Below are 51,158 nucleotides of genomic sequence, written 5' to 3'. Positions count from 1 at the left end.
TCAGCGATCGCTCGGCGCCGTGTCCGCTGGACCGGGTCAACCGGCAGTTCCACGCGCCAGCACCCGACATGCTGTGGGTCTCGGACTTCACCTACGTCCCGACGTGGGCCGGGTTCGTCTATGTGGCGTTCATCATCGACACATTCGCCCGTCGCATCGTTGGCTGGCGGGCATCGCGCACAGCGCATGCTGGGTTCGTCCTGGATGCGCTGGAGCAGGCGCTCCATGCACGCCAGCCAGCGCGCAGCGGCGGCCTCGTCCATCACTCCGACCGCGGCAGCCAATATCTCTCGATCCGCTACACCGAACGTCTTGCCGAGGCCGGTATCGAGCCGTCGGTCGGCAGCGTCGGCGACAGCTATGACAACGCTTTGGCCGACACGATCAACGGCCTTTACATGGCCGAGGTCATCCACCGCCGTTGTCCATGGCGATCGTTTGAAGCCGTCGAATATGCGACCCTCGAATGGGTCGACTGGTTCAATCACCGCCGGCTGCTCGAGCCCATCGGCAACATCCCGCCCGCAGAAGCAGAGGTACGCTACTATGCGACGATCAACGGAGCGGCTATCGCCGCGTGACTCAAACCAAACAGCCTCCGGCAAACCCGGCGCGGTTCATACCATCTGCGACAGATGCTTCGCTCCGGCAAATGCCGGAGCGGGGCCTTCGGTCATTTCCCTCAGGCACTGTGTCGCAACAACGGTTTTATCGGTGCACGAATGTCGGAAATTGCGGCGGGCTCTTCCGAACGCGCTTGCACAGCTGACAGCCACGCCGTGCAAGTCAGCCGGCGCACTGGAACTCCTGTTCCAGTTAATCCGGTAACCTTCAGCGGATATATGTTCCACCGTGGGCTGATCGGCCACACCTATGAACCGCAAATATTGATCCCACGGCAGGCCAACGATGTGGAAAGCGTTCAAGCGAGGCTCAACGCGACCGGATACGCGCTTCTTCCAAAACCGCCACTTGCCCGCCCGTATACCCATTTCTTGAACCGGCACCGGTTGTTCTGCTTACAAGGATAACGGAAGAGCCAGCCGATAATGGGGGTATAAAATGGGGTATTGCTCATGGATCAAACAATATTATCTGTCATTATGAGTCTGCTAAGGATTAGGTTCGAAAGACACCCCCTCCCCCACTTGCCCTCGCCACAGATCCGGCCGGGTGCAGCGCGATGCGCCTGTCCCGCATGCAATTCCCGCCCCGCATCGCCGGTCCGATTCTTTTGCGCCGGGAGGAACGCCCCCCAGCCGGATTGGTTGCTCTTTCACATGACGTGCAGCCCGCGCGTCGAAGAGGAATTGATTCATGGCAAGCAAGACCAAAGAGGTTTCCGATCAACAGCAGCCGACCCTTCACACCGGCGAGGGGGGCGAGGTCCATCAGGTGGCTGCGCCGGGCCAGGCCGTGCTCACCACCAACCATGGCATGCCGATTTCCGATGATCACAACAGCCTGCGCGCCGGTCCTCGCGGCGCGGTGCTGCTCGAAGACATGGTGCTTCGCGAGAAGATCTTCCATTTCGATCACGAGCGCATTCCCGAGCGGGTCGTCCACGCGCGTGGCCTCGCCGCCCATGGCTATTTCGAACTTACCGACTCGCTGTCGGATCTCACCACGGCTCTCGTGCTTGGCGAAGTCGGCGAAAAGACGCCGGTGTTCGTGCGTTTTTCCACCGTCGCCGGCAATCGCGGCTCGGCCGATCTGGCGCGCGATGTGCGTGGCTTTGCGGTCAAATTCTACACCAAGCAGGGCAATTGGGATCTGGTCGGCAACAACATCCCGGTGTTCTTCATCCAGGATGCAATGAAGTTTCCCGATCTTGCCCATGCCGTGAAGGAAGAGCCCGATCGCGGCTTCCCGCAGGCGCAATCGGCGCACGACACCTTCTGGGACTGGATCGCCATGACGCCCGAGGCGATGCACATGGTGATGTGGCAGATGTCGGATCGCACCATCCCGCGCTCGATGCGCATGATGCAAGGCTTCGGCGTCCACACCTTCCGGCTCGTCGATGCGGAAGGCAAGTCGACCTTCGTCAAGTTCCACTGGACTCCCAAGCTCGGCTTGCAGTCGGTGATCTGGGACGAGGCCGTGAAGATCAACGGTGCCGACCCCGATTTCCACCGACGCGATCTCTACAACGCCATCGACAACGGTGATTATCCCGAATGGGAGCTCGGCGTGCAGCTGTTCTCGGAAGAAGAGGCAGCAGGCTTCGATTTCGACCATCTCGATTCGACCAAGCTGATCCCCGAAGAGGTTGTGCCGCTCCGCGTCATCGGCCGCCTGGTGCTCGACCGCAATCCGGCCAATGTCCATGCCGAAACCGAGCAGGTGGCGTTCTGCACGCAGAACCTCGTCCCCGGAATCGATTTCTCCGATGATCCGCTGCTGCACGGCCGCAACTTCTCCTATCTGGACACGCAGCTGAGCCGCCTCGGGTCGGTCAACTTCAACCAGATCCCCATCAACGCCCCCAAATGCCCGTTCGCCAACATGCAGCGGGATGGCCATATGCAGACGTTCGTGCAGCCGCAGCGGGTGACCTACACCCCCAGCCTGCTCGATCCGAGCGGCCCACGCGAAAGCCATGACAAGGGTTTTCGGAGCTTCCCCTCGCCGATGTCCGGCGAAAAGCAGCGTGAACGCTCGCCGACCTTTGCCGATCACTACAGCCAGGCGCGGCAGTTCTTCATCAGCCAGACCGTGCCCGAGCAGGACCATATCGTGGCAGCGCTGATCTTCGAACTGTCGAAGGTCGAATCCGATCTGGTGCGCAGCACGATGCTCGGCCATCTGTACACCATCGAAGAGGAGATCGGTGAGCGGGTGGCGGCCGGCCTCGGCCATGATCTCGATATCGTGCCGGCACAGCCCGCGGTGCCCGTACGCGGGGATCTCGAGCCCGCATCCAGCCTGTCGATCCTTGCGCGCGCCCTGCCGCCGCTCAAGGGCCGCATGCTGGCGGCCCTGGTGACCGAAGGCGCCAGTGCAGCACTGGTGGGCTCGTTGTTCGACGCCGTGGCCGGAGTCGATGCCCAGCTCAAGATCGTCTGCCCCACCATCGGCGGGGTCACGCTCGACGATGGCAGCCAATTGAAGGCCGACCACCAGCTCGCTGGAGGCCCCTCGGTGCTGTTCGATGCGGTGACGGTCATCGCCACCGAAGACGGTGCGGCCATCCTGTCGGTCGAAGCTGCAGCCGTTGCCTGGGTGCATGATGCCTTCGCGCACCTGAAGGTCATCGGGTACAATGCCGATGCCGCCGCACTGCTCGATGTGGCGGGCGTCGACGAGGACGCCGGCATCGTGCTGCTCGATGGCGAGGCACAGCCCTTCATCGACGCCGCGAGCAACGGCCGCGTGTGGGAGCGTGAACAGAACGTGCGCACGGTCTTCTGATGGACTGGCCAGTCATCGGCCGGGCATGCCCGGTCGATGGCTGGCATGCCCGCCGATCGCGGCCGAGCTGTCAGCAGCGCCCGGTGGCAATGATGAACCGTTGCCCGTCCGGCGTATGCCCGACATGCGCCGACACCCCATAGGTTTCGGCAATCAACGCCGGCGTCAGAACGGCTTCCGGCGGACCATGGGCGATGATCCGCCCGCAACGCATGAGCACCACCGCATCCGCCACGCGCGCCGCCTGGTTGAGATCGTGGAGCACCACGATAACCCCGGCACCCCGCGCCGCAATGCCGCGAAGGCAATCGAGCACATCGAGCTGATGCGCCGGATCAAGGCTGGCCAGCGGCTCGTCGGCCAGCAGCCACTCCGGGCTTCCGGCCAGCACCCGCGCCAGAAGCACCCGGCCGCGCTCGCCGCCGGAAAGGCTGTTGACGACCCGGCCCGACAGCGCCGCCACATCGGTCGCTGCCATCGCCGCGGCAATCGCCGCCCGGTCGGCCTCGGTCTCCCCCCAGCGGCCGCGGTGCGGAAACCGCCCCAGCGCCACCAGCGTGCCCACATCGACATCCCAGTTCACATCGGCCGTCTGCGGCAGGAAGCCGATCCGCCTTGCAAGGTCGCGGCGTGGGATGTCGGTACGCGGCACCCCGCCCAGCAGCACCATGCCCGAATCGGGCGCGCGCAGCCCGGCGAGGCAGGCGAGCAGGCTCGATTTGCCCGCACCGTTCGGCCCCAGCACGGCGGTCACCTGCCCGGCCAAGAAACCGGCGCTCAGCCCATCGAGCACGCGCGTGCCGCCGAGCGCCAGGGTGAGGTCCTGCGCCTGCAGCGTCATGGCAGTTGCCGCCGCATCCGCAGCAGCAGCCCCAGGAAGAAGGGCCCGCCGAGCATCGACATCGCGATCCCCAGCCGCAGCTCGCTCACCGTGGGAGCCGCGCGCACCAGGCTGTCCGCCACCACGAGGAGCAGCGCCCCGCCCAGCGCCGAGGGGAGCAGGACCGACGAAGGCCGGTGGCCGGTGAACGGGCGCACCAGATGCGGCACCACCAGCCCGACAAAGCCGATGATCCCCGCCGACGCCACCGACGCCCCAACACACAGGCCGACGCCGACCACGATCATTACCTGCAGCCGCAGCGGATCGACCCCCATCGACCGTGCCGCCGGCTCCCCCAGCGTCAGCGCATCGAGCGACCGGCCGGTAAAGGCGAGCACCGCCGCGCCGATGGCGATCAGCACGGCGGCCAGCCGCACATCATCCCAGCTGCGGTCGGTCAGCGCCCCCATCAGCCAGGTGATGATCTGCGACGTGGCGAAGGGCGTCGGCGCCAGGCTGATCGCCAAAGCGGTCATCGAGCCGGCAATGCTGGAGAGGATCACGCCACCAAGCGTGAACACCAGCAGGCTTCCCGAGCGCCCCACGAGCAGCGCCAGCAGCGCCATCGAAATACCGGCGCCGGCAAGGGCGAAGGTCGGCAGCATCCAGGCCGCCGCTGCATAGCCGAAGAACAGCGAGATCACCGCCCCCAGCGCCGCTCCGGCGGACACGCCGAACAAGCCGGGGTCGGCGAGCGGATTGCGCAGATAACCCTGCATCGCCGCCCCCGAAAGGCCAAGGGCACCCCCCACCAGCGCCGCGAGCACTGTGCGCGGCATTCGCAGCTCGGCAATGATCAGCCAGCGCGGGTCGTCGTCGGTCCAGGCCGACAGCGGCACCCAGACCTTGCCCGCAAGCAGGGACAGCAGCATGGCCGCAACAAGGGCTGCCAGCAGCAGCAGGATCCGGGCGCGGCTCATCGCTGCCGGGCGAGCTGCCGCCGCGCGGCGGCGAGCGTGGTCATCGCATCGATGATCGTCAGGCCGGCGCATTGCAGCAGCCGCTCGGGGAAGCGATGGACGGCCATGTCGCGCGCCAGTCGCTTCACCGCCGGATGGCCAAGCATCCGGTCCTCGCCGCGCAAGGCGCCCACCGAAAAAAGCACCGCCGGTGGCCGCGCGACGAGATGCTCGAGCGGCAGCACATCCCAGTCCTTCAGGCCATAATCGCGGCTGAGGTTATGGAAGCCGGCTGTGCGCAACAGCTCGCTCGCCAACGTGTTCTCGCCCGGCACGAGCCCGCCGCCCTGCCAGATGAGCGCCGGCACCGCTGGTCCTGCAGTCCGCGCGCCGCGCAATGCTGCATCGATCCGCGCATTCAGCCGCTCCCCCCGGTCGGCATGGCCGACAGCGCCGGCGATTTCCATGATCTGGCGCTGGCTCTCGGCAACGCTCGCCGGTACCCCCGGCTGGAGCAGCCTCACCCCCATCCGCCTCAATGCCGCCACGGTGGACGGGGCGACATGCGGGCTGGCAATCACCAGATCGGGTGCCAGCGCCACAACCTCCTCGGCGGTGCCCGACGTGGCGACGAACCGCGCCGCTTGCGCCGGCGTGATCGAGCTGGCGCGCGGATCGCTGGAATAATGGCTGATTCCGGCAATCTGCGAAGGGTCGGCGACATGCATCAGGATCGCATCGACACAGGGGTTGATCGACACGACCCGCACCGGCGCCGCGCCGAGAGCTGGCGGCGCCGGGGCAAGCGCCAGCAGCGCTGCCCCGGCGAGCCGGTAGAGGTGCTCCGCCTTCAAAGCCGCATCCGCACGCCGGCATAGCCGGCGCGGCCCGGCTGCCCATAGAGCAGCACGGTTTCGTACCGCTCGTTGAACAGGTTCTCGATCCGGCCATAGATTTCGATGCCGCGCCCGATTGGAAAGGCCGCCCGCAGATCGGCAAGCACATAGCCTTCGAGCCGTGTGGTGTTGGCGGCATTGTCGAACGTGCGGCCGACATGGGTGAGCGTGGCGCCGGTCTCCAGCCCGAACGGCCAGCGATAATCGATGAGAGCGCTGACGCTGTCCTGCGGGCGCCGAAGCAGCTGCTTGCCGAAGCTGGCATTGCCCGGGGAGCGGTTGGTGGCATCGGTATAGGTATAGTTGGCTTGGACCCGCAGCGCCTCCACCGGGCGCAGCCCCAGCGCGATCTCCACCCCCTCGGCGCGTGCCGCTGCCACATTGTCATAGGTGCCGAACGGGCGGTCGATGCAGATGCCCGCAGGCGGTTGCGGGCACGAAACGAAGACGATCAGGTCGCTGGTGTTGCGCTTGAAGTAGGTAATGCTCGCGTCCAGCGTGTCATCGAGCGCGCTCTGGGCTACGCCGGCATCCCAGCCTCTCGAGCGTTCCGGCCGCAGCTGCTGGTTGCCGAAATCGCTCTGCAGCTGGAACAGCGATGGCGCCTTGAAGCCTTCGGCATAGCTGGCGCGCAGCGTCGTGCCGGTGGCCGCGAGCGTATAGACACCGCTGCCGCCGAAGGTGGTGGCGCCACCAAAGCGATCATGCTCGTCATGGCGCAGCCCGCCCGTCAGCGTCAGCCCGTTCAGCGGGGTCGCCACGAGCTGGCCATAGATGCTGTCGAGCCGCGCGCGGCCGATGGTCGGCGCACCGCCGCTCGTCGTCCTGAAGCGCGAGGTCTCGCGCTCCAGCCCCGCCGTTGCCTGCCAGCCGTCGCTGATGTCGAAGACGCCCTGATACTCGAAGCGCTCGTTGCGCCCGACACTGGCGAAGGTCTCGATGTCCCGGTCGAAGTTGCGGCGGCGGGTGTCGGTATAGGCAAACCCCAGCCGGTTGCGGAAGCGGCCATCGAGAAACGCTGCATTGATCCCGGTATAGGCCACGATCTCGCGGGTCGTGGACGTGTCGAGCGTGTCCGCAAACGCGAAGTTCGGCGGGGGAAAGCCGTCGCTGCCGACATCGCCGCGCGAAAGCCAGCCGCGCGCGTCGATGGAAATACTGTCGGACAAGGCGAGGTTGAAATTGGCATTGGCGCCGTAATTCTCATAGCCGTCGCGCTCGGTGCCGCCGCGCGCCTCGGAAAAGGCGGAGATGCCCTGGGTGCGGAAATAGCCGGCGCCCGCACTTGCCGACAACGGCCCCGCTCGCCCCGAAACATTGGCAACGAGCTGCCCCGTGTCCCGATAGCCATATTCGCCGCGCGCATTCAAGGCGAGCGCATCGGTCGGCTGGCGGGTGATCATGTTGATGACCCCGCCGATCGCCTGGCTGCCCCAGAGCACCGATTGCGAGCCGCGCAGCACCTCGATGCGGTCGATATTGCCCACCAGCAGATTGCCGAAGTTGAAGCCGCCGCCTGGGGACGCCGGATCGTTGAGCTTCACGCCATCGATCAGCGTCACCGTCTGGTCGCTGTCCGCCCCGCGGATGAACACCGATGCGGTGGTGCCGATGCCGCCGTTGCGGGCGATCGCCACGCCAGGCAGCGTGCGCAGGATATCGGCGACATTGGCCGTCTGGCGGCGCGCGATCTCGGCCGAATCAACGATGCTGATCGTCTGGCCGACGCGCGACAGCGGCTGCGGGGTGCGGTTGGCGGTGACGACGATGGTGTCGGGCGCGTCGAGCGCCAGTGCCGGTGCGGCGAGGGTGGCGAGCAGAACAAAAGTCAAAGTATAGCGCATGGAACCTCCTGTCGGGACAAGCGGAGGCGAGCGCGCGTTCGGGGCCAGGCCGGAGCACGGTCTTGCAGACAGCGAAACGGAACATGCCCTTCACTTGACGCCACCTCCTTCGATGTCGTCACGCGAGGGGAACCCCTCGATCATCCCGAACACCCCGTCAGGACAAAGGACCGACCGCGACAGGCAGGTCTCCTGGCTCCCGGGTCATCGCGTCCGCTCCGCCTTCCCAGCAGCTTGCGCTGCCAGTGGCATGTGGAGCGACCGCTCGCCGGTCACAGTTGCGGGCACAGCCCCGGTCTACAGGCGGTCAGCCTGCTTCCGGGTTCCCTGTTAGTCCCATCTCTGGGAACCTGTCGCAAAGCCCCGCTATGCCGATGCGGGGGAAAGGGCAAGCATTTCAGGCCGCAGAAAAATATCTTTCGCAGTCGATCGCCGTCAGAAGAACGCCTGGATCCCCGTCTGCGCGCGCCCGAGGATGAGCGCATGCACATCATGCGTGCCCTCATAGGTGTTCACCGCCTCGAGGTTCATCGCGTGGCGGATGACATGATATTCATCCGACACGCCGTTGCCGCCGTGCATGTCGCGTGCCTCGCGGGCAATCGCCAGCGCCTTGCCGCAATTGTTGCGCTTCAGGATCGAGATGGCCTCGGGCGCCAGCTTGTGCGCGTCCATCAGCCGCCCCGCCTGCAGCGCCAGCACCAGCCCCAGCGTGATCTCGGTCTGCATGTCCGCCAGCTTCTTCTGCACGAGCTGCGTTGCCGCCAGCGGCCGCCCGAACTGCTTGCGGTCGAGCGTGTACTGCCGGGCTGCATGCCAGCAGAACTCCGCCGCCCCCATCGCCCCCCAGCCGATGCCGTAGCGCGCATTGTTGAGGCACCCGAACGGACCCTTCAGCCCCTCCACGCCCGGCAGCAGCCGCTCGGCCGGCAGATGCACATCGGCGAGCACGATCTCGCCGGTGATGCCGGCCCGCAGCGCGAACTTGCCTTCGATCTTGGGCGTGGAAAAGCCGATGTCGCCGCGCTCGACCAGAAAGCCGCGGATCTTCTCGTCATCGCACTTGGCCCAGACCACTGCCACATCGGCGATCGGCGAATTGGTGATCCACATCTTCGCCCCCGACAGCGTATAGCCCCCGGCCACGGCGCGCGCGCGGGTCTTCATGCCGCCGGGGTCCGAGCCGGCGTCGGGCTCGGTGAGGCCGAAGCAGCCGACGACCTCGCCGCTGGCCAACCCCGGCAGCCACTTCTGCCGCTGCGCCTCGGAGCCATAGGCATGAATGGGATACATCACGAGGCTCGACTGCACGCTCATCGCCGAGCGATAGGCGCTGTCCACCCGCTCGATCTCGCGCGCGATCAGGCCGTAGCTCACGTACGACGCACCCGCGCAGCCATAGCCATCGATCGTCGGCCCGAGCAGCCCGGCCGCGCCGAACTTGCGGATCAGCTGCGGATCGGTGTCCTCATGCCGGTTCGCCAGCTTCACCGCCGGCATAAGATGCTGGTCGGCAAAGGCGCGCGCGGTATCGCGGATCATCCGCTCCTCCTCGCCGAGGCTTTGTTCGAGCAGCATCGGGTCCTGCCAATCGAAGCGCGGCCATTCGGGGGCGGTCTCGGCGGCGGCAATCGGCGCGTGGATGTTCATGGGATCTCTCCAGCTTCAAGCCGGCACAGGATAGGCCTTGCCGCCGCGTCCGTCACCCTTTGCAAAGTGCAAGGATTGCCGCACGCACTGCCGCAGGCGCTTGCAGCGGCAGGAAATGCCCGGTCCCCGGCAGCCGCTCGGCGCGCTCGCACAGCGGATGCCCGGCAAATGCGGCAAAGTCCTCCTCGGGCACCGTCGATCCCGTCTCCCCGGCGAGCAGCACGAACGGCCGCGCCAGCGCACCAAGCAAATCCTCGACATCGAGCCGCACCCCCTCGAAGCACAAGGCCTCGGCCTCGGGCAGGCACGCCAGCCGCACGCCACCCTTCACCTCGCGAAACCCGCCCTGCACATAGGCCTGCAGGTCTTCGTCCGAAAACTGCCGGAACACACCGCGACCGACATAACTCGCCATTGCCTCCTCGCGGCTGGCGAAATCGGCCCGTCGCCGCCGCGACTGATCCGCCAGCGGATTTTGCGGCATCTCCCCCTTCGCCCGCATTTCGCGTGCCAGCGCAAACGGAATGAACGGCGGGTCGAGCATCACCAGCCCTGCCACACGGTACGGCGCCGTCACTGCCGCGATCAGCGCGCAGGTGGCACCCAGGCTGTGCCCCACCAGCCACCACGGCCGGTCCTTCTGGATATAGTCCATCAGCGCCAGCGTCTCGCCGGCCAGCTGGTCCCACGCCATCGCCTCCGGCCCTTCGGCGGCGCGGCGGTTTTCGCCATGGCCGCGCGCATCGCTCGCCATGATGTTGAAGTGCTTTGCCAGCGGGTCCAGCAGCGCCGCATAGAGCTGCGCGTGCATGCCGGTGGCATGGCCGAAGTGCAGCCAGGGCGCATCCGTCCCCGCACTGTCCCACACCAGCGCCGACCCTTGCCCGATCCTCACCCGTCGCATCTCAACCTCCCGTCACCCGCCGCAGGATCGGTGCCAGCCGCGCGACCAGCGCCGCATCGCGAACCGCCGGATCGGTTATCAGCGCCACATCGAGCACGGTATCGATCGGGGACGCCGCACGCACCCCCGGAAGCGCCTGCACAAGCCCGGCCACCATCGTCCGCGCCGCATCGGCATTGGCCGCCATCACCCGCAGGATCGACGCGATATCCACGTCATCGGCCTCTCGCCAACTGTCATAGTCGGTCACCATCGCCACCAGCGCATAGGGCAGCTCGGCCTCGCGCGCCAACCGCGCCTCGGGCATCGCCGTCATGCCGATCACCTGCGCGCCCCATTGCCGGTAGAGCCGGCTTTCGGCGCGCGTCGAGAACTGCGGCCCCTCCATCGCCAGATAGGTCGCAGCGTCATGCACTCGCACGCCCGCCGCCCGGGCCGCTGCAGCCGCCATTGCGCTCAGCCGCGGGCACACCGGGTCTGCCAGCGGCACATGCGCCACCAGCCCGGGGCCGAAGAAGCTGCCCGGCCGCCCCCTGGTGCGGTCGATGAACTGGTCGACCACCACGAAATCCCCCGGCGCCATGTCGGCATCGAGCGACCCCACCGCCGACACCGACAGCAGATCGGTGCAGCCGAGAATCTTCAGCGCCATGATGTTGGCGCGCGCATTGAGATCGCCCGGCGGCACCCGGTGTCCCCTGCCATGACGCGGCAGGAACGCCAGCGGCACTCCGTGCAGGGTGCCCGTCAGCACTGCGTCCGAAGGCGCGCCGAACGGCGTCTCCACCGTCACCCATTCGGCCCCTTCGAGGCCCGGCAGCGCATAAAGCCCCGAGCCGCCGATGATTCCCAATTTCCAGTTCATTCCGCGCTCCGCCCGCCCATGTTGCAACGCCCAAGCAACTGCGGCAAAATGCCGATCATGACCAGCCACCCCGACCAGACAGCAGTCATCACCGGCGCATCATCGGGGGTCGGGTTATGGGCCGCCAAGGCGCTGGCAGACCGCGGCTGGCACATCGTCATGGCGTGCCGCGATCTGGCCAAGGCCCACGCCGCCGCGGCCGCCACCGGCATCGCTGCCGATCGTCACAGCGTGCTTCACCTCGATCTGGCGGACCTGGACAGCGTGGAGGCCTTTGTCACCGCGTTGCGCAAACTCGGGCGCCCCCTCGATGCGCTGGTGCTCAATGCCGCCGTCTACATGCCGCGCCTCGAAGCGCCGATGCGCTCGGCACAGGGGTATGAACTCGCCGTCGCCACCAACTATCTCGGCCACTTTCTCCTCGCCAACCGGCTGCTGCCCGATCTGCATGCCACCGTCGGCCGCGGCACCGGCCGCCTCGTCACGCTCGGCACCGTCACCGCCAATTCGGAGGAGTTCGGCGGCAAGATCCCCATCCCTGCGCCTGCGGACCTCGGCGAGCTTGCCGGCTTCGAGTCCGGCTTCAAGCCGCCGGTGGCGATGATCGACGGCAAGCCCTTCAAGCCCGGCAAGGCCTACAAGGACAGCAAGCTGGCGCTGATGATGATGAGCCGCGAGCTCCACGGCCGCTTCCACGCCGCCACCGGCATCGTCTTCTGCACCCTTTATCCCGGCTGCGTCGCCGAAACACCGCTGTTCCGCCACGCGCCGCCCGCCTTCCAGCGCATCTTCCCCTGGTTCCAGAAGAACATCACCAAGGGCTATGTCAGCCAGCCGCTCTCGGGGGACCGTGTGGCGCAGGTGGTGGCCGATCCCGGCTTCACCCGCTCGGGCGTCCACTGGAGCTGGGGCAACCGCCAGAAGCCCGGTGCGCAGCCGTTCGCGCAGCCGCTGTCGGCAAAGGCCGAGAACGCCCGGCGCTCGGCGCGGCTGTGGGATCTGAGCGCCGGGCTTGTGGGGCTTCCGGCGCTGGCACTGGTCGAAGCGGCCTGAGCTAAACGTCCAGATTGGCGACGTTCAGCGCATTGTCCTGGATGAACGCGCGCCGCGGCTCCACAACATCGCCCATCAGCTTGGAGAAGATGTCGTCGGCAAGGTCGGCCTCGTCCGCCGTCACGCGCAGCAGCGTGCGCGCGGCGGGGTCGAGCGTCGTTTCCCACAATTGCTCGGCGTTCATCTCGCCCAGCCCCTTGTAGCGCTGCACCGAAAGCCCCTTGCGCCCGGCATCGAGCACCGATTGCAGCAGTTCGGACGGCCGCGAGATGCGCGCTCCGCCGAGCTTGGCGAAGCCGGTGTAGGTGCCGCCTTCTTGTGCCGCCAGCGCGTGCAGGCGCGGCGCTTCGGGCGAGTGGATGAAGCCGGCGTCGATGACATGATGATCGGAAACGCCGCGCCAATCGCGGCGCACATGATAGCCGCCCTCGGCACCCGGCTCGGCACTCCACAGCCCGCCTTCGCCATCACCCTCGGTCAGCCAGGCGCCGGTCGCGGTGGCTGCGGCGCGGGCCGTCTCGGCGCTCATGCCCGGAGCCAGCGCGCCATTGAGCGCCAGCGCCTCGATGACGATTGCCGGGTAGCGGCGTGGCACATAGTCCATCAGCGCGCGGAAGCGGCGGGCATGGTCCACGAGTGCGCGCAGATCTTCGCCGCCGCGCGGGCCGGCGGCGGTTTCCAGCATCAGCCCGGAAAGCCCGGCATCGACCAGATAATCCTCCAGTGCGGCATTGTCCTTGAGGTAAACTTCCGAGCGGCCGCGCGCCACCTTGTAGAGCGGCGGCTGGGCGATGAAGAGGTGCCCGCCGCGGATCAGCTCGGGCATCTGCCGGTAGAAGAAGGTCAGCAGCAGCGTGCGGATATGCGCACCATCCACGTCCGCGTCGGTCATGATGACGATCTTGTGGTAGCGCAGCTTTTCGAGCTTGAACTCGTCGCGGCCAATACCGGTGCCGAGCGCCTGGATCATCGTGCCGATCTCGCGGCTGGAGAGCATCCGGTCGAAGCGTGCGCGCTCGACGTTGAGGATCTTGCCCCGCAGCGGCAGGATCGCCTGGAACTGCCGGTTGCGCCCCTGCTTGGCCGAGCCGCCGGCGGAATCACCCTCGACGAGGAACAGCTCGGACTTGACCGGATCGCGCTCCTGGCAATCGGCGAGCTTGCCGGGAAGCGAGGCGATGTCGAGCGCGCCCTTGCGCCGCGTCAGGTCGCGCGCCTTCTTGGCGGCCTCGCGCGCTGCTGCGGCATCGATGATCTTGCTCACGATCGCGCGCGCCGAGGGCGGATTTTCCTGCAGCCAGATCTCCAGTCGCTCGGCGATCAGGCTTTCCAGCGGCTGCCGCACTTCGCTCGATACCAGCTTGTCCTTGGTCTGCGACGAGAACTTCGGGTCGGGCAGCTTCACCGAGACGATGCCGGTCAGCCCCTCGCGCATGTCGTCGCCGGTCAGGCTCACCTTCTCCTTCTTCAGCAGGCCGGAGCTTTCGGCATAATTGTTGAGGGTGCGGGTGAGGGCGGCGCGGAATGCTGCCAGATGCGTGCCGCCGTCGCGCTGCGGGATGTTGTTGGTGAAGCACAGCACATTCTCATGGTAGCTGTCGTTCCACTGCAACGCGACTTCGATGCCGATGTCCCCGGCGCGCCCGGTGATCGCCACCGGGGCGGGAAACAGTGCAGTCTTCGAACGATCGAGATACTGGACGAAGGCGCCGATGCCGCCCTCGTAATAGAGCTCGACCTGCGTGGGCTCGGCGTGGCGGGCGTCGTTGAGGAAGAGCCGCACGCCCGAATTGAGGAAGGCGAGCTCGCGGAAGCGGTGCTCGAGCCGTGCAAAGTCGAACTCGATGATCTTGAAGGTGGCAGGCGAGGGCAGGAAGGTGACGCGCGTCCCGCGCCGGCCCTCGGCATTGCCGGTGCGCTTCAACGGCGCCTCGGCCTCGCCGTGGCGGAAGCGCATCCAATGCTCCGCACCATCGCGCCAGATCGTCAGCTCGAGCCATTCGGACAGCGCGTTGACGACGCTCACCCCCACGCCGTGCAGCCCGCCCGAAACCTTGTAGGCGTTCTCGTCGGAGTTGTTGAACTTTCCGCCGGCGTGCAGCTGCGTCATGATCACTTCGGCGGCCGACACGCCCTCTTCCGAATGGATCCCCGTGGGGATGCCGCGGCCGTTGTCGGTGACGCTCACCGAGCCATCGGGGTTGAGCGTGATGTCGATGCGGTCGCAATAGCCGGCGAGCGATTCATCGATTGCATTGTCCGACACTTCGAACACCATGTGGTGAAGCCCCGAGCCGTCATCGGTATCGCCGATGTACATGCCCGGGCGCTTGCGCACCGCCTCCAGGCCGCGAAGCACCTGGATCGAATCGGCACCATATTCGTTGTCGGGATTGCTGCTGTCGTCGCTCATCCCACCCCTATAGAGGGGGGAACCGCAATGTTACAGAAGGAAGTGGTGATTCAGCCTTCCAGCGAGGCCCAATCGCGCGTTACCAGCCGTTCCTCGATCGCAGTGCGGGTCTCCAGCTTGCCGGCGCGGATCCAGTGCCATGTGCGGCAACGGCTCTGGCCGTCGTCGCTGATCTGGATCATCTCGTAGAGATACAGCTCCGGGTCCCCGGTGCGCTGCCAGTAGAGCATCACCGTTCGGGCATGTTCGTCGAACCCCACTTCGGCGGCATAGCCCTGGATCAGCTCATTGTCCCACCACACCCGCTTGTCATGGTAGCGCGCCGGAAAATCCCGGATGTCGGTGCGGCCATCGGCCCAGGTGTAGTGGTTGGTCTGGTGGTATGGAAATTCGGCATCGTCCTTGAAGCGGCAGAACAGCCGGCTGGCATGCTCGTCCACCACCAACCCTTCCGAATTGTAATATTTGTAAGTGCCTTCCCACACACCTTCATGGCGCGCCAGCAGCGGCATGTCTTCCTTGATCCCCATCGTCAGTCCTCCAGTGCTTGTGAAATGGCGTTGGCGCCGCGGCTGCGCAGCGAGGCGAGCGCGCGGCGGTGCAGGCGGGCCGGGTCGAGCGCGCCGGCCGGAATGGTGCGGGCCGTAGCGGCACCCGGCGCATCCCATGGGTCGAACGCAGCTTCGGCGCGGGCATGGCTCCAGGCGCGGGTAAGATGGCTGCCGAAGCGATCGGGGGTCAGGTCGGGCAGCCGCGGCCAGGGGCCCGGGATGATCGGGTCGGGCGTCACGCGCAGCTGTTCGGCGAGCCGGGCGGCGAGCATGCTGCTGGCGCCATCGCCGGTGATACGCGTGATCGCGGCTGTTGCCAGCGGCTCCAGCCCCTCCGCCAGCAGCGCCAAGATCAACTCGGGATCGGTCGCCTCAGGAACGCTCAGCCCATGGCCGGGCAGATCGAGCGTCAACTGGCCCCGCACATGCGCAAACTCAGCCGCCGAGCCGGGCGCATGGAGGTGGACATGCCCCGCACCCCGGTCCCCCAGCCAGTGCAGCTGGTTCATTGTATAGCCTTCGTCATCAGGCGCGCGCGGCAGTGGAAAGCCGGGTTCGGCGCGCGCCTGCAGCCACGCCAGGGCTGCTGCTTCGGTACCGGCGGGCGAACTGTGCTTCTCCGCCGCCCAGCCCGGCGGCAGGTCCCCCAGCCTGTCGATATGCGCCTGCAGCGGATCGCCGTCATAACCCGAGATGAGGACGGGGGGCGTGGGGTCGCCGGGTGCGGGCAGATCACGCGGGGCCTGCAGCATGGCGCCATAACCGAGCGCATAGCTGGGGCCGGCAGCGAGAACGTCCATCACCATCGCATGGTTATGGCCGACATCGTCGTGCGCGCGTGGCAGCCGGTGCGCATCATCGGCGGCATACCAGGGGAAGAACCAGCTCTGCTCGCGGATGCGGCTCCACGTCCAGGTCAGATGCTCGCCATAGGGCATCAACGTGTAGGGCGGAGTGTAGCGTGCGGCAAAGTCGGCGCGCTCGGCATCGGTCCAAACCGCATAGCCTTCGGCGGCGATGGCGGAGAAGCGCTGCGGTGCGCGCTGGGCAGCGGTGATGAGGGTAATGGCGCCGGAGTGGAAGCCATAGGCGGCGGCGCGCGGCAGCCCCACCGCATCCATGAAGGCGAATACGGCATCGGCATAAGCGTTCACATCGGGTGCCGCATGCGGGAGCGGCGCTGATTCGCCGAAGCCCGGCGTGTCGGGGGCAAGGCAAGTGAAGTGCGGCGCCCAACGCTCGAGCAGCGGCTCATATTCGGCCGAGGAGCGCGGCGACTGGTGGATGAGGAGCAACGGCCGCCCACTTCCGGCGCGGCGATAATGCACCCGCCGGCGGCTGCCATCGGGGTCGGTCACGTCGATGAAGTGGCGGGTGATGATCATGCCGTCATTTCAATCAGCTCGATAAGCTCACCCGCCGGTCCTCGCACGGTTGCCGCGCGGCGTCCTTGATACAGATCATTGTCGATGCGCACCGCCGGCCCCAGCCAATGCGGTGCCGTCGCCTCGAAGCGATCGGTGATGAAGCTCACCATCGCATTGCCCGGCGGCAGTTCGCCCGGCGTGGTGGCGCGCGGCGTGGCGGCGGCGGGGTATTGGTCGATCTCGCACGCCGGCATGCGGCCAGTGCAGGTCATCGTCATCGCCGTGACCGTATCGGAGGGCATGCCGAAGCTGTTGTTGATGACGCTGTAGGGGATCGTCCACGTCTCGCCCTCGCCGAAGCCCAGCACATCGCGGTGGAACGCCAGCGTCGCCTCCCGGTCGGCCGCAGCAAGCACCGCGATGAACATCTGGTCCATGGTGGCGCGTGTGCGCGGCAGGTCGAGCCCGGTCATCCGCGATTGCAGCACCTGGTTGAGATACAGCACCTCGCCTGCCCGCCCGGTCACCTGAAAGGGGATGAAATTGTCGAACCCCGGCACCCGCTTCGGCGGCCCGATGACGGTGAACCCGGAGCCTGATGGTGATGTGTGGGGCATCCGCGCGAACAGCGCCTCGCAGTCCATGACCGTATGCTCGTAAGCGGCCCAGCCGAAGCTCCGCAACGGGCGATGCCCCGCCACGGCGCTGCCCTCGACCAGCCGGGTAAGGTACGGCGTCCCGTTCTCGGCACGCAGCAGCCGGCATGCCCGCCCGGCCATCGCCGGCGCCCCCCAGCTCGCCGCCAACGCCCCCGACACCGGCCGGTCATCGACCAGCGCCAGCCCGAGAATGTCCCGATAGTCCGCTTCGCTCGCCGCCAGATCGGGGCAGAGAATGGTGCCGGCGCAGATGCGGCCCGGTGACTCGAAAGCGAGTGTATCGAACGGTTCGTTCATCCGCGCACTTTGTCCGGACAACTTTGCCGGCACAAGCGCTTTCGGCGCAGCGCTATTTGCGCTCCGGCACCAGGAAGCGCCCCGACACCCGACCCTGGGTGTTCCCGGCCGATCGTGCATCGAAGCTGATGGCACCGCTCGCAAGATTGAGCACCAGCCGCTGGCCGTTGAGCACCGACCCCTGGCGGTCGAGCACCACATTGCCGATCATCGTCACCAGCCGCGCCGGCACATCATAAAGCGCCGTGGTGGAGGTCACCGTCTCCGAAGGGCTGACGAGCTTCACCCGGCCGCGGGCCTCCAGCCGGTTCATCGTCGGACTGTCCCCCGCGCGCGTGTAGAGCACGGTCACCTGGTCCGAGGTCAGTGTCATCCGCCCCTGCCGGATCTCCACCGAGCCTTGCAGCACCGCCTGGTTGATGGTGTCGCGCACCTCGATCCGGTCCGCATCGAAATCGATGGGCGCACTGGTGTCGAGCCCGCCCAACGCCGATCGGGCAGGCGCCTGCGCCGCGGCGGGCATGGCAGTAAGAAGCAGCAACAGGGGCAGAAGAACACGCATCATCATCCGGCTCTGCCTCGGCCGCCATTGATGCGCAAGTGTGCGCGGCCTTCCAGCACCAGCACCCGCCCCTCGACATCGGCCGAAAGCCGGTCCGCACGGAAGTCCCCGATCGGAAGCTTGCCCGTCACCGCCTCGCGGGACGCCAGGCTGCGCTCGTTCAGATCGACGTCCACCGTGCCCGTTTCCACCGTATAGCCGGCCTGCGAATCGAGGCTGATCGGCCCGCTCATCCGCAGCTTGTTCGTCTCGAGGAAATAGGTGCCGGAAGGGGCGGTCACCAGCGTCAGCCCGTCGTCGCCTTCCAGCCGCGCCGCCAGCCGGCTCATGTCGACTTCCGGAACGGCGCTCGATTTCTGCACCGCGCGCTCCGCCTCGATCAGAAAGGCTTCGCCCCGCTCGGTTTCGCCGCGGTAGCTTGCGCGCACCACCCGCAGCCGCTCGGGCGCCATTTCCACCCGGTCCTTGGCGAGCAGGAAGCTGAATTCCTGCACCGAGGAGAGCGGCACGACGATGATCGCCGCCAGCAGCAGCGTGGCAAGCGTCGGCAGCAGCCATTTCAGCACCCCCATCACCCGCTCATGGCGGCTGCCGGGAAGCGCCCGGCGCTGGCGCGGTGTCAGCGCCATCTGGGGAGCGGCCGATGCCATGATCACATATGGGCGAAGATGTCGTTTTCCGCCCATCCCGCCAGGTCGAGCCGGGCGCGGGTGGGGAGAAAATCGAAGCAGGACTGCGCCATCGCGGTGCGCCCCTCGCGCGCCAGCCGCTCGGCCAGGATCACATGCGCGCGGTGAAGGTAGCGCACGTCCGACGCGGCATAGTCCTTCTGCGCATCACTCAACACGGCAGCGCCCCAGTCAGAAGACTGCTGCTGCTTGCTCACTTCCACGCCGAGCAGCTCGCGCAGCAGGTCCTTCAGGCCGTGGCGATCGGTATAGGTGCGGATCAGCTTGGACGCGATCTTGGTGCAGAACACCGGCCCCGCCTCGATGCCCAGATAATGCTCGAGCACCGCCAGGTCGAAGCGCGCGAAATGATAGAGCTTCAGCCGCGCCGGGTCGGCCAGAACCGCCTTGAGATTGGGCGCTGCATAGTTGCCGGCAAGGCGCACCAGATGCTCGTCGCCCTGCCCATCGGCCAGCTGCACGAGGCACAGCCGGTCACGGTACGGGTGAAGACCCATGGTTTCGGTGTCGACCGCGATGGGGCCGGGGGCAAAGACGTCGCCGGGCAGATCGCCCTCGTGCAGGAAAATGGCCATCCGCCGCGCCTAGCAGGCACTGGCGGCAAAGTCACCATCATCACCGGAATGACACTCCGGCAACCATGATTCGGGCGCATTTGCCGCCTTTTTGCCGCAATTCGGATCAAGTCGTCGCGCCGATTGCCCGGCTCGACCGGCCATTTATTCAAGGTTCAGGCAGTGGACGCATCGACAGGATATGGTGTTTTCAAGTCTGGCGAACAATTCGTCGGACGACTTGTTTTATTAAGGAGTTCCACCATGAAGATTCTCATGATTTCGACCGTTCTGGCCCTTGGCGCCGCCCCTGCGATGGCGCAGCAGGTTCCGCCGACAACCGACACGATGACGCCGGGCGCCACTGCGCCGATGAACGACGTGCCGACCACTGCTCCGGCGCCGCAGGCAACCCCGAGTGCAGGTGGCTGGACCAACGACACGGCCGTTGCGAACCGCGCGGACAGTGACGCGAACAAGGCCGAGAAGCGTGCCGACAAGGCCGAAAAGCGCGCCGACAAGGCTCGTGAAACGGCAGAGCGCGCCGAAGACTCGGTCCGCCGCTGATCTTGCGACGATCGGCATGAGTGCCGGTTGAAAATCGGGCCGGTGGTGTCGAAACCACCGGCCCGCTTTGCGTCAAGTCGGCAGCCGGCTATTGTTGCGTCCGGCATGAACGATGCGCTGTTCGATATCGATGCAATCGAAGCTCTGCTTCGGGACGCAGCCCTGCGCAATGCGCCACTCACCTATGCGGAAGCCCTGGCTGCCCTTGGCCACCCCTTCAGCCGACCGCACATGCGAGCCTTGTGCAAGGCGATCGATCACGTCGATGCGCGCGCCGCTGCCGCCGGCGAACCGGAACTGGCCGTGCTGGTGGTCCGCGCCAGTGATGGCCTGCCGGGCCAGGGCTGGTGGGTGGGCCGCCCCGATTGGCACGGCAAGTGGGAAGGGCCGGAAGCGATGCGCCATGTACGAGCGCTGCAGGCCGCGGCCCATGCCTATTGGCGCCGCCACCGTCTCTGAGCAGCGTCCGTTCAGCGCGCCAGGCGCGTCGGTGTCCCGGTGTTCAGCACGAGCCCGTCACTCGCCGGCGCCTCCCCGGCAAGCCGTTCCATCACGGCGTCCGACAGATCATCGGGCTCGGCGAAATTGGCCGCCACCGTCGTCGCCTCCCCGCGCGAGCGGCGCGTGAGAACCTGAAAGCCGGTCTCGAGCAATTCGGACACATTGCCGTCGCGCATCATCCGGTTCGGGCCGCCGAGCACCACCGCGATCAGCCGCACGCCATCATGCGCAGCCGAGGCCGCCAGCGTGAAGCCGGCCGCATTGGTGAAACCGGTCTTGATGCCGTCCACGCCCGGCACGGTCTTGAGCAGATGATTGTGGCTGGCAATCATCTGGCCTTCATACTGATGCTCGACCTTGCTGAAGACGAAATAGCGATCCGGGAAATCGCGCACCAGCGCGCGGGACAGCATGGCGATGTCGCGCGCCGTGGTGAAATGCTGGGCATTGGGCAGCCCGTGCGGATTGCGGAACTGGCTGTTCATCATGCCCAGCCGCCGCGCGGTCGCAGTCATCCGCGCGGCAAAGGCACCTTCCGAGCCGGCGATATGCTCGGCCAATGCCACCGAAATGTCATTCGCCGACCGTGTCGCCATCACGCCGATGGCATCGTTGACGCTGATCGTCTGTCCCGGCTTCAGCCCGAGCTTGGTAGGCGGCTGGCCTGCCGCATATTTGGAGATGGTGATCCGGTCGCTGTCCTTCAGCCGTCCTGCCTTCATCTCCTCGAAGGCGACATAGATGCTCATCACCTTGGTGATCGATGCCGGAAAACGCTGCTCATCGGCCTTGCGCGCATAAAGCACTTCGCCGGTATCCGAGTTGAGCAGGATGGCGGCGTATTTGGGCACTTCATAAAGGCTGCCCGCAGTCGCGGGTGCGGCGAGCGGCAGGGCCAGCGCCAGTGCAACGGAAACTCCGATCAGCCGTCCAAAACGCTGCATAAGCTCGTCCTTGCTGTCCCCGAATGCCTTGAAACTATAACATTTCGGCCGCGCTGCGAACCCCTCACCGCACCACCGGACGCATTGTCATTGCGACCGGCCGGGTTAAGCTCCGGCAACAACGGGGGACAATCATGCGATTCCATGGATTTATCTTGGGCCTGGCGCTCCTCGCCGCACCCGCAACGGCGCAGGACCGCACCGCCAGGCTGCTTGGCGAACTCGCCGATGCGCATGGCCCGTCGGGGTTCGAGGAGCCGGTGCGCAAGATCGTCGTGCGCGAGCTGGCGCCGCTCACCGACAGCATCCGCTACGATGGTGTCGGCTCGGTGATCGCCCAATCGGGGACGACCGGACCGAAGATCATGTTCGATGCCCATATGGACGAGGTGGGCGGCATGGTGCGCCGCATCGCCCCGGGCGGGCTGCTGACGATGCAGCTGCTCGGCGGCTTTCTCGATCAGGTGCTCATCGACAAGCGCTGGACCATCCTCGGCTCGAAGGGGCCGGTCACCGCCGTCACCGGCATCCGCAGCGTCCACACCGTCGCCGCCGAGGAACGCTCGCGGCTTATCCCGCGCGACATGATCTTCCTCGATGTCGGCGCGCGCACCGCTGCCGAGGTCGAGGCGCTCGGCATTTCCCCGGGCGATCCGATCGTCCCCTGGTCGCCGTTCGAGATCATGTCGGGCGGCGTGCGCTATGTCGGCAAGGCGTGGGACGACCGGGTCGGGCTGGCCGTCGTCATCGAGGCGATGCGCCGGTTGAAGGAAACCGGCCATCCCAACCAGATCTTCGTCGCCGCCACCGTGCAGGAGGAGATCGGCCTGCGCGGTGCCCGCACCGCCGCCGACATCATCAAGCCCGATGTCGGCATCGCCATCGAGGCCGGGGTGACCGGGGACATGCCGGGAAGCCCCGCCGAAGCCAGCCAGGCCAGGCTCGGCGGCGGCCCCGGCATCTTCCTGTTCGACAGCAGCACCATCCCCAACCGCAAGTTCGTGGCTCTTGTGAAGGCCGTGGCGGCCGCCGAGCGCATCCCGCTGCAGCTCGATCTGGTGCAAGGCTATGGCGATGACAGCGGCGCCATCCAGGCCACCGACGGCGGGGTGCCGACGGTCAACCTCGTCGTCCCCGGCCGCTCGCTGCATGCCCACAACGGCATCATCGATCGCGGTGATTTCGACAGGATGGTCGAGCTGGTGGTGGCGCTCATCCGCCGCCTCGATGCCAAGACCGTCGCCGAGCTCAAGGATTTCACCCCCCGATGATGTGCTGAAGTTGCGTTGGAGGGGTTCGCCTGCCATTGGCGCAGCATGACCACCCCCGCCACTGCGCTGGACAGCGCTCTCACGCGCCGCACCTTCGCCATCATCTCGCACCCCGACGCCGGCAAGACGACGCTCACCGAAAAGCTGCTGCTGTTCGGGGGTGCCATCCATCTGGCAGGCGAAGTGCGCGCTCGAGGGGCAAACCGCCGCGCCCGGTCGGACTGGATGAAGATCGAGCAGCAGCGCGGCATCTCGGTCACCAGCTCGGTGATGACCTTCGCGCGCGGCGGCACCGTCTACAACCTGCTCGACACGCCGGGGCACGAGGATTTTTCCGAAGACACCTACCGCACGCTGACCGCCGTCGATTCGGCGGTGATGGTGATCGACGCCGCCCGCGGCATCGAGGCGCAAACGCGAAAGCTGTTCGAAGTCTGCCGCCTGCGCGACGTGCCGATCCTCACCTTCATCAACAAGGTCGATCGCGAGGGCCGCGACCCGTTCGACCTGCTCGACGAGATCGCCGACATGCTGGCGCTCGATGTGGCGCCGCTCAACTGGCCGGCGGGCATGGGCGGCGAGTTCAAGGGCCTTTACGACCTGCGCTCGCATCGCTTCCTGCCCCCCGATGGCACCGCCACCGGGGCCGCAGGCGAAATGGTGCAGACCAGCGGCCTCGACGATCCGCAGATCGACAACCTGTGCGGCCCCATTGCCTCACGGCTGCGCGAACAGGCCGAGCTCGCGCTCGGCGGCTATGCCACGCTCGATGGCGATCTCTACCGCGCCGGCGCGCTCACACCGGTGCTGTTCGGCTCGGCGCTCAAGGATTTCGGCGTCGAAGCGCTCATCGACGCCCTCGCCGAATTCGCACCGCCGCCTCGCCCGCAGCCGGCTCTGCCCGCCGCCGTCAAGCCGACCGACAGCCAGGTATCGGGCTTCGTCTTCAAGGTGCAGGCCAACATGAACCCGCAGCACCGCGACCGCATTGCCTTCATGCGCGTTGCCTCGGGCCGCTTCCGCCGCGGAATGAAGCTGCGCCAGGTCGGCACCGGCAAGACCATCGCCATCAACTCCCCCATCCTGTTCTTCGCCGCCGACCGCGAGATCGCCGACGAGGCGTTTCCCGGGGACATCATCGGCATTCCCAACCATGGCGTGCTGCGCGTGGGCGATTCGCTGGTGGAGAAGGACGATATCACCTTCACCGGCATCCCCAATTTCGCCCCCGAGATCCTGCGCCGCGTGGCGCTCAAGGACCCGACCAAGTCCAAGCAGCTTCGCACCGCACTCACCGACATGGCCGAGGAAGGCGTCACCCAGCTGTTCAAGCCCGCCATCGGCAGCCAGTGGATCGTCGGCGTCGTCGGCCAGCTGCAGCTCGAAGTGCTCATCTCGCGGCTCGAGGCGGAATATCGCGTCGCCGCCGGCTTCGAGCCCAGCCCGTTCGAAACCGCGCGCTGGGTCAGCGGCGAGCCCGCCGAGCTCAAGCGCTTCATCGAGGAGCACCGCGCCGCCATGGCCGAGGACCGCGACGGCAGCCCGGTGTTCATGGCGCGCGATGCCTGGGAGCTGAATTACGTCTCCCAGCGCGAAACCGCGATCCGCTTTTCGGCGACGCGCGAAAGGGCTTGAAGCGCCTCCGCCGGCTGGGGCCCCAGACCCCAGCCGCCGAAAACCCCTAAACCTCCAGCAACTGATGCCGCCCGCCTCGAAAACGATGAAAAGGGATCGGCCGGTCATCGGCACTCGCATCGCGCGCCAGGGCCTCGGCGAGCAACGCGCGGGTGATCTGCGGCAGGTCGAGCTTCTCCGCTGATGCCGCGTCGAACCAGGCGACTTCATCAAGTTCGCCCGAGCCCGCACCCGGATCGAGCGACGCCAGATGTCGTGCATCGACGGTGAAGAAGCGCGCATCGAAGCGGCGGGTGCGCGCCGGCGGGGTGATGGCGCGGCCGATGAGGCGCAGCGGTTCCAGATGGGGCAGACGGCCCGAGGCCAGGAAATCACGCCATTCGGGGCTGCGCGTGGTTCCTTGCCCCGGTTGGCCGAGGATAAGCCCGGTCTCCTCGAAGGTCTCGCGGATCGCGGTCGCCAGCAGGGCGCGGGCCCGGCGGATGCAGGTGCCGCACGTGCGCGCGGTCTGCGCCCAAGTGTCGGGCGCCGGCTCGGAGGCGGCGGCCACCCGGAAATCGCTGGCATGGATGCGGCCGCCGGGAAACACCCATTTGTCGGGCATGAAGGCATGACCGCCGACGCGCCGCCCCATCAGCACCTTTGGGGTCGCACCGTCGCGCCGGATGATGATCAGCGTCGCGGCGTCGCGCGGGCGGATCTGCGGCGCGGCGGCGACCACCCTCAGGCCAGCGTTGCCAGTGCCGACCGCTCGAACCCGTTGAGCTCGGCCGCGCGGCCGTCCTGCACCTTGAGCGCCCAATCGGCATCGACGATCAGTGCCCGACCGACCGCCACCAGGTCGAACTCCTCCGCCGCAAGTCGTGCTTCCAGGGCGCTGAAGTCGGCCGGCTGCGAGGCTTCGCCGCCGAAGCCGGCAATGAATTCGCCCGACAGGCCCACGCTTCCGACGGTGATCGTCGGCGCACCCGTTACCTTGCGGGTCCAGCCGGCAAAGTTGAGGCCGTCCTCGCCGTCGAGCTCGGGGAATTCCGGCTCCCAGAAGCGGCGCTGCGAGCAGTGCAGCACATCCACGCCGGCGGCCACCATCGGCGCCAGCCAGGCTTCGAGCTCGGCCTGCGAGGTGGCAAGCCGCGCGGTGTAATCCTGCTGCTTCCACTGGCTCACGCGCAGGATGAGCGGAATCTCGTTGCTCAGCTCGGCCTTGACCGCCTTCACGATCTCGAGCGCGAAGCGGCTGCGCTGCGAGAGGGTGGGGCCACCCCATTCGTCGGTGCGCTGGTTGGTGCCGTCCCAGAAGAACTGGTCGATCAGATAGCCATGCGCGCCGTGCAGCTCGACGGCATCGAAGCCGAGCGCAAGCGCGGCGCGGGCGGCGTTGGCATAGGCGGCGATGGTCTCGTCGATGTCGGCGGTGGTCATCGTCTTGCCCCAGGGCTTGCCGGGCTTGAACTGGCCCGAAGGCGATTCGGCATGGGTCTCGTCGCGCGCCGCAGGGTTGGGGGCGCTGCCGACATGCCAGAGCTGCGGGGCAATCTTGCCGCCCGCACCATGCACCGCCGTCACCACCTCCGCCCAGCCGGCCAGCGCCTCGTCGCCGTGGAAGCGCGGGACTGCCGAATCGTTGACCGAGCCCGGCCGATCGATGCCCGTGCCTTCGGTGATGATCAGGCCGACGCCGCCCTCGGCGCGCTTTCGATAATAGTCCGCCACATTGTCCCCCGGCACGCCGCCCGGCGAAAAGCTGCGCGTCATCGGCGCCATGACGATGCGGTTGGGCAAGGTGAGATTGGGAAGGGCGAAGGGCTGGAAAAGGGGGCTGTTCATCACTGCCACTTAAGGGCGCGCGTGCTGCGGTGCAATGCGTGCTAAACTTCTGGTTCCGATAGCGGGATTTTGCGATGGACCAGTTTTTCACCCGGGTGGCGAGCCGCATTGCCGGAATGGTCGGCAGGCCGGGCACGTTCATCGTGGCCCTGCTGTTCATCTGCGGCTGGGGGATGACCGGGCCGCTGTTCGGCTTTTCCGATACCTGGCAGCTTGTGGTCAACACCAGCACGACCATCATCACCTTCCTGATCGTTTTTCTGATCCAGAACAGCCAGAATCGCGACGCCGCAGCCATGCAGGCGAAGCTCGACGAACTGATCCGGGCGGTGGCAGATGCACGCAACGAGTTCATCGGCATCGAGCATCTGACCGACCATGAGGTGGAAGCCATCCGCGCGGCGCTGGAAAAGGAAACCGGCAGCGACGTGCATGTTCCGGTCGAGCGATTGCAGCAAAGGCTGTGAAGGCGGGTTGACCTCGACTGCGATTCTGCAGCAAGAGCCGCGCATCAGGCGAACCATGACTTTCGGTCTTTCCCTCCCAGCCGCAACGGCCCCCTGCCCAGCGAAATTTCGCTGCGGCACCCGCCGCGCCACTCGCTTCTCGGCACGCTGAACCCCTGATGCCCCCGGTCGCGACCCGCGACCGACCCCGGAAAGACCTGACATGACCGCCCAAGCAGTAGCCCTGCCCGATCCCGCCCGTCCCACGCTCGGCCCGCTGCTGCGGCTCGCTGGCCCGGTGGTCGCATCACGCCTCGGCATCATGGCAATGGGTGTCGTCGATACCGTCGTCGTCGGCCGCTATTCGGCCGAGCAACTCGGCTACCATGCCATCGGCTGGGCGCCCACCGGCGTGGTGCTCACCACGGCCCTCGGCCTCCTCTACGGCATCCAGGTGATGACCAGCCAGGCGATCGGCGATGGCCGCGCGCAGGAGACCGGTGCCATCCTGCGCCGGGGCGTTGCCTATGCCTTCTGGGTGGGGCTGACGGCGGCATTGGTGCTGATGTTGCTCGGCGGACCGACGCTGCACCTGATGGGGCTCGAGCCGGCCCTCGCCAATGGCGCCACCCCGGTGCTGCAGGTGCTGGCGCTGTCGCTGGTGCCGATCCTGATGGCCGATGCCGGGCTGTTCTGGCTCGAGGCGCATGGCCGTGCGGTGCCCGGCATGGTGGCGATGTGGGGGGCGAACATCGTCAACCTCGTCCTCAACCTGTGGCTGGTGCCCGGCAATTCGGGCTTTCCCGTCGATGGTGCCGTGGCCAGCGGCTGGTCCACAGCGCTCAGCCGAGTGGCGCTGCTGCTCTTCATCTGGGGTGCCATCCTCGCCTGGGCGCCGGCGCGCCGCTATGGCGTGTTCCGCAAGGCTGCGCCCGATCCGCGCGCGGCTTCGGCCCAGCGCCGGGTCGGCTATGGCACGGCGGCAAGCTATTTCATTGAAAGTGCTGCCTTTGGTGCGATGAGCATCTTCGCCGGCTGGATCGGCACGCTCGCCGTCGCGGCCTGGGCGATCACCCTCAACGTGGCGGCGGTCATCTTCATGGTGCCGCTGGGGCTGGCGAGTGCGACTGCGGTGATGGTCGGCCGCGCGCACGGTGCCCGCAGCCCTGCGGGCGTGGTTCGTGCAGGGATGCTCGGCTTCGGCGTGACAAGCGTGGTGCTGTTCATCATCTGCATCATCGTGGGGTTTGGAAACGAGGCGATTGCCGCGGCCTACACCACCGACGCAGCGGTGCGCGGCATGGCTGCGGCGGCGCTGCTGCTCTCCTGCCTCTTCTACCTTGCTGACGGCCTGCAGAACGTCGGCGCCCAGGCGCTGCGTGCCCGCGGCGACGTCTGGGTGCCGACCGCCACGCACATGACCAGCTACCTGCTGGTGATGATGCCGCTCGGCTGGGCGCTCGCCATTCCCGCAGGTCTCGGCGTGCCCGGGCTGATATGGTCGATCATCATCGCTTCGCTAGTGGCGGCAGTGCTGCTCTGGGGCCGCTTCTGGTGGCTGGGCCGCACCAGCTCCTTGAGCCGCACTAGCTCCTGAGCGCTTCGATCGGCGAGAGCCGGGCCGCGCGCGTTGCCGGCCACCAGCCGAAGAAGATGCCGATGGTGGCCGAAACCGCAAAGGCGATACCGACCGAAGCGGGCGCGATCTCGGTCTCGAAGCCGATGAAATTGTCCGCCAGTGTCGCCAGTGAAGTGCCGAGCAGCACGCCGATGCCACAGCCGATCAAGGACAGCATCAGCGCCTCCATCAGGAACTGCAGCCGCACTGCACCCCGCGAGGCGCCGATCGCCATGCGAATGCCGATCTCGCGCGTCCGCTCGGTCACGCTCACGAGCATGATGTTCATGATGCCGATGCCACCCACCACGAGGCTGATCGAGCCGATGGCGGCGAGCAGCAGCGACACGGCGGTGGTGGCGGTGCTCAGCGTGTCGGTGATCGCGGTCAGGTTGGCGACCTGGAAATCATCCTGCTCGCCCTCGCGCAGATTGTGCAGGCGGCGGAGCAGGCGGACGATGTCGTCGGTCACCGGCTCGAGCGCTTGCGCCGACGCCACGCTCACCGAGACGGTGCGAATGGTGCCGCGAAACGCATTGGCCTGCAGCAGCCGCTGTGCCGAGGTGAGCGGCACCACGATCTGGTCATCACGGTCCTGCCCCCCAAAGCCCTGGCCACGCTTTTCGAGAACGCCAATGACGGTAAAGCTCACGCCCTTGATCCGCAGCTGCTCGCCGGTGGGGGCACGCGCGCCGAACAGCTTCTCGCCGACTGTCTGGCCGATAACGGCAACGCGCGCGCCGGCGCGCTCCTCGCGCTCGTTGAAAGCACGTCCGTCATCGACCGGCCACTCGTTCACCCGGAACCAGGAGGGCGTGGCGCCGGTGACGTTGGTCGCCCAGTTGGTCGGCCCCGCCACCACCTGTGCCGGCACCGCGGTGGAGGGAGAGGCGGCCACCACATCGGCGAGGGCGGCAATCGCTTCGGCATCCTCGATGCGCAGGCTCGCCCCGGTGCCGGCGCCGCCGAACACCCCGCCCTGGCGGCCACCACCGGCGGTGACGATGAGCAGGTTGGAGCCGAGCCCCGAGATGGAATCGGACACCTGCTTCTGCACCCCGCCGCCGATGGCGAGCATGAGGATGACTGCGGACACGCCGATGATCATGCCGAGCATCGTCAGCAGCGAGCGCAGCCGGTTGGCCACCAGCGCGCTCCACGCCTCCGCCAGCATCGGCCCGATCATGCAGGCACCTCTGCCCGCACCCCGAACAGGGCGGCATCATCGGGGGGGCCATCATGGACGATCAGCCCGTCCTGGATGCGGACCACGCGGTTGGTCGCGCGCGCCACTTCGGGATCATGCGTCACGATCACCACCGTCACTCCTCGCGCTTCGTTCAATTGGCGGAACAGCGCCAGCACCTCGACGCCGGTTTTCGTGTCGAGCGCACCCGTCGGCTCGTCGGCGAGCAGCAGGGCCGGCGCATTGGCAAGCGCGCGGGCAATGGCGACGCGCTGCTGCTGGCCGCCCGAAAGCTGGCTGGGGCGCGAGACCAGCTTGTCTCCCAGCCCGACGCTGGACAGCAGCTCGGCGGCGCGGGCCTTGCGCTCGGCGCCCGATTTGCCGGCATAGACCATCGGCAGCGCCACATTGCCGGTGGCCGAGAGCCGCGGCAGCAGGTTGAACCCCTGGAAGATGAAGCCGATTCCCGCCCCCCGCAGCTTCGCAAGGGCTGCTTCCGACAGCATGGCGGTATCCTGCCCCTCGAAGCGGTAGCTGCCGGCACTCACCGTATCGAGGCAGCCGATGATGTTCATCAGCGTGGATTTGCCCGATCCCGATGGCCCCATGATGGCGATGAACTCACCGGCGCGCACATCGAGGCTCACCCCGTGCAGCGCCCGGAAGTCCCCGGCTTCGGACCGATAATCCTTCACCACATCGGCGAGCGAGATCAGCGGCGCGGTCATTTCGGCGCGTCGGACTCCGCCGTCTCGGCGCCACCCTTGCGATCACGCGGCTGCTGCCCCGGCGGGCCGCCGAACATGCCGCCGCCGGTGAGCGGCTTGTTGAGTCCGATGATCACCCTGTCCCCGGCCTTCAGCGGCCCAGCGCTGATCTCGGTGCTGGCGGTGTCGCTCACGCCAAGCCGGATGCGGCGCGGCTCGGCAGTGCCGCCCAGGGCCACGAACACCACCGCCTCGTCATCGGCAAGATCACGCGCCGACTTGAAGCCTTCGGGGCGGAAACCCAGTGCGGCATTGGGGAGCAGCAACACACCTCGCCGTTCCGCCACCAGAAAGCGCGCATCGGCGGTCATCCCCGGCAGCAGCGCGCCATCGGGGTTGGCGGCTTCCACCACGACCGTATACGTCACCACATTCTGCTGGGTCGTGGGATTGAGGCGGATCTGGCGCACCGATCCCTCGAAGCTGCGGCTGCCATAGGCATCGACGGTGAACAGCACGCGCTGCCCCGGCTTCACCCGCGCGATATCGGCCTCCGCCACCGCTGCCTCGATCTGCATCCGCGAAAGATCTCGCGCGATCTTGAACAAGGTGGGGGTGCTGAACGCCGCCGCCACCGTCTGCCCCAGATCGATCTCGCGGCTGATCACGACGCCCGACACCGGCGCCCGGATGACCGAGAATTCGAGATTGGCACGGTCCTGCGCTACCTGCGCTGCGGCTGCACGCACCTGCGCCTCGGTCCCGCGCGCGCTGGCAAGCGTCGTCTCATACTCCTGCCGGCTGATGTAGTCCTTCGCCACCAGCTCGGCGGCGCGACGGGCATTGGCGGTCTGCAGGGCTGCCTGCGCGCGCACCTGGGCAAGGCTGGCTTCGCTGGCGGAAAGCCGGCTCGCGAAAAGGGCCGGATCGAGCCGCAGCAGCACCTGCCCCGCCACCACCCGGTCGTTGAAATCGGCGTTGAGGCTCTGCACCGTCCCCGACACCTGGGTGCCGACATTGACGACGCGGGTGGGGTTGATGACGCCATTGGCGGTGATCGCCTCGGTCAGATCTCCCCGCGCGATGCTGGCGGTGAGGAACGCCGGCGGCGGCTCGGGCGCGTTGAACGCACGCCATGCGAAGAAGCCCGCGACGAGCGCCACGGCGACCCCCGCCGCGATCAGCCAGCGCCGCCTGTTCATCGTGTTGCCCTTCTATAGCCGTCCATATCGCCCACGGCGCGTGCCAGCTCGGCCTGGGCGGTGCGGGTGTTGAACTCGGCCTGCACCAGCTGCTGCCGCGCCGAGGCCAGTGCATTCTGCGCGTTGAGCAGATCGGCATAGGTGCCGGTGCCGGCGCGGTAGCGACCCTGCGCCAGTGCCGCCGATTCGGTGGCGCTCGTCACCAGCACCCGCGCCGGCACCAGGCTGGCGAGTGCATTCTCGAAGCCGACATAGCCCTGATAGACCGCAAGCCCCGCGGTCTGCCGCACCTGTTCGAGCGAGGCGGCTTGCTGCGCCTGCTGCGCCCGCGCCTGGGCGATCTGGTAGCGCGTGTTCCAGCCGGAAAACAACGGGATGGAGAGCGTGATGCCCGCACTCGAGAGATTGCGGTCGATCGTGGTGTCGAGCGCGGACAGCGAATTCGAGGCCTGCAGCGCCACCGAGGGCCGGCCCAGCGAGCGCGCCACCGCCACATTGGCTTCGGCCGCTTCCAGCTGCAGCCGTGCGGCGCGCAGGTCGGGCCGCAGACGTTCGGCCTCGGCAATCAGCGCCTCCGCATCGCCGCGCAGCGCGCCCGCTTCGGCAAGCGGTGGCAGGTCGGCGAGCGCCAGCACGGTCGCCGGCGGCAGCCCCATCGCCACCGCCAGCCGGGCGGCGGCACTCGCCACATTACCGCGCGTCTGGGTGAGGGTCAGCTCGGCCTGCGCCGCTTGCGTCTCCCCCTGCAGCCGATCGGCCGAAGTGGCGACACCCGCGTCCCTGCGCGCCGCTGCCAGGTCACGCGACTGGCGGGCGAATTCGAGGTTGGCGATATTGGCCTGCTCGATCGCGCGATTGGCAACGAGCAGGTTCCAGGCGCTCACCACCTCCAGCACGACCGCCAGCGTGGCGTCATCGAACTGCGCACGAAGGGCGGCGGCATTGGCATCGGCAGCCGCAATCCGCCCGGCGCGGCCGCCACCATCGAGGATCAGCCAGCTCAGCCCGAGCCGTGCCGAAGTCGTGGTGTTGGTGATCGTCGACGCACCGCCGCCGATGAACTGCCCGCCGGAATCGACAAAGCCGGTGCCGGCAAAACTCTGCGAGCGGTTGAGCGTGGGGCCGATGCCGGCATCGACCTGCGGCAGCAGCGCGCCCCGCGCCGCACCCGCCTGGGCTGCACCCGCCTGTGCCGCCGCCCAGGCGACCGCGGTTCGCGGGTTGCGGCACAGCGCGATGTTCACTGCCGCATCGAGGGTGAGCTGCATGGCCTCCGGTGCGCAACGCCCCGCCGCGAACGGCTGGGCAGGGGGGATGAGGCCGCGAGGATCATCCCGGCCCTGCACTTGTGCGAGGGCCGGCTGGGCAAACACCAGCGCCAGCAGGAAAGGTCGGATCATTGCCGCATCGCTTACGCCGGGTCCGCGCCACTGGCGAGCGGCGAATTGTCCGTCGCGGTGCGGCTGAGGTTTGGACCGCGCGCCATTTGCGGCTAATCGATGGGCATGAGCGCATGCACCCACCTCCTCCTGTTTGGCGCCACTGGCGATCTGGCGCGGCGCATGTTGCTGCCGTCGCTGTTCGCGCTCGATACAGAGGGCCTGCTGCCGCAATGCCTGCGCATCATCGCCACTGCGCGCTCGGCGCATGATGATGCCAGTTTCCAGGCGCTTGCCGCCGATACCCTTCCCGAAGCCGCCGATCCGCAGGCGCGTAGCCGGTTTCTGGCGCGGCTGAGCTATGTGGCGCTCGATGCCAGCGACCAGCAAGGCTTTGCTGCCCTGGCCGAAGCGGTGCCCGATCGCGGCAACCTTGCCATCTTCCTCTCCACCGCACCCGCACTGTTCGGCGCCACCATCGCCGGGCTGGCATCCGCCGGGCTTGCCGGGCCGGGCGCGCGGCTGGCGCTGGAAAAACCGCTGGGAGACAGTCTTGCCGCCAGCCGCACCATCAACGATGCCGTGGCCGCCGCCTACCCGGAGGACCGCACCTTCCGCATCGACCATTATCTCGGCAAGGAGACGGTGCAGAACCTGATGGGCTTCCGCTTCGCCAACACATTGTTCGAGCCGCTGTGGAATGCGGCACACATCGCGCATGTGCAGATCAGCATCGGCGAGACGGTGGGGCTGGAAGGCCGCGGCGACTATTACGACGGTATGGGGGCACTGCGCGACATGGTGCAGAATCATATGCTCCAGCTCGTGGCGCTGCTGGCCATGGAACCGCCCGCCCGGCTCGACCCGGCGTCGGTGCGCGACGAAAAGGTGAAGGTGCTGCGCTCGCTCCGCCCCATCGACGCCGCCAGCGTGGAGGCGTGCAGCGTGCGCGGCCAATATACCGCCGGCGCCATCGATGGCGTGGCGGTGCCGGGCTATACCGCCGACCTCGGTCGCGCGTCGGATACCGAAACCTTCGTGGCCTTGAAGGCGTATGTCGACAACTGGCGCTGGAAGGGCGTGCCCTTCTACCTGCGCACCGGCAAGCGGGCACCCGAACGGCTTTCGGAGATCATCGTGCAGTTTCGTGCGGTGCCGCATTCGATCTTCGGCGCTGCCCCGCTTGCGGCAAACAAGCTGGTCATCACCCTGCAGCCCGATGAGAACATCCGGCTCTCGATGATGGCCAAGGCGCCGGGGCTCGACCAGGATGGGCTGAAGCTTCGGGAGCTGCCGCTCGACATCGGCCTGCCCAACGCCTTTGCCGAGAGCCGGCGGCGGATTGCCTATGAGCGGCTGCTGCTCGACCTGATCGAGGGACGGCAGACGTTGTTCGTGCGTCGTGACGAGGTGGAAGCACAGTGGCAGTGGATCGACGCGATCCGCGCCGGCTGGGCCGCGCGCGGCATGGCAGCGCGGCCGCACAGTGCTGGCACTTGGGGCCCCTCGGCCGCGATCGCGTTGACCGAGCGGGATGATGTGACCTGGCATGACTGACGCCGTTCCCCTGCTTGTGGCCGATATCGGCGGCACCCATGCGCGCTTTGCCATCGCCACCCCCCAGCCCGAGGGGTTGCCGGCGCTGGCACATATCACCACCATCCCCACCGCCGACCATCCGAGCCTTGCCGGCGCCTATGCCGCCTTTGCGGCGGGCGTGCCGGCACCACTGCCGCGGAACGCCGTGCTCGCCGTCGCCTGCCCGGCGGAGGGCGAGGTGCTGCAATTCACCAACAACCCCTGGAGCATCCACCCGGCGGCCCTTGCTGCCGAACTTGGGCTCGACTCGGTGCGGCTGATCAATGATTTCGAAGCGGTGGCGCATGCAGTCGCCCATGCCGGGCCCGGCGATCTGGCGCCGATCTGTGGCCCCCGCAGCGGCCTTCCGACGCGCGGTGTGACAAGCATCATCGGCCCCGGCACCGGGCTCGGCGTGGCGATGCTGGTCCGCGAAGGCGGCCTGCACGCGGTGGTGCCGACCGAAGCCGGGCATATCGGCTTTGCCGCGGTCGATGGCATCGAGGATCTGCTGCTCACTGCGGTGCGGCGCGGGCTGCACGGCCGGGTGTCGGCGGAACGACTCGTCTCCGGGCCAGGGCTCGCCGCGATCCATCTTGCCATGGGCGGCGCGCCGGCCGAAAACCAGAAGGCGCTCTGGGCCGAGGTGCTGGCGCAGGAAAGCAGCGAGGCGCGCGGCACGCTCGAACGCTTTCTCGCGATGCTCGGCGGCTTCGCCGGGGACATCGCGCTGGCACAGGGTGCCCGCGCCGTGGTCATCGCTGGCGGGCTGGGCGCGCGGATCGGCGAGCGGCTGGCACATCCGGCCTTTGTCGAGCGCTTCCGCGACAAGGGCCGCTTCCGCGAGCACATGCACGGCATCAGCGTGCTGCGGCTGCTCCTCGATGAGCCCGGCCTGCTCGGCGCGGCCGTCGCGTGAGCAACGCCCGGCTTTTCGACATCGCCAATGCCGTGGCGCTCGCGGGCTGGCTGTGCTTGCTCATCGCGCCGCGCTGGCGACGGACCGCCGTGCTCGTCGCCCGCCTTGTCGCTGCAATGCTGTGTGGAGGCTATGTGGCGATGCTCGGCTTCGGGCTTGCAGGAGAAGGACCGCCCGAGGGGGCGGGCTTCACCTCGCTGCAGGGCGTGCGACTGCTGCTCTCCAGCGAAGCCGCACTGCTCGCCGGCTGGGTGCATTATCTGGCGTTCGACCTCTGGGCGGGAAGCTGGGAAGTGGAGGACGCAGGTGCCGGCCGGGTGCCGCATCTGCTCGTCATCCCCTGCCTGCTGCTCACCTTCGTCGCCGGGCCGGCGGGGCTGCTGCTGTATTTGGTTATCTACGCAGCCCGCAGGTGACATGCTTTCGCAGTTGCGGCATAGCGCTGGCATGACTGCGCCCGCACCCCCTGTGCCATCGCCGTGCACCAATGTCTGCCGTATCGACAAAGCGACCGGCTGGTGCGAGGGCTGCCGCCGCACCGTGCATGAGATCACGCATTGGCCCTTGGCTTCGGAGGCGGAAAAGCGCGCCCTGCTGGCTGAATTGCCGCGTCGCGTGGCAAAGCCCGCGCGGAAATGGCTGCCATGGTAGGCAAGCGAATTTTGGCGATTGCGTCGGGTGGCGGGCATTTTGTGCAGCTGCTGCGCCTCCGCCCCGGCTTTGCCGGTCACAGCGTACATTTTGCCAGCGTGCACCCGGATATGGCTTCGGAGGTGATTGGCCAGCCCTACTACAGCTTCCGCGATGTTTCACGCGCCGATTGGTGGCGAGTGCCGCTTACGCTGTTCGACCTGATCATCATTTTGATGCGCGTGCGGCCACAAGTGATCGTGACCACCGGGGCGCTGCCGCCACTCATTGCGCTGGCCCTTGTCAAGCCATTCGGGGTGCGCACTTTGTGGGTGGACAGTATTGCCAACTCCGAAACGTTGTCAGGGTCCGGTCGGCTGGCGCGACGCATCGCCGGCACCACCATCACCCAATGGCCGCAGCTGGCCGAGCCGGGCGTTGATCATTGGGGGAGCGTGCTGTGACCGCCATGGACACTCGCGCCGGCAATGCGCCGGATGTCTTCGTTTCGGTCGGCTCGATGATGCCGTTCGAGCGCCTAGTTCACGCCATGGATGCCTTTGCCCAAGCCCATCCCGACCTCGACGTCCTCATTCAAATCGGTCGAGGCCGCACCGAGCCTGCCCACGCCCGCTGGCTGCGGCTGATGCCGCCGGCGGCCTACAAGGCGCATGTTGTAGGCAGCAGGCTGTTTGTGGCGCATGCCGGCATGGGATCGATCATCAGCGCCATCGAGGCGGGCAAGCCGCTGCTCATGCTGCCACGCCGCCAGGCGTTAGGTGAACACAATACCGAGCACCAGATGGCGACTGCCGTCCATGTCGGCTGCCGGCCCGGCCTGTATGTGGCGCATGACGAAACCGATCTTGTGGTGCGCGCCGCAATGCTGCTTGCCGACAGCGGCACAGCGCCGGCCCCCATCTCTTACTTTGCCGCCGCGGAACTGACGGCGCGGATCAAGGCTTTCATCGACGCATGATCCCGCTTGAACCGCTTGGCCCGAACCGCTTTCGCCTCGCTGTCGATCAGCACCTGTGTGTCGGGCACCCCGACAACCAGTTTCTGTTCGGGGGTGCCGGCATGGCCGCCGGGCTGACTGCAATCGAGACGGTGACGGGCAGGCCGACAGTGTGGGCAGCGGCGCAATATCTGAGCTATGCGCGGCCAGGCACGACCCTCGATCTTGAAGTGACAGTGCCGGTGACGGGCAAATACACCAGCCAAGCGCGGGTGGTGGCGCGCGCCAGAAACAGCGATGGAGGCGATGCCGAAATCATCACCGTCAACGCCGCACTCGGCGTGCGGCCCGGCCAGCCGGAGGCGCAATGGGCGGTGATGCCGGACGTGCCGGCGCCCGAGGCGTGCCCCGCCTTCGATTATGATTGGACGCGCCGCCCCGATGATGTGAACGCCGGCTTCGACAAGCGGGTGGCCAAGGGCCGCTTCGGCAAGGCGCGGATCGATACCGAACCGAGCGAAGATGGCATTGCCCGGCTCTGGATTCGGCCGGCATCGGGCATTGTCGACCGCACGTCGCTGGCGCTGATGGCGGACTTCCTGCCCTCGGGCGTCGGTAATGCGCTGGGCACCGCGGCGGGTGGCAACAGCCTCGACAACACGATCCGCTTTGCACGGCTGGTGCCGACAACCTGGGTGCTCGCCGATATCCGCATCCATGCCACGGCACAGGGCTTCGCACATGGGAGCGCGCACCTGTTCGCCGAGGACGGAACCCTACTTGCGACGGCCAGCCAGAGCCTCATTTTGCGCATCCGCTGAGCCTCGCCCAAATGGCAAGCACATTGGTGGCATAAAGGGTTAAACTGCCGTTCATGCGCGCCATCATCCTTGCCCTGTTTATCGCCACGCCAGTGCTGGCCGCACCGCCCAACGCTGCCACCACCGCAGCCAATGCGAAGCTGGCCGCAACTCTGGATTTCACCGACACACAGGACTTCGACTTTGCCGCGCGTGGCTTCGTCGCAAGCCGAGGCGACCCGCTGGTGAAGGACGCGAACGGCGCCGTGCTTCGCGATTTTCGTGAGGATGCGCAGTTCAGTGGTCCCGCACCCGCCACCGTCAATCCCAGCCTGTGGCGCAATGCGGCGCTAGTGGCGAAGCACGGGCTTTTCAAGGTGATGGACGGGATCTGGCAGATCCGCGGCTTCGACCTTTCGGTGATGACGTTGATCGCCGGCACGACCGGCTGGATCATCGTCGATCCGCTTACTACCGAGGAAATGGCGGCAGCGGGGCTGGCGCTGGCCAACGAGAAGCTTGGGCGCCGGCCGGTCAGTGCCATTGTCTACACTCACAGCCACGCCGATCATTTCGGCGGCGCCGGCGGCGTCGCGAAGCCCGGCAGCGTGCCGATCTACGCGCCGCAAGGCTTCATGGACCATGCCGTGGCGGAGAATGTCATTGCCGGCGGCGCCATGATCCGCCGCGCCGACTACATGTTCGGCCAACTGTTGCCGCGGGGGCCGGAAGGGCAGGTGTCGTCGGGCCTCGGGGCGGTGCGCGCCGGGGGCACCATCGGATTGCTGCCACCCACCCACGAGATCACGCCCGAGACGCTGGTGCAGACGATCGACGGCATTGCCTTCGAATTCCAGCTTACGCCCGATACCGAAGCGCCGGCCGAGATGAATTTCTATCTGCCGGGGCTGCGGGCCCTGTGCATGGCCGAGAATGCCAATGGCGCCATGCACAATTTGCTCACCCCGCGTGGCGCGCTGGTGCGCGATGCCAAGGGCTGGGCGGCGCAGCTGCTGAAGAGCCGCCGGGCCTATGCCGCGAAGAGCGATGTGATGTTCGCCTCGCACTTCTGGCCGCGCTGGGGGTCGGCCGAGATCGACCGATATCTGCTCGAACACGCGCAGGCCTATGCATTCGTGCACAACGAGAGCGTGCGACTGCTCAACAGGGGCCTTGATGCCGGCGAGATTGCCGAGGCGATCGCGCTGCCGCCGCCGCTGGCGAAGCGTTGGTTCAACCGCGGCCATTACGGCAGCCTCAAGTTCAACGCCCGCGCCGTTTACCAGCGCTATCTGGGTGCGTTCAATGGCGACCCGGCCACCCTCGATCCGCTGCCGCGCGATGAGCAGGCACGGAAATGGGTGGAGGCGCTGGGTGGACCGGCGCGAACGCTCGCGCTGGCCCGCAAGGCCGCTGCCGCCGGCGAGGACCGCTGGGCCGCCACGCTGTTCGGCCAGATGGTCCGCGCCGGCGGTGACAGCGACGCGCGCGAAGGCCTTGCCGCCAGTTTCGACCAGCTCGCGATTCAGGCCGAATCGGCGGTATGGCGCAACTTCTACCTGTCCGGCGCGCAGGAGCTTCGCGGCGGCGTCAAGCCGGTGCGCGTGCCGGGCACCAATCGGCTCGGCGCGAATCTGCGCGTCGCCGACGTCCTCGATGCGATGAGCGTGCGCGTGCTGCCGGAACGCGCGCTGGGCCCGGCCTTTGCCGTCGCCATCGTTGCCCCCGACGTGGGCGAGCGCCATCTCATCAGCATCGGCAACGGCGTGATGCTGCACGAGGTGAGTGACGACCTGCCGGCTGACGCTACCCTCACCCTTCCCCGGCTGGGCCTGATCGGCCTGGTTGCCGGCCAGGTCACCCCGGCCGCGCTGATGGGCGCCGGCCAGATGCAGATCAGCGGCAACCCCGCAGTGCTGCAGCGCTTGCTGGGACTGTTCGAAACGCCAGTACCGAATTTTCCGTTGGTAACGCCGCTGCCGTAGGTTTGAACTACAGCAACCCCTGCGCGCGCATCGAAACATGGCCGCTGCGGCCGATGATGACATGATCATGGACAGCAAGGCCGAGGTGGCGGCCCGCTTCGATGATCGCGCGGGTCATGACGATATCGTCCTGGGAGGCCGTGGGGTCTCCGCTGGGGTGGTTGTGAACGAGAATGACCGCAGCGGCCTGGATTTCCAGCGCGCGCTTGACGACCTCGCGGGGATAGACCGGCGCAGCGTTGACTGTGCCTTCACCGAGCACCTCGTCGCGCATGATCTGGTTTTTGGTATCGAGATAGATCACCCGGAATTGCTCGGTGGCGCGGTGCGCCATGCCGGCGTGAAGATAATCGGTCAGCGCCGCCCAGCTCGACAGCACGGGGCGCTTTTCCAGCGCGCGGCGCTGGCTGCGCAGCATCACCGCCTCGACGAACTTGAGGGCTGCCGCTGCACTTTCCCCGAGGCCGGGGACGCGGAGCAGCTCGGTGGGGGTGGCGGCAAGGAGGCTGGCAAGGCTGCCGAACTCGTCGATCAGCGCCTTGGCGAGAGGCTTGGTGTCGCGGCGCGGCAAGGCGAGGGCGAGCAGATATTCCAGCAGCTCGTAATCGTGGAAACCATCACCGCCGCCTTCGAGCAGCCGCTGGCGCAGGCGCTCGCGATGGCCTGCTGCATCAGTCATGTCAGCCGAGAAGAGAGCGGGTGAACACTTCGCTGCCGGTTTCGGTGATGCCGATTGAATGCTCCCATTGTGCCGACAGCGAACGATCGCGGGTGACGGCAGTCCAGCCATCGTCGAGGATCTTCACATCGGCGCGTCCGGCGTTGATCATTGGCTCGATGGTGAAGAACATGCCGGGCTGGAGCACCAGACCGCGCCCCGGTTTGCCGTAATGGACGATATTGGGAGCATCGTGAAAGACCTGCCCCAGCCCGTGGCCGCAGAAATCGCGCACCACCGAGAAGCGCTGCGCCTCCGCATGCGATTGCACGGCATGGCCGATGTCGCCGAGCGTGGCACCGGGCTTGGCAACCGCAATGGCACGCTCGAGGCACTCATGGGTGATCTCGACGAGGCGGCGCGCCTTCAGCGGCACATCACCGACGAGATACATGCGGCTCGTGTCGCCGTACCAGCCATCGACGACGACGGTGACGTCGATGTTGACGATATCCCCGTCCTTGAGCTTCTTTGCTTCGGACGGGATGCCGTGGCAGACGACATGGTTGGGGCTGATGCACAGGCTGTGCGAGAAGCCGCGGTAGAAGACGGTGGCGGACGCTGCACCGGCGGCGCGGACGAATTCCCACGCCATGCGGTCGAGATCGAGCGTCACCACACCGGGCACGACGTGCGGGGTGAGCATGTCGAGCACCTGCGCGGCCAGCTTGCCGGCGCGGCGCATGCCTTCGAAGCCTGCAGGGCCGTGCAGCCGGATATGGCCTTCGCTGGTTTCGAGGAGGGTCGTGGTCTGGTCCATGACTTTACAGATAAGCGCGTTGGCGGGTGAGGGCAATCGGGCCAGAGGAGAGAGGCGGCGATTGGTGCTTTGCGGGGGCGGCGCGGCTCCGCTACAGAAAGTGCGATGGACATTGCCGCTGCCCCCCTGCCTGGCGAAGACGCCGACCGTGTCTGGACCGCGGCGCTGCTGATCATCGGCGACGAGATATTGTCGGGGCGCACCCAGGATGCCAACCTCGCCTATCTGGCCAAATGGTTGGGCGTGCAGGGGATTCAGCTTCGCGAAGTGCGGGTGGTGGCTGATGACATGGCAGCGATCGGCGATGCCGTGAAAGCGCTTTCGAGCGGCCATGACTATCTGTTCACCACCGGTGGCATCGGGCCGACGCATGATGACATCACGGTCGATGCCATTGCTGCCGCCCTTGGTGTGCCGGTGATCGTGCATCCCGATGCGCAGGCGATCCTGGCCGGATATTATGGCGACAAGCTCAATGATGCGCGGCTTCGCATGGCGCGGACACCCGAGGGTGCGTCGCTGATTCACAACCCGAAGACCAAGGCGCCGGGCATCCGCATCGGCAACATCTTCATCATGGCGGGGGTGCCGATCATCACCCAGGGGATGCTGGCGGCACTCGATGGGCAGTTGCAGGGGGGCAAAAGGGTGCTCAGCCGGACCATCGGGGCGTGGACGCAGGAGAGTGCAGCGGCCGATACGCTGGCGGCGGTGGAAAAGGCGCATCCCGGCGTGCAGATCGGCAGCTACCCTTTCTGGCGCGAAGGCCTGACGGGGGCGAATTTCGTGCTGCGCTCCACCAGTCAGGTCCAGCTCGATGCAGTGGCGGCGGCGCTGGTCGCCGCACTGGCCGAAGTTGGCATTCCGGCGGTGGATGCCGAGATATGAGCGTGGTGCGTATCCTGCTGGTTGTGCTGGTGGGCTTCCTGTTCCTGCTGCTTTCGGTCGCCAACTGGACGCTGGTGCCATTCCTGCTGCCCGATGGCCGATCGGTGCAGGCGCCGCTGCCGCTGGTGATCCTTGGCGCGTTCCTGGCAGGGTGGCTGCCGACCTGGCTCTCGCATATCGCGGCGCGCACCGTGCTGCGCCACAAGCTGGAGCGCGCCGAGCGACAGTTGCGCGAAGTGCGCGGGGAGGCGCCGGCAACCGCGGCTGCGCCGCGGCCGGTGAGCAGCACGGCACTCCCGGGGCAGGCGCAGCCGACGATCGTGCCGCCGGCGGGGTGCTGAGTGACGGCCAATCCGCTGTTCGTCGGGCTCGACACGTCCGACCTTGGCACGGCGCAGGCCATTGCTCGCGCCGTGGCGCCCCATGTCGGCGGGCTGAAATTGGGGCTGCAGTTCTTCACGGCGCAGGGGCCCGAGGGGGTGCGGCGGATGGCCGATTTAGGGCTGCCGATCTTTCTTGATCTCAAGCTTCACGACATTCCCAACACCGTGGCCGGGGCGCTGCACTCGCTGGCGGGGCTTGGGCTGTACATGGTCAATGTTCATGCCGGAGGCGGGCTGGCGATGATGCAGGCAGCGCGCGCGGCGTGTTCGCCGGGGACGAAGCTGATTGCGGTAACGGTACTCACCAGCCTCGACGCCGATGACCTGACGGGCGTCGGGGTGGGCGATGGTCCGGCGGCGCAGGTGGCTCGGCTTGCAGAGCTGACGCGCGAAGCGGGACTCGACGGGGTGGTGTGCTCGCCGCACGAAGTGGCGACGCTGAGTGCTGAATGGCCAGAGGGCGAGTTCGTGGTGCCCGGCATCCGCCCCGCGGGGGCTGCACTCGGTGACCAGAAGCGGGTGATGACGCCGGCGCAGGCGCTGGCGGCGGGGGCGACGATGCTCGTCATCGGCCGGCCGATCACCGATGCTGCCGATCCAGCCGCAGCGGCGGCGGCGATTGCGGCCAGCCTGTGACGCGCTTCAAGATCTGCGGGCTGTCGACGCCCGAGACCGTCGATGCAGCGGTGAGCGTGGGCGCTTTTGCGCTGGGCTTCGTGTTCTTCCCGCGCTCGCCGCGCCATCTGTCGCCCGAGCAGGCGGCCGGATTGCTCGTGCGGGTGCCGGAAGGGCGGCGGCGGGTGGCGGTGCTGGTGGATGCCGATGACGCGCTGATCGACGCGGTGCTCGCCGCCGGAATCGACACGTTGCAGTTGCACGGCGCCGAAACCCCCGAGCGGATTGCCGCGGTGGCGACGCGCACCCGGCGGCCGGTATGGCGTGCGGCGGGGGTGGCGACGCAAGCCGATATTCGCGCCGCGGTGGCAGCCGCGGGTCCGGCGGAATGGTTGCTCCTCGATGCGAAAGCCCCTAGGGAAACCGCCTCGGGGGAGGCGACCCTGCCGGGCGGCAATGGGCTGGCGTTCGACTGGCGGCTGCTGCAGGGCACGAACATCGGCCGGCCCTGGGGGCTTGGCGGTGGTCTGGCCCCCGGCAATGTGGCCGAGGCGATCGCGGCGGTGCAGCCGGGGTTTGTTGATGTCTCTTCGGGTGTGGAAAGCAGGTCTGGCGTGAAATCAGTCGAAAAGATCAAGGCCTTTGCGGCGGCGGTGATGGCATGAACATCGCCACGTCCCTGCGCGCCGGGCCCGATGCGAATGGCCATTTCGGCGCTTTTGGCGGCCGCTATGTCGCCGAGACGCTGATGCCGCTCATCCTCGAGCTGGAAGCCGCCTATGAGGCCGCCAAGGCCGATCCGGCGTTCAAGGCCGAGTTCGACGACCTGATGACGCATTATGTCGGGCGTCCAAGCCCGCTGTATTTTGCCGAGCGGCTGACCCACCATCTGGCCAAGGTTGCGGCTGCCCAAGGGCAGCCTGGGGGCGGTGCGAAAATCTACCTCAAGCGCGACGAGCTCAACCACACCGGCGCGCACAAGATCAACAACTGCATCGGCCAGATCCTGCTCGCCAAGCGGATGGGCAAGACGCGGATCATCGCCGAGACGGGTGCGGGCCAGCATGGTGTGGCCACCGCCACCGTGGCGGCGCGCTTCGGTCTGCCGTGCACGATCTACATGGGCTCGCGCGACATCGCCCGCCAGGCGCCCAATGTGTTCCGCATGAAGCTGCTGGGGGCCGAGGTGCGCGCGGTCGAGAGCGGCTCGAAGACGCTCAAGGATGCGATGAACGACGCGCTTCGCGACTGGGTGACCAATGTGCACGACACCTTCTACATCATCGGCACCGCGGCCGGTCCGCACCCGTATCCGGCGATGGTGCGCGATTTCCAGAGCGTGATCGGCACCGAGGCACGCGAACAGATCCTGGCGCGCGAGGGCAAGCTGCCGGACCTGCTGGTGGCGGCGATCGGCGGTGGCTCGAACGCGATCGGGCTGTTCCATCCTTTCCTCGACGATTCGAGTGTGCGGATGGTCGGGGTCGAGGCTTCGGGCCATGGTCTCGAGTCGGGCGCGCATGCCGCGTCGCTTGCCGGCGGGCGCCCGGGGGTGCTGCACGGCAACAAGACGATGCTGCTGCAGGATGAAGACGGCCAGATCACCGAGGCGCACAGCATTTCGGCGGGGCTCGACTATCCGGGCATCGGCCCGGAACATGCCTGGCTGCATGCTATCGGCCGCGTGGAGTATCAGGCGGCGACCGATGACGAGGCGCTCGAGGCCTTCAAGCTGTTGTGCGCGATCGAGGGGATCATCCCGGCACTTGAACCGAGCCATGCGCTCGCGGCGATTGCGCGGATGGCACCGACGATGGCAGCGGACCAGCTGATCGTCGCCAATCTGTGCGGGCGCGGGGACAAGGACATTTTCACCGTTGCCGAAGCGCTGGGAGTGACGCTTTGAACGATCGGCTTTCCGCGCGCTTCGCGGCGTGCCGGGCGGACAACCGCGCGGCGTTGGTGACCTTCGTGACGGCGGGCGATCCCGATCTCGAAACTTCGGCCGCCATCCTTGCGGCGCTGCCGGCGGCGGGGGCGGACATCATCGAGATCGGCATGCCGTTCACCGATCCGATGGCCGATGGTGCGGCCATTCAGGCGGGCAATCTGCGCAGCCTCGCCGGCGGCACGCGGCTGCGCGACGTGCTGGCAATGGTGCAAGCGTTCCGCGCGACCGATGCCGATACGCCGTTGATCCTGATGGGCTATTTCAACCCGATCCTCGCCTATGGCCCCGACCGCTTTGCTGCCGATGCTGCTGCCGCCGGGCTCGATGGCACGATCGTCGTCGACCTGCCGCCCGAGGAGGCCGATGAGCTGGTGCCGCATCTGGGCGCGCACGGGCTGCATCTGGTACGGCTCGCCACGCCGACGACCGATGTAGCACGGCTGCCGCGCGTGCTCGAAGGCGCTTCGGGCTTCCTCTATTATGTCGCCGTGGCGGGCGTGACCGGCGCCAATGCCGCCACTGCCACCGACATTGCCGCTGCCGTGGCGCGGCTGAAGGCCAGCACCGCCCTGCCGATTGCGGTGGGCTTCGGTGTGCGGTCGCCCGAGCAGGCCGCAGCCATCGCCGTCCATGCCGATGCAGTGGTGGTGGGATCGGCGCTCGTCGATGCCATCGGGGCTGCGGCCGCCGAGCGCGCCAATGATATTCCCGCCCGCGTGGGTGCGCAGGTGGCGGCGCTTGCCGGCGCCATCCGCACCGCACGCCACCAGGAGGCTGCCGCATGAGCTGGTTGACCCGCACCCGCCAACGCATGACCGATTTCATCGGCCGGCGGGACACGCCCGACAATCTGTGGACCAAGTGCAAGAACTGCGGTGCCATGCTCTACACCAAGGAATGGGAAGAGAATGACAGCGTGTGCCCGCGCTGCGACCATCATGAGCGCATCGGCCCGCAGGCGCGCTTCGCCCAGCTGTTCGACGGCGAATGGACGCCGATCGCCAGCCCCAAGGTGCCCGAGGACCCGCTCAGGTTTCGTGACCAGAAGCGCTACCAGGACCGGCTGAAGGCGGCGCGGACCGCCACCGGCGAGACCGAGGCGATGACGCTGGCGAGCGGCGACATCGGCGGCCACCGCGCCGTGGTGGCGGTACAGAACTTCGCGTTCATGGGCGGCTCGATGGGGCTGGGCGTGGGCGAGGCCTTTCTGGCCGGCGTGCAGGCGGCGATCGCAGCCACGGCACCCTTCGTGGTGTTCACGGCGGCCGGCGGGGCGCGGATGCAGGAGGGCATCTTGAGCCTGATGCAGATGCCGCGGACCACTGTGGGCATCGCCGAGCTGCACGAAGCCGGGCTGCCGTATATCGTGGTGCTGACCGACCCCACCACCGGCGGAGTGACCGCGAGTTATGCGATGCTCGGTGATGTGCAGATTGCCGAGCCCAATGCGCTGATCGGGTTTGCCGGGCAGCGGGTGATCGAGCAGACGATCCGCGAGAAACTGCCCGAGGGCTTCCAGCGCGCCGAATATCTGCTGGCGCACGGGATGCTCGACATGGTGGTGCACCGCCGCGACCTGAAGGACACGCTCGCACGGCTGATCGGCATGCTCACCGCGCGGCGACGCGAAGTGCTGCCGGGCTGATGGCCACGGCGGGGGGCGGCACATCTGATGGGAGTGGCGCGATGATGCCGCGCGCCCGCTCGGACAATCCGGTGCTCGATGCGCTGCTCGCCGCTGCCTATTCGCTGCACCCGCGCGAGATCGACCTGACGCTCGGCCGGCTGCAGCGGCTGCTCGACCGGTTCGGCAACCCGGAAGCGCGGATGCCGCCGGTATTTCATGTGGCGGGCACCAATGGCAAGGGCTCGACGGTGGCGTTCCTGCGCGCAGGGCTGGAGGCTGCGGGCCTGCGCGTCCATTGCTATACCTCCCCCCATCTGGTGCGCTTCAACGAGCGCATCCGGTTGGCCGGGCAGCTTATCGACGATGATGCGCTGGCCGAGCTGCTGCGCGAGCTGCTGGCACGCAACGCCGGCCAGCCGATCACTTTTTTCGAGCTTACGACCGCACTCGCCTTCATTGCCTTTTCGCGGGTGCCGGCCGATGCGTGCGTCATCGAAGTCGGGCTGGGCGGCCGGATGGATGCGACCAACGTGATTGCCGCGCCGCTGGTGACGGGGATTGCAGCGCTGGGGCTCGACCATCAGCAGTTCCTGGGCAACACGATCCTGGCAATTGCCGGCGAAAAGGCCGGCATCGCCAAGCGCGGCGTGCCGCTGGTGACGGCGCGCTACCCGCGCACCGTGGCGGCGCGGATAGCCGAAGTGGCCGGCGTGGCGGGTGCGAAATTGCTGCTGCGCGGCGATGATTGGGACGCTGCAGGCTATGAAGGTCAGCTGCACTTCCGTGACGCTGCCGGGCGGCTGGCACTGCCGCTGCCGCGGCTGCCGGGGCAGCACCAGGTCGACAATGCCGGGCTCGCCATCGCCATGCTGCGCGCGCAGAGCCGGCTGGCGGTGCCCGAGGCGGCGCTGCGCGCGGCGATGGGCTGGGCGGAATGGCCGGCACGGCTGCAGCATATCCATGAGGGCCCGTTGTTCGACCTGCTGCCGCTAGGGTCCGAACTATGGATCGATGGCGCGCACAATCCGTCTGCCGGGCGGGCACTTTCGAGCTTTATCGTGACGCACAAGCCGCCGCTTCCGCTGTTGCTGGTGGTGGGGATGCTTGCCTCGAAGGACCATGACGGCTTTTTGAAATGCTTTCCCGCCGGCACGAAGCTGATCGCGGTGCCGGTGGAGGGTCATGCCGGGCTGGCGCCGCTCGACCTAGCGGCGTGTGCGGCGACGGCGGGGCTCGATGCGGTGGCAGCGGATTCGCTGGGGCAGGCATTTGCGCGGCTCGGCCAGCCGGCGCGGGTGCTGGTGTGCGGCTCGCTGCATCTGGCGGGCACACTGCTCAAGGAAAATGGCCCGCTACCGGCGTAGGAATTGCGGCAACTTGCTCAGGTTCTTCCATGCGAGCGCGCTGAGGCCACCGACCTTGTTCTGGCGCAGCGCTTCCAGGTCTTCACGCGATTTGCGGATAATCCGCTCGAGGCTGCGGTTCGATTCGCCGCCGACGCGCATTCGCACCAGCACACGAGGGACATAGGCGGGGGCGACGTGGCCGCGGGTGAACCAGCGCAGGATGGCGTCATAGTCGGCGGCGATGCGCAGGCGGGTGTCGTAGCCGCCGTGGCGGTCGATGACGGGTTTGCGGATGAAGAGGGCGGGATGGGGCGGCATCCAGCCGCGGGCGAGGCGGGACCGGGAATAGGGGCCCGAGCGCCAGTGGCGGATGATGCGACCGCTGCCATCGGCGGCGACATAATCGAGATCGCCATAGACGGCGTCGGTAGGACTGGCGGCGAAGGCGGCAGCGACATCGGCGAGGACCTGTGGATCGGCAAATTCGTCATCGGAATGGAGGATGCCGATGACGTCCCCGGTGGCGCGGGCGAGACCCTTGTTGAGGGCGTCGTAGATGCCGTGATCGGGCTCGGAGACGAGGGTGGTGTCGGCACGGGTCGCGGCGGCGCGGAGGATGGCAAGGGTGCCATCGGTGGAGCCACCGTCGATGATCAGGTGCTCGATGTGCGCGTGCGTCTGCGCGTGCAGGCTGGCGAGCGCCGCGCCGATGGTTGCCTCGCGGTTGTAGACGGCGGTGATGATGGTGATTTTCACGCGGGGCTTTCGTGGCGCTCGATGAGCCAGTCCCCGAGCACAAGCACGTCCATGCGCGTGCGCAGGAAGCAATCGAGCGCCTCTTGCGGCTGGCAGACGACGGGCTCGTTCTCGTTGAAGCTGGTGTTGAGGAGCATCGGCACGCCGGTCTGCGCCTCGAAGGCGCTGATGAGGCGGTGGTAGCGGGGGTTGGTTTCGGCGCGCACCGTCTGCAGCCGGCCCGAGCCATCGACGTGGCAGACCGCGGGGATGCTGGCCTGGCGCTCGGGACGGATGGGATAGACCTGCATCATGAAGGGCACGTCGTCGGTTTCGGTGAACCAGTCGGGCACCGCCTCGGCGAGGACGCTGGGGGCGAAGGGGCGGAAGCTTTCGCGGCGCTTGATCTTGAGGTTTAGGAAATCCTTCATGTCGGCGCGGCGCGGATCACCGAGGATCGAGCGGTTGCCGAGCGCACGGGGGCCCCATTCCATGCGGCCCTGGAACCAGCCGATGACCTTGCCGGCGGCGATGGCGGTGGCGGTGCGGGTGCAGAGCGCTGCTTCGTCGGCAACATGGGTGATGGTGCAGCCGGCGGCTTCGATCGCGGTGCGCTGGGCTTCCACGAGGGTCTGGAGCTCGTCCGGCGTGGCGTGGGGGCCCCAATAGGCGTGGTCCATCACGAAGTCACGGCTGCCGCCGGCTTCGTGCCAGACGGCGAAGGCGGCGCCGATGGCGCCACCGGCATCGCCGGCAGCGGACTGGATATAGGCCTCGCGGAAGGGCGAGCGGCTGTAGATCTTGCCGTTGGCGACCGAGTTCATGCCGCAGCCGCCGGCGATGCAGATGCGCGTTCCGCCGTGCTTGGCATGGACGGCGGCGAGCAGGTGGAAGAAAGCTTCCTCGTACATCGCCTGCACCGAGCGGGCGATATCCTTGTGGCGCTGGGTGAGCTCGGTGCCGGGCTGGCGGGCGGGGCCGAGCAGGCCTTCCAACGCAGGGGTGAAGAGATTGCTGGCGGAGACCGGGGCGCCGTTTTCCCACTCGTAGCTCACCTTTTCGGTGGCGTGGCGGAAGAAGGCGAGGTCGAGCTTGAAGCTGCCATCATCCTGCAGAAGCACGATCTTGCGCATCGCATCGAGGTGATCGGGCGCGCCATAGGGGGCGAGGCCCATCACCTTGTATTCGTCGCCATAGTGGGGGAAGCCGAGCCACTTGGTGAGGGCCTCGTAGAAGATGCCGAGTGAGTGCGGGAAATACACCTTGTCGTCGATGCTGATCTCGGACCCGCGGCCATAGCCCCAGGCCGCACTGGCGAAATCGCCGAAACCATCGACGCTGACCACCGCGGCCTCCTCGAAGGGCGAGACGTGGAAGGCGGAGGACAGGTGCGCCAAATGGTGCTCGACCTGGTGGACGCGGCCCTTGAAACCCTTGCCGAGCGTGGCATCGAGCTGCTCGGCGACACCGAGGCGTTCGCGCTTGTTGCGGATGCGGTCGGAGATGAGGGACAGGCTCGGGCGCTTGAGGGCGGCATAGGTGATCTTGCGCACCAGATTGGCCGAGGTGTCCTGATTGAGGGCGATGTGATCGACATCGGCAAGCGTGAGCCCGGCTTCGGCGAGGCAATAGCGGATCGATTCCGATGGAAAGCCGGCCCAATGCTTGACGCGGCGGAAGCGCTCCTCCTCGGCGGCGGCGACCAGCTTGCCGTCACGAACGAGGCAGGCGGCCGAATCGCCGTGATAGGCGTTGACGCCGATGATGATACTCATGCTTGACTCCGGTTATCGCCAGGCAGCGGACTGCCCGGATTTCTCAGCGGCATAGCGCGCCAGCGTCGCTTCCACCAACCCCAGCATGCGGCTGGTGGCGGGATCGGAGCCGCCATCGCCGTGCAGCCTGGCAACCGAGCGGGCGATGGCGGCGGGAAGATCGGCGGGAGTTTCCGCCATGGCCACCCGGCCGGCGGCGTCGAGCGCCCGGGCAAATTCGAGCTGGTGATCGTCGACATGCTCGCCGAGTGCTGCGCGGCGCGGCATCACCACCGGCATTCGCCCGGCACGGACGGCATGGATGACCGAGCCGGCACCGGCATGGAGGACGAGCAGCTCGGCGTTTGCCACCCGCGCTTCGAAATCCGCCATGGGGAGAAAGGCGCTGGCGCTGGCGCTGGCGTTGGCGAGGGTGAAGCTGCCCGCGCCATGCTGCACCACCAGCGGTTGCGGCAGTGTGGGGGCCAGCGCTGCGATGGCGTCGAGCAGCCTTGGAAAGGGCTGGGTGCAGTTGCCCACCGAAACGAAGGTGCCGCTCACAGCAGCGGTCCGCCGAGCCGGCCGCGCGGGAAGAAACGGCCAAGGCTTTCCCACTGGTAGAAGAAATCGTGCGCCAGCCGGTACATCAGCTTGCCGGTCATGCTGGGCGCGCTGATGCGGGTGATCGACTCGACGAACAGGATACGGCAGCCGAACAGCGCGCGGCC

General features: G+C 67.3%; 52 protein-coding genes and 1 riboswitch (1 of these 53 only partly in view). Of the genes, 25 read left to right on the top strand and 27 right to left on the bottom strand.

Going from position 1 to position 51,158, the window contains the following annotated elements:
• Together FHS79_RS02120 and FHS79_RS02115 are read left to right on the top strand one after the other, a co-directional pair.
• A partial coding sequence (locus tag FHS79_RS02120) for an IS3 family transposase (RefSeq protein ID WP_184194626.1) occupies positions 1 to 581 on the top strand: 581 nt, incomplete at its 5' end.
• Between the two features lie 736 nt (positions 582 to 1,317).
• Positions 1,318 to 3,414, top strand: a complete 2,097-nt coding sequence (locus tag FHS79_RS02115) for a catalase (RefSeq protein WP_184194623.1) — start codon at positions 1,318 to 1,320, stop codon at positions 3,412 to 3,414.
• Between the two features lie 70 nt (positions 3,415 to 3,484).
• Here FHS79_RS02115 and FHS79_RS02110 read toward each other — a convergent pair whose 3' ends face one another.
• From FHS79_RS02110 to mtnP, 7 genes are all read right to left on the bottom strand, one after another.
• Positions 3,485 to 4,255, bottom strand: coding sequence for an ABC transporter ATP-binding protein (locus FHS79_RS02110; protein ID WP_184194620.1), 771 nt, complete (start codon positions 4,253 to 4,255; stop codon positions 3,485 to 3,487).
• Positions 4,252 to 5,217 (bottom strand): FecCD family ABC transporter permease, encoded by a 966-nt coding sequence (locus FHS79_RS02105; protein ID WP_184194618.1) that lies wholly within the window; start codon positions 5,215 to 5,217, stop codon positions 4,252 to 4,254. Before FHS79_RS02105 ends, FHS79_RS02110 begins: the two co-directional genes overlap by 4 nt.
• Positions 5,214 to 6,050, bottom strand: a complete 837-nt coding sequence (locus FHS79_RS02100) for an ABC transporter substrate-binding protein (protein WP_184194615.1) — start codon at positions 6,048 to 6,050, stop codon at positions 5,214 to 5,216. Before FHS79_RS02100 ends, FHS79_RS02105 begins: the two co-directional genes overlap by 4 nt.
• Positions 6,047 to 7,936 (bottom strand): TonB-dependent receptor plug domain-containing protein, encoded by a 1,890-nt coding sequence (locus FHS79_RS02095; protein ID WP_184194612.1) that lies wholly within the window; start codon positions 7,934 to 7,936, stop codon positions 6,047 to 6,049. The genes FHS79_RS02100 and FHS79_RS02095 overlap by 4 nt, the downstream gene beginning before the upstream one ends.
• 165 nt (positions 7,937 to 8,101) lie before the next feature.
• A riboswitch (cobalamin riboswitch) is annotated at positions 8,102 to 8,305 on the bottom strand.
• 66 nt (positions 8,306 to 8,371) lie between these two features.
• Positions 8,372 to 9,586 carry an acyl-CoA dehydrogenase gene (locus FHS79_RS02090; RefSeq protein ID WP_184194609.1) on the bottom strand — a complete coding sequence of 405 codons (1,215 nt, stop codon included), beginning with the start codon at positions 9,584 to 9,586 and terminating at the stop codon, positions 8,372 to 8,374.
• A gap of 52 nt (positions 9,587 to 9,638) precedes the next feature.
• Entirely contained in the window at positions 9,639 to 10,490 is an 852-nt protein-coding gene (locus tag FHS79_RS02085) for an alpha/beta fold hydrolase (RefSeq protein WP_184194606.1), read from the bottom strand.
• 1 nt (position 10,491) lies between these two features.
• Positions 10,492 to 11,355 (bottom strand): S-methyl-5'-thioadenosine phosphorylase, encoded by an 864-nt coding sequence (gene mtnP, locus FHS79_RS02080; RefSeq protein WP_184194603.1) that lies wholly within the window; start codon positions 11,353 to 11,355, stop codon positions 10,492 to 10,494.
• Between the two features lie 57 nt (positions 11,356 to 11,412).
• On the opposite strand from mtnP, the gene FHS79_RS02075 reads away from it, so the two are divergent.
• Positions 11,413 to 12,408, top strand: a complete 996-nt coding sequence (locus FHS79_RS02075) for a protochlorophyllide reductase (protein WP_184194600.1) — start codon at positions 11,413 to 11,415, stop codon at positions 12,406 to 12,408.
• 1 nt (position 12,409) lies between these two features.
• On the opposite strand, the gene gyrB is transcribed toward FHS79_RS02075, so the two are convergent.
• Genes gyrB through FHS79_RS02040 form a run of 7 tightly spaced genes read right to left on the bottom strand, consistent with a single transcriptional unit; the run spans position 12,410 to position 19,521 of the window.
• Positions 12,410 to 14,821, bottom strand: a complete 2,412-nt coding sequence (gene gyrB / locus FHS79_RS02070; protein WP_184194598.1) for a DNA topoisomerase (ATP-hydrolyzing) subunit B — start codon at positions 14,819 to 14,821, stop codon at positions 12,410 to 12,412.
• 50 nt (positions 14,822 to 14,871) lie between these two features.
• Entirely contained in the window at positions 14,872 to 15,351 is a 480-nt protein-coding gene (locus tag FHS79_RS02065) for a DUF3598 domain-containing protein (RefSeq protein WP_184194595.1), read from the bottom strand.
• A gap of 2 nt (positions 15,352 to 15,353) precedes the next feature.
• Positions 15,354 to 16,757 (bottom strand): alpha/beta fold hydrolase, encoded by a 1,404-nt coding sequence (locus FHS79_RS02060; protein ID WP_184194592.1) that lies wholly within the window; start codon positions 16,755 to 16,757, stop codon positions 15,354 to 15,356.
• Positions 16,754 to 17,695: a VOC family protein gene (locus FHS79_RS02055; RefSeq protein WP_184194589.1), complete on the bottom strand. Its 942-nt coding sequence runs from the start codon at positions 17,693 to 17,695 to the stop codon at positions 16,754 to 16,756. Before FHS79_RS02055 ends, FHS79_RS02060 begins: the two co-directional genes overlap by 4 nt.
• Before the next feature lie 52 nt (positions 17,696 to 17,747).
• Entirely contained in the window at positions 17,748 to 18,260 is a 513-nt protein-coding gene (locus FHS79_RS02050; RefSeq protein WP_184194586.1) for an LptA/OstA family protein, read from the bottom strand.
• Positions 18,260 to 18,913 (bottom strand): LPS export ABC transporter periplasmic protein LptC, encoded by a 654-nt coding sequence (locus FHS79_RS02045; RefSeq protein ID WP_184194583.1) that lies wholly within the window; start codon positions 18,911 to 18,913, stop codon positions 18,260 to 18,262. The genes FHS79_RS02050 and FHS79_RS02045 overlap by 1 nt, the downstream gene beginning before the upstream one ends.
• Positions 18,910 to 19,521 (bottom strand): ribonuclease D, encoded by a 612-nt coding sequence (locus tag FHS79_RS02040; protein WP_184194581.1) that lies wholly within the window; start codon positions 19,519 to 19,521, stop codon positions 18,910 to 18,912. The genes FHS79_RS02045 and FHS79_RS02040 overlap by 4 nt, the downstream gene beginning before the upstream one ends.
• A 243-nt stretch (positions 19,522 to 19,764) precedes the next feature.
• Between FHS79_RS02040 and FHS79_RS02035 the strand changes: the two genes are divergently transcribed.
• Together FHS79_RS02035 and FHS79_RS02030 are read left to right on the top strand one after the other, a co-directional pair.
• Positions 19,765 to 20,067 carry a hypothetical protein gene (locus tag FHS79_RS02035; protein ID WP_184194579.1) on the top strand — a complete coding sequence of 101 codons (303 nt, stop codon included), beginning with the start codon at positions 19,765 to 19,767 and terminating at the stop codon, positions 20,065 to 20,067.
• 105 nt (positions 20,068 to 20,172) lie between these two features.
• Complete coding sequence (locus tag FHS79_RS02030) at positions 20,173 to 20,526, top strand: ribose-phosphate pyrophosphokinase (protein ID WP_184194577.1); 354 nt, start codon at positions 20,173 to 20,175, stop codon at positions 20,524 to 20,526.
• Between the two features lie 11 nt (positions 20,527 to 20,537).
• On the opposite strand, the gene FHS79_RS02025 is transcribed toward FHS79_RS02030, so the two are convergent.
• Positions 20,538 to 21,512 (bottom strand): D-alanyl-D-alanine carboxypeptidase family protein, encoded by a 975-nt coding sequence (locus tag FHS79_RS02025; protein ID WP_243452574.1) that lies wholly within the window; start codon positions 21,510 to 21,512, stop codon positions 20,538 to 20,540.
• A 155-nt stretch (positions 21,513 to 21,667) separates the two neighbouring features.
• Here FHS79_RS02025 and FHS79_RS02020 point away from each other — a divergent pair, with 155 nt between their 5' ends.
• Positions 21,668 to 22,783, top strand: coding sequence for a M42 family metallopeptidase (locus tag FHS79_RS02020; protein ID WP_243452573.1), 1,116 nt, complete (start codon positions 21,668 to 21,670; stop codon positions 22,781 to 22,783).
• 45 nt (positions 22,784 to 22,828) lie between these two features.
• On the top strand, positions 22,829 to 24,418 hold the full coding sequence (locus tag FHS79_RS02015; RefSeq protein WP_184194573.1) for a peptide chain release factor 3: 1,590 nt from the start codon (positions 22,829 to 22,831) through the stop codon (positions 24,416 to 24,418).
• 46 nt (positions 24,419 to 24,464) lie between these two features.
• On the opposite strand, the gene FHS79_RS02010 is transcribed toward FHS79_RS02015, so the two are convergent.
• Both FHS79_RS02010 and FHS79_RS02005 read right to left on the bottom strand, forming a co-directional pair.
• Complete coding sequence (locus FHS79_RS02010; protein ID WP_243453448.1) at positions 24,465 to 25,139, bottom strand: NUDIX hydrolase; 675 nt, start codon at positions 25,137 to 25,139, stop codon at positions 24,465 to 24,467.
• A 2-nt stretch (positions 25,140 to 25,141) separates the two neighbouring features.
• Positions 25,142 to 26,245 carry an NADH:flavin oxidoreductase gene (locus FHS79_RS02005; protein ID WP_184194571.1) on the bottom strand — a complete coding sequence of 368 codons (1,104 nt, stop codon included), beginning with the start codon at positions 26,243 to 26,245 and terminating at the stop codon, positions 25,142 to 25,144.
• A 74-nt stretch (positions 26,246 to 26,319) separates the two neighbouring features.
• Between FHS79_RS02005 and FHS79_RS02000 the strand changes: the two genes are divergently transcribed.
• A complete protein-coding gene (locus FHS79_RS02000) occupies positions 26,320 to 26,712 on the top strand; it encodes a low affinity iron permease family protein (RefSeq protein WP_184194569.1) in 393 nt (130 codons plus the stop codon).
• A gap of 202 nt (positions 26,713 to 26,914) precedes the next feature.
• Positions 26,915 to 28,288, top strand: coding sequence for an MATE family efflux transporter (locus FHS79_RS01995; protein ID WP_184194567.1), 1,374 nt, complete (start codon positions 26,915 to 26,917; stop codon positions 28,286 to 28,288).
• Here FHS79_RS01995 and FHS79_RS01990 read toward each other — a convergent pair.
• Genes FHS79_RS01990 through FHS79_RS01975 form a run of 4 tightly spaced genes read right to left on the bottom strand, consistent with a single transcriptional unit; the run spans position 28,278 to position 32,804 of the window.
• Positions 28,278 to 29,495, bottom strand: coding sequence for an ABC transporter permease (locus tag FHS79_RS01990; RefSeq protein ID WP_184194565.1), 1,218 nt, complete (start codon positions 29,493 to 29,495; stop codon positions 28,278 to 28,280). The two genes, FHS79_RS01995 and FHS79_RS01990, sit on opposite strands and share 11 nt — an antisense overlap.
• A complete protein-coding gene (locus FHS79_RS01985; RefSeq protein ID WP_279380405.1) occupies positions 29,492 to 30,223 on the bottom strand; it encodes an ABC transporter ATP-binding protein in 732 nt (243 codons plus the stop codon). Before FHS79_RS01985 ends, FHS79_RS01990 begins: the two co-directional genes overlap by 4 nt.
• A complete protein-coding gene (locus FHS79_RS01980) occupies positions 30,220 to 31,404 on the bottom strand; it encodes an efflux RND transporter periplasmic adaptor subunit (RefSeq protein WP_184194563.1) in 1,185 nt (394 codons plus the stop codon). Before FHS79_RS01980 ends, FHS79_RS01985 begins: the two co-directional genes overlap by 4 nt.
• Positions 31,401 to 32,804: a TolC family protein gene (locus FHS79_RS01975; RefSeq protein WP_184194561.1), complete on the bottom strand. Its 1,404-nt coding sequence runs from the start codon at positions 32,802 to 32,804 to the stop codon at positions 31,401 to 31,403. The genes FHS79_RS01980 and FHS79_RS01975 overlap by 4 nt, the downstream gene beginning before the upstream one ends.
• 99 nt (positions 32,805 to 32,903) lie before the next feature.
• On the opposite strand from FHS79_RS01975, the gene zwf reads away from it, so the two are divergent.
• The 8 genes from zwf to FHS79_RS01935 are packed head-to-tail and all read left to right on the top strand — an operon-like array spanning position 32,904 to position 39,653.
• The gene (gene zwf, locus FHS79_RS01970) at positions 32,904 to 34,340 is read left to right on the top strand and encodes a glucose-6-phosphate dehydrogenase (protein WP_184194559.1); all 1,437 of its coding nucleotides are present in this window, start codon (positions 32,904 to 32,906) and stop codon (positions 34,338 to 34,340) included.
• Positions 34,333 to 35,280 carry a glucokinase gene (locus FHS79_RS01965; RefSeq protein ID WP_184194557.1) on the top strand — a complete coding sequence of 316 codons (948 nt, stop codon included), beginning with the start codon at positions 34,333 to 34,335 and terminating at the stop codon, positions 35,278 to 35,280. Before zwf ends, FHS79_RS01965 begins: the two co-directional genes overlap by 8 nt.
• Entirely contained in the window at positions 35,277 to 35,696 is a 420-nt protein-coding gene (locus FHS79_RS01960) for an ABA4-like family protein (RefSeq protein ID WP_184194554.1), read from the top strand. The genes FHS79_RS01965 and FHS79_RS01960 overlap by 4 nt, the downstream gene beginning before the upstream one ends.
• A gap of 1 nt (position 35,697) precedes the next feature.
• Positions 35,698 to 35,931, top strand: coding sequence for a DUF1289 domain-containing protein (locus FHS79_RS01955; protein ID WP_308430113.1), 234 nt, complete (start codon positions 35,698 to 35,700; stop codon positions 35,929 to 35,931).
• Positions 35,916 to 36,374: a glycosyltransferase family protein gene (locus FHS79_RS01950; RefSeq protein WP_207792179.1), complete on the top strand. Its 459-nt coding sequence runs from the start codon at positions 35,916 to 35,918 to the stop codon at positions 36,372 to 36,374. The genes FHS79_RS01955 and FHS79_RS01950 overlap by 16 nt, the downstream gene beginning before the upstream one ends.
• A 5-nt stretch (positions 36,375 to 36,379) precedes the next feature.
• Entirely contained in the window at positions 36,380 to 36,889 is a 510-nt protein-coding gene (locus FHS79_RS01945; RefSeq protein WP_188945646.1) for a glycosyltransferase, read from the top strand.
• On the top strand, positions 36,886 to 37,689 hold the full coding sequence (locus FHS79_RS01940; protein WP_184194546.1) for an acyl-CoA thioesterase: 804 nt from the start codon (positions 36,886 to 36,888) through the stop codon (positions 37,687 to 37,689). The genes FHS79_RS01945 and FHS79_RS01940 overlap by 4 nt, the downstream gene beginning before the upstream one ends.
• Before the next feature lie 53 nt (positions 37,690 to 37,742).
• Positions 37,743 to 39,653 (top strand): alkyl/aryl-sulfatase, encoded by a 1,911-nt coding sequence (locus tag FHS79_RS01935; RefSeq protein WP_184194543.1) that lies wholly within the window; start codon positions 37,743 to 37,745, stop codon positions 39,651 to 39,653.
• A 7-nt stretch (positions 39,654 to 39,660) separates the two neighbouring features.
• Here FHS79_RS01935 and radC read toward each other — a convergent pair whose 3' ends face one another.
• Both radC and map read right to left on the bottom strand, forming a co-directional pair.
• Positions 39,661 to 40,332 carry a RadC family protein gene (radC, locus tag FHS79_RS01930; protein ID WP_184194540.1) on the bottom strand — a complete coding sequence of 224 codons (672 nt, stop codon included), beginning with the start codon at positions 40,330 to 40,332 and terminating at the stop codon, positions 39,661 to 39,663.
• A 1-nt stretch (position 40,333) separates the two neighbouring features.
• Complete coding sequence (map, locus tag FHS79_RS01925) at positions 40,334 to 41,131, bottom strand: type I methionyl aminopeptidase (protein WP_184194538.1); 798 nt, start codon at positions 41,129 to 41,131, stop codon at positions 40,334 to 40,336.
• Between the two features lie 105 nt (positions 41,132 to 41,236).
• Between map and FHS79_RS01920 the strand changes: the two genes are divergently transcribed.
• Genes FHS79_RS01920 through FHS79_RS01885 form a run of 8 tightly spaced genes read left to right on the top strand, consistent with a single transcriptional unit; the run spans position 41,237 to position 47,959 of the window.
• Entirely contained in the window at positions 41,237 to 42,019 is a 783-nt protein-coding gene (locus FHS79_RS01920; protein WP_184194535.1) for a competence/damage-inducible protein A, read from the top strand.
• Positions 42,016 to 42,360, top strand: coding sequence for a LapA family protein (locus tag FHS79_RS01915; protein WP_184194532.1), 345 nt, complete (start codon positions 42,016 to 42,018; stop codon positions 42,358 to 42,360). Before FHS79_RS01920 ends, FHS79_RS01915 begins: the two co-directional genes overlap by 4 nt.
• Positions 42,361 to 43,038, top strand: a complete 678-nt coding sequence (gene pyrF, locus FHS79_RS01910; RefSeq protein ID WP_184194529.1) for an orotidine-5'-phosphate decarboxylase — start codon at positions 42,361 to 42,363, stop codon at positions 43,036 to 43,038.
• Complete coding sequence (locus FHS79_RS01905) at positions 43,035 to 43,682, top strand: phosphoribosylanthranilate isomerase (protein WP_184194527.1); 648 nt, start codon at positions 43,035 to 43,037, stop codon at positions 43,680 to 43,682. Before pyrF ends, FHS79_RS01905 begins: the two co-directional genes overlap by 4 nt.
• Positions 43,679 to 44,923, top strand: a complete 1,245-nt coding sequence (gene trpB, locus FHS79_RS01900) for a tryptophan synthase subunit beta (RefSeq protein ID WP_184194524.1) — start codon at positions 43,679 to 43,681, stop codon at positions 44,921 to 44,923. Before FHS79_RS01905 ends, trpB begins: the two co-directional genes overlap by 4 nt.
• Positions 44,920 to 45,753 carry a tryptophan synthase subunit alpha gene (gene trpA, locus FHS79_RS01895; RefSeq protein WP_184194521.1) on the top strand — a complete coding sequence of 278 codons (834 nt, stop codon included), beginning with the start codon at positions 44,920 to 44,922 and terminating at the stop codon, positions 45,751 to 45,753. The genes trpB and trpA overlap by 4 nt, the downstream gene beginning before the upstream one ends.
• Entirely contained in the window at positions 45,750 to 46,613 is an 864-nt protein-coding gene (gene accD, locus FHS79_RS01890) for an acetyl-CoA carboxylase, carboxyltransferase subunit beta (protein ID WP_184194516.1), read from the top strand. The genes trpA and accD overlap by 4 nt, the downstream gene beginning before the upstream one ends.
• Positions 46,614 to 46,654: 41 nt before the next feature.
• Positions 46,655 to 47,959, top strand: coding sequence for a bifunctional folylpolyglutamate synthase/dihydrofolate synthase (locus FHS79_RS01885; protein ID WP_184194513.1), 1,305 nt, complete (start codon positions 46,655 to 46,657; stop codon positions 47,957 to 47,959).
• Here FHS79_RS01885 and FHS79_RS01880 read toward each other — a convergent pair.
• The 4 genes in view from FHS79_RS01880 to FHS79_RS01865 are tightly spaced (at most 12 nt apart) and all read right to left on the bottom strand, a layout consistent with a single transcriptional unit that may run on beyond the window.
• Positions 47,948 to 48,697, bottom strand: coding sequence for a glycosyltransferase (locus tag FHS79_RS01880; protein WP_184194511.1), 750 nt, complete (start codon positions 48,695 to 48,697; stop codon positions 47,948 to 47,950). The genes FHS79_RS01885 and FHS79_RS01880 overlap by 12 nt on opposite strands.
• Entirely contained in the window at positions 48,694 to 50,451 is a 1,758-nt protein-coding gene (locus FHS79_RS01875) for a carbamoyltransferase family protein (protein ID WP_184194508.1), read from the bottom strand. Before FHS79_RS01875 ends, FHS79_RS01880 begins: the two co-directional genes overlap by 4 nt.
• Before the next feature lie 12 nt (positions 50,452 to 50,463).
• Positions 50,464 to 50,991 (bottom strand): glycosyltransferase, encoded by a 528-nt coding sequence (locus tag FHS79_RS01870; RefSeq protein WP_184194504.1) that lies wholly within the window; start codon positions 50,989 to 50,991, stop codon positions 50,464 to 50,466.
• Positions 50,988 to 51,158, bottom strand: the end of a protein-coding gene (locus FHS79_RS01865; RefSeq protein WP_184194501.1) for a glycosyltransferase family protein. It continues 216 nt past the right edge of the window; only the last 171 of its 387 coding nucleotides appear in the window; its start codon lies off the right edge, out of view; the stop codon is at positions 50,988 to 50,990. The genes FHS79_RS01870 and FHS79_RS01865 overlap by 4 nt, the downstream gene beginning before the upstream one ends.

The sequence above is a fragment of the Polymorphobacter multimanifer genome (genome assembly GCF_014205635.1).
Taxonomy (GTDB): Bacteria; Pseudomonadota; Alphaproteobacteria; order Sphingomonadales; family Sphingomonadaceae; genus Sandarakinorhabdus; species Sandarakinorhabdus multimanifer.
The sequence above is the reverse complement of the archived record's forward strand: the minus strand, read 5'-3'. Positions and strand labels throughout refer to the sequence as shown.

Coding starts and splice junctions, on each gene's coding strand:
- FHS79_RS02115 (WP_184194623.1), top strand. CDS start 1,318: ATGGCAAGCAAGACCAAAGAGGTTTCCGATCAACAGCAGCCGACCCTT.
- FHS79_RS02110 (WP_184194620.1), bottom strand. CDS start 4,255: ATGACGCTGCAGGCGCAGGACCTCACCCTGGCGCTCGGCGGCACGCGC.
- FHS79_RS02105 (WP_184194618.1), bottom strand. CDS start 5,217: ATGAGCCGCGCCCGGATCCTGCTGCTGCTGGCAGCCCTTGTTGCGGCC.
- FHS79_RS02095 (WP_184194612.1), bottom strand. CDS start 7,936: ATGCGCTATACTTTGACTTTTGTTCTGCTCGCCACCCTCGCCGCACCG.
- FHS79_RS02090 (WP_184194609.1), bottom strand. CDS start 9,586: ATGAACATCCACGCGCCGATTGCCGCCGCCGAGACCGCCCCCGAATGG.
- FHS79_RS02085 (WP_184194606.1), bottom strand. CDS start 10,490: ATGCGACGGGTGAGGATCGGGCAAGGGTCGGCGCTGGTGTGGGACAGT.
- mtnP (WP_184194603.1), bottom strand. CDS start 11,355: ATGAACTGGAAATTGGGAATCATCGGCGGCTCGGGGCTTTATGCGCTG.
- FHS79_RS02075 (WP_184194600.1), top strand. CDS start 11,413: ATGACCAGCCACCCCGACCAGACAGCAGTCATCACCGGCGCATCATCG.
- gyrB (WP_184194598.1), bottom strand. CDS start 14,821: ATGAGCGACGACAGCAGCAATCCCGACAACGAATATGGTGCCGATTCG.
- FHS79_RS02065 (WP_184194595.1), bottom strand. CDS start 15,351: ATGGGGATCAAGGAAGACATGCCGCTGCTGGCGCGCCATGAAGGTGTG.
- FHS79_RS02060 (WP_184194592.1), bottom strand. CDS start 16,757: ATGATCATCACCCGCCACTTCATCGACGTGACCGACCCCGATGGCAGC.
- FHS79_RS02055 (WP_184194589.1), bottom strand. CDS start 17,695: ATGAACGAACCGTTCGATACACTCGCTTTCGAGTCACCGGGCCGCATC.
- FHS79_RS02050 (WP_184194586.1), bottom strand. CDS start 18,260: ATGATGCGTGTTCTTCTGCCCCTGTTGCTGCTTCTTACTGCCATGCCC.
- FHS79_RS02040 (WP_184194581.1), bottom strand. CDS start 19,521: ATGGCCATTTTCCTGCACGAGGGCGATCTGCCCGGCGACGTCTTTGCC.
- FHS79_RS02035 (WP_184194579.1), top strand. CDS start 19,765: ATGAAGATTCTCATGATTTCGACCGTTCTGGCCCTTGGCGCCGCCCCT.
- FHS79_RS02030 (WP_184194577.1), top strand. CDS start 20,173: ATGAACGATGCGCTGTTCGATATCGATGCAATCGAAGCTCTGCTTCGG.
- FHS79_RS02025 (WP_243452574.1), bottom strand. CDS start 21,512: ATGCAGCGTTTTGGACGGCTGATCGGAGTTTCCGTTGCACTGGCGCTG.
- FHS79_RS02015 (WP_184194573.1), top strand. CDS start 22,829: ATGACCACCCCCGCCACTGCGCTGGACAGCGCTCTCACGCGCCGCACC.
- FHS79_RS02005 (WP_184194571.1), bottom strand. CDS start 26,245: ATGAACAGCCCCCTTTTCCAGCCCTTCGCCCTTCCCAATCTCACCTTG.
- FHS79_RS02000 (WP_184194569.1), top strand. CDS start 26,320: ATGGACCAGTTTTTCACCCGGGTGGCGAGCCGCATTGCCGGAATGGTC.
- FHS79_RS01995 (WP_184194567.1), top strand. CDS start 26,915: ATGACCGCCCAAGCAGTAGCCCTGCCCGATCCCGCCCGTCCCACGCTC.
- FHS79_RS01990 (WP_184194565.1), bottom strand. CDS start 29,495: ATGATCGGGCCGATGCTGGCGGAGGCGTGGAGCGCGCTGGTGGCCAAC.
- FHS79_RS01985 (WP_279380405.1), bottom strand. CDS start 30,223: ATGACCGCGCCGCTGATCTCGCTCGCCGATGTGGTGAAGGATTATCGG.
- FHS79_RS01980 (WP_184194563.1), bottom strand. CDS start 31,404: ATGAACAGGCGGCGCTGGCTGATCGCGGCGGGGGTCGCCGTGGCGCTC.
- FHS79_RS01975 (WP_184194561.1), bottom strand. CDS start 32,804: ATGATCCGACCTTTCCTGCTGGCGCTGGTGTTTGCCCAGCCGGCCCTC.
- zwf (WP_184194559.1), top strand. CDS start 32,904: ATGGGCATGAGCGCATGCACCCACCTCCTCCTGTTTGGCGCCACTGGC.
- FHS79_RS01965 (WP_184194557.1), top strand. CDS start 34,333: ATGACTGACGCCGTTCCCCTGCTTGTGGCCGATATCGGCGGCACCCAT.
- FHS79_RS01955 (WP_308430113.1), top strand. CDS start 35,698: ATGCTTTCGCAGTTGCGGCATAGCGCTGGCATGACTGCGCCCGCACCC.
- FHS79_RS01950 (WP_207792179.1), top strand. CDS start 35,916: ATGGCTGCCATGGTAGGCAAGCGAATTTTGGCGATTGCGTCGGGTGGC.
- FHS79_RS01945 (WP_188945646.1), top strand. CDS start 36,380: ATGGACACTCGCGCCGGCAATGCGCCGGATGTCTTCGTTTCGGTCGGC.
- FHS79_RS01940 (WP_184194546.1), top strand. CDS start 36,886: ATGATCCCGCTTGAACCGCTTGGCCCGAACCGCTTTCGCCTCGCTGTC.
- FHS79_RS01935 (WP_184194543.1), top strand. CDS start 37,743: ATGCGCGCCATCATCCTTGCCCTGTTTATCGCCACGCCAGTGCTGGCC.
- radC (WP_184194540.1), bottom strand. CDS start 40,332: ATGACTGATGCAGCAGGCCATCGCGAGCGCCTGCGCCAGCGGCTGCTC.
- map (WP_184194538.1), bottom strand. CDS start 41,131: ATGGACCAGACCACGACCCTCCTCGAAACCAGCGAAGGCCATATCCGG.
- FHS79_RS01920 (WP_184194535.1), top strand. CDS start 41,237: ATGGACATTGCCGCTGCCCCCCTGCCTGGCGAAGACGCCGACCGTGTC.
- FHS79_RS01915 (WP_184194532.1), top strand. CDS start 42,016: ATGAGCGTGGTGCGTATCCTGCTGGTTGTGCTGGTGGGCTTCCTGTTC.
- trpB (WP_184194524.1), top strand. CDS start 43,679: ATGAACATCGCCACGTCCCTGCGCGCCGGGCCCGATGCGAATGGCCAT.
- accD (WP_184194516.1), top strand. CDS start 45,750: ATGAGCTGGTTGACCCGCACCCGCCAACGCATGACCGATTTCATCGGC.
- FHS79_RS01885 (WP_184194513.1), top strand. CDS start 46,655: ATGATGCCGCGCGCCCGCTCGGACAATCCGGTGCTCGATGCGCTGCTC.
- FHS79_RS01875 (WP_184194508.1), bottom strand. CDS start 50,451: ATGAGTATCATCATCGGCGTCAACGCCTATCACGGCGATTCGGCCGCC.